Annotated in this window: 64 protein-coding genes; 28 read left to right on the plus strand and 36 right to left on the minus strand. The window is 60.4% G+C overall.

Translation table 11 applies throughout. From position 1 onward, the window contains the following. Positions 1-577 precede the first annotated feature (577 nt). On the minus strand, positions 578-1,009 hold the full coding sequence (locus VL130_RS13380; protein WP_325363426.1) for a CBS domain-containing protein: 432 nt from the start codon (positions 1,007-1,009) through the stop codon (positions 578-580). 117 nt (positions 1,010-1,126) lie between these two features. Next, positions 1,127-1,816 carry a rhomboid family intramembrane serine protease gene (locus VL130_RS13385; RefSeq protein WP_325363427.1) on the minus strand — a complete coding sequence of 230 codons (690 nt, stop codon included), beginning with the start codon at positions 1,814-1,816 and terminating at the stop codon, positions 1,127-1,129. A 245-nt stretch (positions 1,817-2,061) separates the two neighbouring features. Between VL130_RS13385 and hfaA the strand changes: the two genes are divergently transcribed. The 4 genes from hfaA (at position 2,062) to VL130_RS13405 (ending at position 5,733) form a co-directional block, all read left to right on the plus strand. Then, positions 2,062-2,514, plus strand: a complete 453-nt coding sequence (gene hfaA, locus VL130_RS13390; RefSeq protein WP_325363428.1) for a holdfast anchoring protein HfaA — start codon at positions 2,062-2,064, stop codon at positions 2,512-2,514. Next, the gene (hfaB, locus tag VL130_RS13395; protein WP_325363429.1) at positions 2,514-3,569 is read left to right on the plus strand and encodes a holdfast anchoring protein HfaB; all 1,056 of its coding nucleotides are present in this window, start codon (positions 2,514-2,516) and stop codon (positions 3,567-3,569) included. The genes hfaA and hfaB overlap by 1 nt, the downstream gene beginning before the upstream one ends. Further along, positions 3,475-4,740: a holdfast anchor protein HfaD gene (hfaD, locus tag VL130_RS13400; protein ID WP_325363430.1), complete on the plus strand. Its 1,266-nt coding sequence runs from the start codon at positions 3,475-3,477 to the stop codon at positions 4,738-4,740. Before hfaB ends, hfaD begins: the two co-directional genes overlap by 95 nt. Positions 4,741-4,866: 126 nt before the next feature. After that, positions 4,867-5,733, plus strand: a complete 867-nt coding sequence (locus VL130_RS13405; protein ID WP_325363431.1) for a CPBP family intramembrane glutamic endopeptidase — start codon at positions 4,867-4,869, stop codon at positions 5,731-5,733. On the opposite strand, the gene virB11 is transcribed toward VL130_RS13405, so the two are convergent. From virB11 to VL130_RS13460, 11 genes are all read right to left on the minus strand, one after another. Then, entirely contained in the window at positions 5,702-6,676 is a 975-nt protein-coding gene (virB11, locus tag VL130_RS13410; protein WP_414636281.1) for a P-type DNA transfer ATPase VirB11, read from the minus strand. The two genes, VL130_RS13405 and virB11, sit on opposite strands and share 32 nt — an antisense overlap. A gap of 14 nt (positions 6,677-6,690) precedes the next feature. Further along, on the minus strand, positions 6,691-7,755 hold the full coding sequence (gene virB10, locus VL130_RS13415) for a type IV secretion system protein VirB10 (protein WP_325363433.1): 1,065 nt from the start codon (positions 7,753-7,755) through the stop codon (positions 6,691-6,693). Between the two features lie 24 nt (positions 7,756-7,779). Further along, on the minus strand, positions 7,780-8,562 hold the full coding sequence (locus tag VL130_RS13420; RefSeq protein ID WP_325363434.1) for a TrbG/VirB9 family P-type conjugative transfer protein: 783 nt from the start codon (positions 8,560-8,562) through the stop codon (positions 7,780-7,782). Then, a complete protein-coding gene (locus tag VL130_RS13425; protein ID WP_325363435.1) occupies positions 8,559-9,842 on the minus strand; it encodes a type IV secretion system protein in 1,284 nt (427 codons plus the stop codon). The genes VL130_RS13420 and VL130_RS13425 overlap by 4 nt, the downstream gene beginning before the upstream one ends. Continuing rightward, positions 9,842-12,268 carry a VirB4 family type IV secretion/conjugal transfer ATPase gene (locus VL130_RS13430; protein ID WP_325363436.1) on the minus strand — a complete coding sequence of 809 codons (2,427 nt, stop codon included), beginning with the start codon at positions 12,266-12,268 and terminating at the stop codon, positions 9,842-9,844. The genes VL130_RS13425 and VL130_RS13430 overlap by 1 nt, the downstream gene beginning before the upstream one ends. Before the next feature lie 8 nt (positions 12,269-12,276). After that, positions 12,277-12,561, minus strand: coding sequence for a type IV secretion system protein VirB3 (locus tag VL130_RS13435; RefSeq protein ID WP_325363437.1), 285 nt, complete (start codon positions 12,559-12,561; stop codon positions 12,277-12,279). Further along, the gene (locus tag VL130_RS13440) at positions 12,562-12,864 is read right to left on the minus strand and encodes a TrbC/VirB2 family protein (RefSeq protein WP_325363438.1); all 303 of its coding nucleotides are present in this window, start codon (positions 12,862-12,864) and stop codon (positions 12,562-12,564) included. A gap of 225 nt (positions 12,865-13,089) precedes the next feature. Further along, the gene (locus VL130_RS13445; protein ID WP_325363439.1) at positions 13,090-13,311 is read right to left on the minus strand and encodes a hypothetical protein; all 222 of its coding nucleotides are present in this window, start codon (positions 13,309-13,311) and stop codon (positions 13,090-13,092) included. Positions 13,312-13,362: 51 nt separating this feature from the next. Further along, the gene (locus VL130_RS13450) at positions 13,363-13,494 is read right to left on the minus strand and encodes a hypothetical protein (protein WP_325363440.1); all 132 of its coding nucleotides are present in this window, start codon (positions 13,492-13,494) and stop codon (positions 13,363-13,365) included. A gap of 64 nt (positions 13,495-13,558) precedes the next feature. Continuing rightward, a complete protein-coding gene (gene ligD / locus VL130_RS13455; RefSeq protein ID WP_325363441.1) occupies positions 13,559-16,114 on the minus strand; it encodes a DNA ligase D in 2,556 nt (851 codons plus the stop codon). Next, positions 16,115-16,999, minus strand: a complete 885-nt coding sequence (locus VL130_RS13460) for a Ku protein (RefSeq protein WP_325363442.1) — start codon at positions 16,997-16,999, stop codon at positions 16,115-16,117. A gap of 154 nt (positions 17,000-17,153) precedes the next feature. On the opposite strand from VL130_RS13460, the gene VL130_RS13465 reads away from it, so the two are divergent. From VL130_RS13465 to VL130_RS13475, 3 genes are all read left to right on the plus strand, one after another. Next, entirely contained in the window at positions 17,154-17,840 is a 687-nt protein-coding gene (locus tag VL130_RS13465; RefSeq protein ID WP_325363443.1) for an RNA polymerase sigma factor, read from the plus strand. After that, positions 17,837-18,409, plus strand: coding sequence for a ferritin-like domain-containing protein (locus tag VL130_RS13470; protein WP_325363444.1), 573 nt, complete (start codon positions 17,837-17,839; stop codon positions 18,407-18,409). Before VL130_RS13465 ends, VL130_RS13470 begins: the two co-directional genes overlap by 4 nt. 110 nt (positions 18,410-18,519) lie before the next feature. Then, positions 18,520-18,903, plus strand: coding sequence for a c-type cytochrome (locus VL130_RS13475; protein WP_325363445.1), 384 nt, complete (start codon positions 18,520-18,522; stop codon positions 18,901-18,903). Between the two features lie 6 nt (positions 18,904-18,909). On the opposite strand, the gene VL130_RS13480 is transcribed toward VL130_RS13475, so the two are convergent. Next, entirely contained in the window at positions 18,910-19,809 is a 900-nt protein-coding gene (locus VL130_RS13480; protein ID WP_325363446.1) for a dienelactone hydrolase family protein, read from the minus strand. A gap of 39 nt (positions 19,810-19,848) precedes the next feature. Between VL130_RS13480 and VL130_RS13485 the strand changes: the two genes are divergently transcribed. Both VL130_RS13485 and VL130_RS13490 read left to right on the plus strand, forming a co-directional pair. Beyond that, positions 19,849-21,006 (plus strand): DNA topoisomerase IB, encoded by a 1,158-nt coding sequence (locus VL130_RS13485; RefSeq protein ID WP_325363447.1) that lies wholly within the window; start codon positions 19,849-19,851, stop codon positions 21,004-21,006. Between the two features lie 14 nt (positions 21,007-21,020). Continuing rightward, complete coding sequence (locus VL130_RS13490) at positions 21,021-21,572, plus strand: NAD(P)H-dependent oxidoreductase (protein ID WP_325363448.1); 552 nt, start codon at positions 21,021-21,023, stop codon at positions 21,570-21,572. Positions 21,573-21,607: 35 nt separating this feature from the next. On the opposite strand, the gene VL130_RS13495 is transcribed toward VL130_RS13490, so the two are convergent. The 4 genes from VL130_RS13495 to VL130_RS13510 form a co-directional block, all read right to left on the minus strand. Continuing rightward, on the minus strand, positions 21,608-22,039 hold the full coding sequence (locus VL130_RS13495) for a RidA family protein (protein WP_325363449.1): 432 nt from the start codon (positions 22,037-22,039) through the stop codon (positions 21,608-21,610). A gap of 70 nt (positions 22,040-22,109) precedes the next feature. Beyond that, positions 22,110-22,568 carry a hypothetical protein gene (locus VL130_RS13500; RefSeq protein ID WP_325363450.1) on the minus strand — a complete coding sequence of 153 codons (459 nt, stop codon included), beginning with the start codon at positions 22,566-22,568 and terminating at the stop codon, positions 22,110-22,112. Between the two features lie 13 nt (positions 22,569-22,581). Next, positions 22,582-23,814, minus strand: coding sequence for a tetratricopeptide repeat protein (locus VL130_RS13505; RefSeq protein WP_325363451.1), 1,233 nt, complete (start codon positions 23,812-23,814; stop codon positions 22,582-22,584). A gap of 82 nt (positions 23,815-23,896) precedes the next feature. Beyond that, the gene (locus VL130_RS13510; protein ID WP_325363452.1) at positions 23,897-25,921 is read right to left on the minus strand and encodes an OPT family oligopeptide transporter; all 2,025 of its coding nucleotides are present in this window, start codon (positions 25,919-25,921) and stop codon (positions 23,897-23,899) included. 223 nt (positions 25,922-26,144) lie between these two features. Between VL130_RS13510 and VL130_RS13515 the strand changes: the two genes are divergently transcribed. Beyond that, entirely contained in the window at positions 26,145-26,408 is a 264-nt protein-coding gene (locus VL130_RS13515; protein WP_325363453.1) for a hypothetical protein, read from the plus strand. 1 nt (position 26,409) lies between these two features. Here VL130_RS13515 and VL130_RS13520 read toward each other — a convergent pair whose 3' ends face one another. The 7 genes from VL130_RS13520 to VL130_RS13550 all read right to left on the minus strand — a co-directional run bounded on the left by VL130_RS13520 (position 26,410) and on the right by VL130_RS13550 (position 30,633). After that, entirely contained in the window at positions 26,410-26,820 is a 411-nt protein-coding gene (locus VL130_RS13520) for a hypothetical protein (RefSeq protein WP_325363454.1), read from the minus strand. A gap of 145 nt (positions 26,821-26,965) precedes the next feature. Continuing rightward, on the minus strand, positions 26,966-27,337 hold the full coding sequence (locus VL130_RS13525) for a hypothetical protein (RefSeq protein ID WP_325363455.1): 372 nt from the start codon (positions 27,335-27,337) through the stop codon (positions 26,966-26,968). 84 nt (positions 27,338-27,421) lie between these two features. Next, positions 27,422-28,906, minus strand: a complete 1,485-nt coding sequence (gene gatA, locus VL130_RS13530; RefSeq protein ID WP_325363456.1) for an Asp-tRNA(Asn)/Glu-tRNA(Gln) amidotransferase subunit GatA — start codon at positions 28,904-28,906, stop codon at positions 27,422-27,424. Beyond that, positions 28,906-29,193, minus strand: a complete 288-nt coding sequence (gatC, locus tag VL130_RS13535) for an Asp-tRNA(Asn)/Glu-tRNA(Gln) amidotransferase subunit GatC (protein WP_325363457.1) — start codon at positions 29,191-29,193, stop codon at positions 28,906-28,908. Before gatC ends, gatA begins: the two co-directional genes overlap by 1 nt. A gap of 118 nt (positions 29,194-29,311) precedes the next feature. Then, a complete protein-coding gene (locus VL130_RS13540) occupies positions 29,312-29,683 on the minus strand; it encodes a UrcA family protein (protein ID WP_325363458.1) in 372 nt (123 codons plus the stop codon). A 225-nt stretch (positions 29,684-29,908) separates the two neighbouring features. Further along, complete coding sequence (locus tag VL130_RS13545; RefSeq protein ID WP_325363459.1) at positions 29,909-30,259, minus strand: UrcA family protein; 351 nt, start codon at positions 30,257-30,259, stop codon at positions 29,909-29,911. 20 nt (positions 30,260-30,279) lie between these two features. Continuing rightward, positions 30,280-30,633 (minus strand): UrcA family protein, encoded by a 354-nt coding sequence (locus tag VL130_RS13550; RefSeq protein ID WP_325363460.1) that lies wholly within the window; start codon positions 30,631-30,633, stop codon positions 30,280-30,282. A gap of 280 nt (positions 30,634-30,913) precedes the next feature. Between VL130_RS13550 and ruvX the strand changes: the two genes are divergently transcribed. Beyond that, positions 30,914-31,390 carry a Holliday junction resolvase RuvX gene (gene ruvX / locus VL130_RS13555; protein ID WP_325363461.1) on the plus strand — a complete coding sequence of 159 codons (477 nt, stop codon included), beginning with the start codon at positions 30,914-30,916 and terminating at the stop codon, positions 31,388-31,390. A 93-nt stretch (positions 31,391-31,483) separates the two neighbouring features. Next, positions 31,484-32,422, plus strand: a complete 939-nt coding sequence (locus VL130_RS13560; protein ID WP_325363462.1) for an AEC family transporter — start codon at positions 31,484-31,486, stop codon at positions 32,420-32,422. A 181-nt stretch (positions 32,423-32,603) separates the two neighbouring features. On the opposite strand, the gene VL130_RS13565 is transcribed toward VL130_RS13560, so the two are convergent. Next, positions 32,604-33,416 carry an isocitrate lyase/phosphoenolpyruvate mutase family protein gene (locus tag VL130_RS13565; protein WP_325363463.1) on the minus strand — a complete coding sequence of 271 codons (813 nt, stop codon included), beginning with the start codon at positions 33,414-33,416 and terminating at the stop codon, positions 32,604-32,606. Positions 33,417-33,555: 139 nt separating this feature from the next. Between VL130_RS13565 and VL130_RS13570 the strand changes: the two genes are divergently transcribed. The 4 genes from VL130_RS13570 (at position 33,556) to plsY (ending at position 36,993) form a co-directional block, all read left to right on the plus strand. Beyond that, the gene (locus tag VL130_RS13570; protein WP_325363464.1) at positions 33,556-34,527 is read left to right on the plus strand and encodes an aspartate carbamoyltransferase catalytic subunit; all 972 of its coding nucleotides are present in this window, start codon (positions 33,556-33,558) and stop codon (positions 34,525-34,527) included. A gap of 47 nt (positions 34,528-34,574) precedes the next feature. Beyond that, positions 34,575-34,904 carry a hypothetical protein gene (locus VL130_RS13575; protein WP_325363465.1) on the plus strand — a complete coding sequence of 110 codons (330 nt, stop codon included), beginning with the start codon at positions 34,575-34,577 and terminating at the stop codon, positions 34,902-34,904. Further along, positions 34,901-36,202, plus strand: coding sequence for a dihydroorotase (pyrC, locus tag VL130_RS13580; RefSeq protein ID WP_325363466.1), 1,302 nt, complete (start codon positions 34,901-34,903; stop codon positions 36,200-36,202). The genes VL130_RS13575 and pyrC overlap by 4 nt, the downstream gene beginning before the upstream one ends. Positions 36,203-36,360: 158 nt before the next feature. After that, entirely contained in the window at positions 36,361-36,993 is a 633-nt protein-coding gene (gene plsY, locus VL130_RS13585) for a glycerol-3-phosphate 1-O-acyltransferase PlsY (RefSeq protein ID WP_325363467.1), read from the plus strand. A 30-nt stretch (positions 36,994-37,023) separates the two neighbouring features. Here the strand turns inward: plsY and VL130_RS13590 are convergent, their stop codons facing one another. Both VL130_RS13590 and VL130_RS13595 read right to left on the minus strand, forming a co-directional pair. Next, positions 37,024-37,350, minus strand: coding sequence for a cell division protein ZapA (locus tag VL130_RS13590; RefSeq protein WP_325363468.1), 327 nt, complete (start codon positions 37,348-37,350; stop codon positions 37,024-37,026). Next, positions 37,350-37,637, minus strand: a complete 288-nt coding sequence (locus VL130_RS13595; protein ID WP_325363469.1) for a hypothetical protein — start codon at positions 37,635-37,637, stop codon at positions 37,350-37,352. The genes VL130_RS13590 and VL130_RS13595 overlap by 1 nt, the downstream gene beginning before the upstream one ends. Before the next feature lie 169 nt (positions 37,638-37,806). Between VL130_RS13595 and tkt the strand changes: the two genes are divergently transcribed. Then, a complete protein-coding gene (gene tkt / locus VL130_RS13600) occupies positions 37,807-39,801 on the plus strand; it encodes a transketolase (protein ID WP_414636283.1) in 1,995 nt (664 codons plus the stop codon). Between the two features lie 247 nt (positions 39,802-40,048). Here the strand turns inward: tkt and VL130_RS13605 are convergent, their stop codons facing one another. Beyond that, on the minus strand, positions 40,049-40,513 hold the full coding sequence (locus VL130_RS13605; RefSeq protein ID WP_325363470.1) for an EF-hand domain-containing protein: 465 nt from the start codon (positions 40,511-40,513) through the stop codon (positions 40,049-40,051). A 178-nt stretch (positions 40,514-40,691) separates the two neighbouring features. After that, positions 40,692-41,153 (minus strand): EF-hand domain-containing protein, encoded by a 462-nt coding sequence (locus VL130_RS13610; RefSeq protein WP_325363471.1) that lies wholly within the window; start codon positions 41,151-41,153, stop codon positions 40,692-40,694. Between the two features lie 222 nt (positions 41,154-41,375). On the opposite strand from VL130_RS13610, the gene VL130_RS13615 reads away from it, so the two are divergent. From VL130_RS13615 to fba, 5 genes are all read left to right on the plus strand, one after another. Next, positions 41,376-42,116 (plus strand): response regulator, encoded by a 741-nt coding sequence (locus VL130_RS13615; RefSeq protein WP_325363472.1) that lies wholly within the window; start codon positions 41,376-41,378, stop codon positions 42,114-42,116. Positions 42,117-42,128: 12 nt separating this feature from the next. Further along, positions 42,129-43,721, plus strand: coding sequence for a HAMP domain-containing sensor histidine kinase (locus VL130_RS13620; RefSeq protein ID WP_325363473.1), 1,593 nt, complete (start codon positions 42,129-42,131; stop codon positions 43,719-43,721). A gap of 189 nt (positions 43,722-43,910) precedes the next feature. Next, positions 43,911-44,933 carry a type I glyceraldehyde-3-phosphate dehydrogenase gene (gap, locus tag VL130_RS13625; RefSeq protein WP_325363474.1) on the plus strand — a complete coding sequence of 341 codons (1,023 nt, stop codon included), beginning with the start codon at positions 43,911-43,913 and terminating at the stop codon, positions 44,931-44,933. Between the two features lie 188 nt (positions 44,934-45,121). Next, positions 45,122-46,318: a phosphoglycerate kinase gene (locus VL130_RS13630; protein WP_325363475.1), complete on the plus strand. Its 1,197-nt coding sequence runs from the start codon at positions 45,122-45,124 to the stop codon at positions 46,316-46,318. Positions 46,319-46,468: 150 nt separating this feature from the next. Further along, positions 46,469-47,506, plus strand: a complete 1,038-nt coding sequence (gene fba, locus VL130_RS13635) for a class II fructose-bisphosphate aldolase (RefSeq protein WP_325363476.1) — start codon at positions 46,469-46,471, stop codon at positions 47,504-47,506. A gap of 140 nt (positions 47,507-47,646) precedes the next feature. On the opposite strand, the gene VL130_RS13640 is transcribed toward fba, so the two are convergent. Genes VL130_RS13640 through VL130_RS13650 form a run of 3 tightly spaced genes read right to left on the minus strand, consistent with a single transcriptional unit; the run spans position 47,647 to position 49,586 of the window. Further along, the gene (locus tag VL130_RS13640) at positions 47,647-48,135 is read right to left on the minus strand and encodes a hypothetical protein (RefSeq protein ID WP_325363477.1); all 489 of its coding nucleotides are present in this window, start codon (positions 48,133-48,135) and stop codon (positions 47,647-47,649) included. Between the two features lie 18 nt (positions 48,136-48,153). Then, complete coding sequence (locus VL130_RS13645; protein ID WP_325363478.1) at positions 48,154-49,281, minus strand: HigA family addiction module antitoxin; 1,128 nt, start codon at positions 49,279-49,281, stop codon at positions 48,154-48,156. Then, positions 49,281-49,586 carry a hypothetical protein gene (locus VL130_RS13650; protein ID WP_325363479.1) on the minus strand — a complete coding sequence of 102 codons (306 nt, stop codon included), beginning with the start codon at positions 49,584-49,586 and terminating at the stop codon, positions 49,281-49,283. The genes VL130_RS13645 and VL130_RS13650 overlap by 1 nt, the downstream gene beginning before the upstream one ends. 180 nt (positions 49,587-49,766) lie before the next feature. Here VL130_RS13650 and VL130_RS13655 point away from each other — a divergent pair, with 180 nt between their 5' ends. From VL130_RS13655 to folB, 3 genes are all read left to right on the plus strand, one after another. Beyond that, on the plus strand, positions 49,767-50,378 hold the full coding sequence (locus VL130_RS13655) for a hypothetical protein (RefSeq protein ID WP_325363480.1): 612 nt from the start codon (positions 49,767-49,769) through the stop codon (positions 50,376-50,378). Between the two features lie 70 nt (positions 50,379-50,448). Beyond that, the gene (locus VL130_RS13660) at positions 50,449-50,994 is read left to right on the plus strand and encodes a 6-carboxytetrahydropterin synthase (RefSeq protein WP_325363481.1); all 546 of its coding nucleotides are present in this window, start codon (positions 50,449-50,451) and stop codon (positions 50,992-50,994) included. After that, positions 50,991-51,347: a dihydroneopterin aldolase gene (folB, locus tag VL130_RS13665; protein WP_325363482.1), complete on the plus strand. Its 357-nt coding sequence runs from the start codon at positions 50,991-50,993 to the stop codon at positions 51,345-51,347. Before VL130_RS13660 ends, folB begins: the two co-directional genes overlap by 4 nt. Here the strand turns inward: folB and VL130_RS13670 are convergent. After that, a complete protein-coding gene (locus VL130_RS13670; protein ID WP_325363483.1) occupies positions 51,334-51,678 on the minus strand; it encodes a hypothetical protein in 345 nt (114 codons plus the stop codon). The two genes, folB and VL130_RS13670, sit on opposite strands and share 14 nt — an antisense overlap. Positions 51,679-51,823: 145 nt before the next feature. Between VL130_RS13670 and VL130_RS13675 the strand changes: the two genes are divergently transcribed. Genes VL130_RS13675 through VL130_RS13685 form a run of 3 tightly spaced genes read left to right on the plus strand, consistent with a single transcriptional unit; the run spans position 51,824 to position 53,374 of the window. Next, positions 51,824-52,375, plus strand: coding sequence for a hypothetical protein (locus VL130_RS13675; RefSeq protein ID WP_325363484.1), 552 nt, complete (start codon positions 51,824-51,826; stop codon positions 52,373-52,375). A gap of 40 nt (positions 52,376-52,415) precedes the next feature. After that, positions 52,416-52,958 (plus strand): DinB family protein, encoded by a 543-nt coding sequence (locus tag VL130_RS13680; protein ID WP_325363485.1) that lies wholly within the window; start codon positions 52,416-52,418, stop codon positions 52,956-52,958. Then, positions 52,955-53,374: a hypothetical protein gene (locus VL130_RS13685; protein ID WP_325363486.1), complete on the plus strand. Its 420-nt coding sequence runs from the start codon at positions 52,955-52,957 to the stop codon at positions 53,372-53,374. The genes VL130_RS13680 and VL130_RS13685 overlap by 4 nt, the downstream gene beginning before the upstream one ends. Here VL130_RS13685 and VL130_RS13690 read toward each other — a convergent pair. Continuing rightward, on the minus strand, positions 53,371-54,012 hold the full coding sequence (locus VL130_RS13690; RefSeq protein ID WP_325363487.1) for a DUF3617 domain-containing protein: 642 nt from the start codon (positions 54,010-54,012) through the stop codon (positions 53,371-53,373). The two genes, VL130_RS13685 and VL130_RS13690, sit on opposite strands and share 4 nt — an antisense overlap. 148 nt (positions 54,013-54,160) lie before the next feature. Next, the gene (locus VL130_RS13695; RefSeq protein ID WP_325363488.1) at positions 54,161-54,565 is read right to left on the minus strand and encodes a hypothetical protein; all 405 of its coding nucleotides are present in this window, start codon (positions 54,563-54,565) and stop codon (positions 54,161-54,163) included. Positions 54,566-54,694 lie beyond the last annotated feature (129 nt).

The raw sequence follows: 54,694 nt of genomic DNA on the forward strand, positions 1-54,694 counted from the left end.
CACCGGCTGCCGCCGAAACTTTCCAGTAAAACCGGAGGGCCTCGTCAGCGGAGCGGCGCTTATAGCCGATCCAAATTCTCAGTCAAGCCTTTATTTTTAAAAAGTTTTTCAACAACTTAAAAACCAAAACCCAACCCGCCACCCCAGAAAACCGAAGCTTCCCAGAACAACCAGAGCGGCGCTTCTAATCGAACCACCAACCCCATGTCAACCGAGTTTTTCTCTTTTTCAACAATGCCGTTTCCGGCGCGTGGAAGCAGAGACAACATAGCCAGATTGGATAATTCCGAAGAACAATCCTCGTTAGATATGCAAGACTCAGAAGAAGCGCTCTTTTAATCCTCTTTCCGATTGGCATCAAGCGTTAATTGAATTTTTACAAACTCAAAAATGAATCAACCAACCGGCCAACTCCGCTTTCGTCGCAACCCGTAAAGGACCGTAACAGCGAGGGGCGGTCTCTAAAGACACAAGGCCGGAGTCGCAACCCCTAAAATGCGCAAACTGAGTCTTTTCCACACCTTGCGGAAACAGCGATCAAAACCACACTTCTATATGCATGCAAAACCAGCGCGCTTTAGCCGGCTGTAATATAGGCCTTCAGGGTCTGGGCTTCATATTCCGTTGCGGCAATCTTCGCCTTGACCAGGTCACCGATCGAGACGATGCCGACGAGCCGCTCGCCTTCCATAACCGGCAGATGGCGAATACGGCGATCCGTCATATGACCAAGCAGGGCTTCTATGGTTTCGCCCGGACTGGCGGAGAAGACCTCACGTGTCATGATATTGCTGACCGGCTGCCCCAGCGCCTGACCGCCCGATATGGCGATGGCGCGGATAATATCGCGTTCGGACACAATGCCGACGACGCGATCCGTGCGGTCCAGAACGATAAAGGCGCCGACCTTGCGGGTATAGAGAAGGGCTGCGACCGAAGACAGGCTGTCATCAGGCGTCACCGTATAGACTTCGCGGCCTTTTGTACTCAGCAACTGGTTTATCAGCATGAACCACCCTCCCCGGATGATATTTGGCATTTTCGGCGCCTTGGGGCGCTCGCATTAACGGGAGGATTAGCCTGCGCTCAACCTGTGGAAAATCAATTCAAATGCGCAAGGTACGCGTCAACTTGTCGTGAAGAATCGCGGATGAAATGCTCTGAGCCAATGGCCGATGACCAGGACACCGAACAGATAGCCGGCGATATGCGCCTGCCAGGCGATGACGACACCCTGCCCGCCCGGCAGGAAAGGCAGCAAGGCCGTCGCCAGATTGAGACCGATCCATACGGCGGCCGAACTGAGCACGCGTGAATTTGTCAACGGCACAACACCCCCATTCACGCCCCGCACCCCGGCGATACGGCTGGACGCGCCGATCAGGGCGTAGATGGCGCCGGACGCCCCCACCACCGGCACATTGGAAGACAGGTTAAGCAGGCAAAAGCCAAGGCCCGCCGCCATGCCGCACAGAAAGAAGAACGAGAAGAATGACAGGGTAGCGCCCAGCCCCTTGCCGAACGCCCGGATGACCGGCGTGGCGAAGATCAGGCAGGCCGCCGCATTAAAAAGTACATGCGTCCAACTGCCGTGCAGGAATATATGGGTAAACAGCAGTTCGAAATTGCCTTGCCGCAACAACACAGGCGATAAGGCGAAGCTATCGAGCAGCGCATTTTCCAGCGCCGGGCCACCGGAAATCTGCAAGGCATAGCAGCCCACGATCAACAGCGGCAAGACCACAGACATTAGCGGCGCGTTGAAGGCAGGCTCTTTGCGGGGCGCCTGATCAGGCCGTTCGGTGTCATCTGTCATATTTCGGGACTTCTCGGAGCATTTTCAATTAAAACGGTTCATTTTGGTTATATATGACCCTGCTTTTCCCCTTTTGACAGAGGTGAGCCGGTCACTCAGGCGCCAAAAAAACCATAAAATTGAATTTAATGCGTCAATTCCGGAAAAAATACACCTAATTTTTAGGGTTCGCTCCCAAAGTGGCACTCAAATTGCTGGCCATAGCTGCGTCTGCGGCGATGTCGTCCAGGCTGGGAGCGCATTGAATGACTATAATGAAGATATTGCTCGTGACCAGCGCCCTTGGTGTCGCCGCCTTTAGTAGCGCCGTTCACGCCCAGAGCATGAACACCAGCTCGGCTTCTTTTCAGGCGGGTTACGGTCTGAGTCTCCACCAGATGCAAACCGCGGTCGATCCTTCGACGCGCGACGCCAATGGCAACCGTGTCCTGGTTGATGGCATGATCGTCACCGGCACAGACAACAGCGTCTATGCCTATTCGAAGACACTCGGCGCAGGTGACGCCTATTCCGGCGCAGGTGCCCTGGGTGGCGCGACCGCGATCGGCAACAACCTCTCGGTCGTGGTCAACGGCAGTTACAACACAGTCATCGTACACAACACTCAAACCAATAACGGCAATGTCACCGCGACCGCCAACGGCTCTACAGCCACCGGCGCAAAGGGCAATGACATCACTGGGGATCTGCAATTCTAATGGCACATACACCGCAAACAAAAACCGGCAGAAGGCTGGTCGCTACACTTGCCAGCCTGGCTGCCTTAAGTGTCGCCCTCACCGGCTGCATGACCACGCCCAGCGTCAATGCTTCGGGCAATTACAAAGACCCGATCGGCAAGGCGCCGGTGACGGCCAACCCGACCGCCTATTCCGATGCGCTTGTCTGCCTTGGCTCCTATGCCCGTGCGCACCGCCTGGCCTCGCCGCGCCTCGCTGTCGGCCGCATTTCCGATTACACCGGCCGCGCCTCGCTGGACGGTGGCCGTGAAATCACCCAAGGCGCGTCCCTGATGGCGATGACCGCCCTGGCCAAGGCCGGCGCCCGTCAGGTCGAGCGCTTCGACACCTCGGTCGGCGAACTGGAACTGAAATACGCCAACAACAAGCTGATCACCGACGACGCCGTCGCCAACCCGACGCGTCCGGCCGATTACCGCAAGATCATGGCTGGCCAGGTCGCCGGTTCCGACTTCTTCATCGTCGGCGGCATTACCGAACTGAACAACAATATCCGTTCGTCGGGCGTGGACGCCTATGCCGGCGACACCAAGGACACCGGCCTCAAGGGCATGGCCTATGGCCGCACCCTGGTGATGAACGTGGCCCTCGATCTGCGCCTTGTCGATACCCGCACGCTGGAAGTGGTCGATGTCATTTCCTACCAGAAGCAGATCGTCGGCAAGGAAGTAAAGGCCGGCGTGTTCGACGTGCTGAACGGCAATATCTTCGATATCTCCGGCGGCCAGGGCGCACTGGAACCGATGCAACTGGCGGTCCGCGCCATGATCGAACGCGCCACGCTTGAATTCATGGCCAATCTCTACGGCGCTTCTGGTCCGGACGTCTGCCTCGATCCGCAAAACGACTTTCTTTATAATGACACGCTGGGCGCCACGGGTGGCCTGACCCCGGCCTACGATAATCTGGAGACGAACAATGCTGGTACGCGCGCAGAACCGGGCCGTTGGCAGAATATTGCCGGCGACAAGCCTCGCAGCCATACTGCTTCTGACGGCGACAGCCGCTACTAGTCAGGAAATCCCTGACGGGCAGATCACCAGCGATCAGGAACAGAACAACCCGATCAGCGCGATCCAGACCCTGAATATCGAGCAGAGTGACGGCCTGACCCGGGCGGACACGTCGACGGCCGGCAACAATCTGCAGGTCGGCAATGTCGATTATGACGCCACGCTCTATTCGTTCCAGTTCAACAAGGGACGGATCACGGCCGAGACGCATATCAACGGCGTCAATACGGGTGACGAGGATCTGTCGCTCGGCACGCCGGTTTATGCCACCAGTCAGGCCATCGCCAACTATGCGTCGGGCGTGACCAATGCCGGCCATCTGACCGCCGACACGCGTCAGCAATCGACCGCCGATCAGGTGATCGCCACCACTGATGTCCAGGCGCCGAACAACGCCATCTATGTCAGCGGCGAAGGCGACGCCACCACCGTGGTCAACCACACCGCCTATGAAGTGACCAATGGCCGCCTCGATTCAACCTCGGTGCAGTCATCGACGACCGCCGCCCATTCCAATACTTCAGCGACGGTGCATTATTCGCCGTCGCCCAACGCTTATAATGCTATGGCGACTAACAACTATTACGGCGCCAACAGTGACGATCGAGGCTCTCAGGAACACGACATCACTCAGACGCAATCGGCGATAACCCAGGCGCGCGCCGAGGTCTATGCCGGCAATGTGTGGAACATGCAGGCCAATTCAGCGGCTGTCGGCAATGACGTTAACATCCATAACACCGGCGGCTCGATGGTTGTCACCAACAATCAGACCCAGGCCGGTCTTGTCCAGTCTCAGGCCGTGATCGAGGCCGATCAGTACGGCCAGGTCTTCGCCTCAGCGTCCGGCATCGGCAACAGCATGGCCGCGGGCAATAATGATAAATATGTCCGCATCGACAACAATCAGTTGTCTTCCGGTGGCGTCGATGTGCTGGCCTCGTTTGATGGCACGACCGGCTGGGACGGCTATGTCACCGCCGATGCGGCCGGCAATTCGGCCATAGGCTATGCCTGCGCCAGTTGTAAAGCCGATATGGGCGTGGACAATACCCAGGTCAACAATTCCGACGTCAACGCCACGGCGAATGCGACAATCGCCAAGGGCCGCACTATTGTTTCGACGGCCCACGCCGTCGGTAACAGCGCCTCCTATTACGTCGGCAACTGATTGCCGCTGCCTGATTAAAAAGCGCGCCGTCTTTTGCGATGGCGCGCTTTACTCTGCCCACAGACAGGCAAGTCTCATGGATGGCGCCCTATTGACAAATTGGCACGGCCGTCATCCCTATACTCCATGACCTATCTCGACATAGCCTCACGCGGCAAAAACAGTCTCTGGCGTTATCTCGTCACCTGGCCTCTGGCCTTAGTCATATGGCTGATCATGGTGGTCGCCGTGCTCCTGCCGCTCATACTGACGCATCTGATCACGCCGGACCAGTTGCAGGCTGAGGGCGCCGGTGATCATCCGGTTCTGTTCTTCGCCTTGCAGGGCGTGGTCTTCGCCGGCCTGATCGCCGGCTTTGCCCTGGCGGCGTTTCTGCTTCACCGCAAAACCTTCAAAGATCTGTGCGGCAACTGGAGCTGGCGGCTGGTGGGGAGCGGCGCCCTGGTCTGGCTGGTGGTCCTGATCCTCTCCACAGCCATTGACTGGGCCCTGGCGCCAAAAGGCTTCACCTTCACAATAGAAACGCTCAACCCCGCCATCATCCTGACCACCATCATCTGCCTGGCCATACAGACCTTCGCCGAGGAATTCATCTTTCGCGGCTACCTGACGCAAAGCCTGCTGCTGGCCACAAAACGCCCGATGGTCGCCGCCGCTATCGCTGCCATCGCTTTCGGTTCTCTGCATATTCCGAACGGCCTGCCACAGGCGGTCGGCGCCACGGCGCTGGGCTTCGTTCTGTCGCTGATCGCCATCCGCACCGGCGGCCTGGCCTTCGGCTGGGGGCTGCATTTCGCCAACAACCTCTTCGGCGCCATTATCGTCGTGTCCGCCAATGACGTCTTCAAGGGCACTCCGGCGGTCATCACCCAGAATACACCCGGCCTGATGTGGTGGGATACCGTCTTCGGCATCGGCATCATGGCGGTTCTGGCTTTTCTGGTTCTGAAGGACGGCCGCTTTATCGGTTCGGCAGCTCAATATCCGAAATGATGCGTTCGCCGCCGGTGCGGGACAACTGCACCACCACGTCGATCAGCGAAGACGCATAAGAAAGCGTCTCCAGGCGCGTCAGTTGCGTGCCCGACTGCATGACCATCAGGGCGATCTGCTCCAGCGCGCCTTTCGGCGTATTGGCGTGAACCGTGGTGAAGGAACCCGGATGGCCGGTATTGATGGCGCGCAGGAAGGTCACCGCCTCCTCGCCGCGGATTTCACCGACAATGATCCGGTCGGGACGCAGCCGCAGGCTCGCCTGCAACAGGTCGTTGATTGTCACCCGCGCCTCGCCCATCTCCCCCTTCACCGCCACCAGCCGCAGGGAGTTGGCGTGGTTGTCGGCAATTTCCGGCGTATCCTCGACCAGGATGATGCGCTCGTTCTGCGGGATGGTTTTCAGCATGGCGTTGAGGAAGGTGGTCTTGCCCGAAGATGTGCCGCCGGAGATCAGAATCGTCTTGCGCGCCTGCACCGCCTCCTTGAGAAACTTGATCGGTTCCTTGCGGGCATAGGCGAGATCATCGCGCTTGCCCTTGCCGCCGATATCGGGGATGGCGCCGCGATCATAGGCATCAAGCGACAGATCGACCATGCGGTGGCGGCGAATGGCCAGCGCCCAGTGCTTTGCCGCCGGCGGGCCGACCAGTTGCACGCGCTCGCCGCTCGGCAGAGATGCGGCCAACAAAGGATTTTCGCGATTGATTCCCTGGTGCGCCACGCGGGCGATCTGCGCTGCCAGACGACTGAGCAGCAGGTCATCGACCTCCGGCAGTTCGAGCCGCTGCATGTGCGGCTGGCCGGAAACCTCGATCCACACCTCGCCCGGGTGGTTGACAAGGATTTCGGTGATGTCGTCACGTTCGAGAAACGGCAGGAATGGCCGCAGATAGGTGCGCAGATACACACCGTCCAGAGCCACCACACTGTCTTCGGCCACAGGCATCTGCTGTCCTACTGATTGAAATCGAGGTCGCGCGCCGCGAAGACCTGGATCGGCGCGCCCTGCGGCACCTTGATCGTCGGCGGAATCTTGATGTCGTTGCTGAGCGCTTCGCCCATCACGCCCGACGCATCCCCCGATGTGCCTATAACGATGGTCGAGGAGCTTTTGCCACTGGCGATGGTCGAAATCCCATTGACCACCGACAGCAGGATGGAAGACCCGAAGCGCTTGGCGAAGTGGGTATCCACCTTGCCGGTGGCGCCGGCCTGGCCGAGATCGTCCGTCGCCGGCGAGGCCAGTTGCACCGACAGGCCGTCCGGGCGGATCAACCGGTCCCAGATGATGAAGGCGCGCGTTTCACCGCTGGTCAGGCCGGACTTGTATTGCCCCACCAGGCGCGAACCGCGCGGGATCAGGATATTGGTGCCGTCAAAGCTGCGGATATCACGCGAAACAATAGCGCGGGTATAGCCCGGCAGGTCGGAATTGATCGCCGTTTCCAGCACCGCCGGAATGACCGCGCCTTGCGGCACCACGCGTGCCGGATCGCCGATTTTCCATGCTTTTTGCGATATATTCGAGGTCTGGGAGGCCAGGAAGGCGTCATTGCTGTTGGACGGCGGTTTTGCCGCAGCCGCTGCGGCCTGAGCCTGCGCCGCCTGCTGCGAAGCCGGCACGCTGTTATCGATGATCAGGGCCGGCGCACGCATCCCGCCATCGACGACGGGCGCGGGTTGTGGCTGCACGACCTGAACCGGTGGCTGCACCAACAGGGATTGTGGTTCGGGCGCTTCCACGGGATTCACCGTGGGATCGATCGGCGGCAACACCGAAGGCTGCGGCGCGGGCCGGGCCACTTCGGACGGCGCTTGCGGCGCGCGTGGCTTCTGGTCTGAAAGACCGGCCCAGGTCAGGGCGCCCAATGCCAGAACACCGATAACGCCGAGCGCCAGGCCAACGCCATCCCCCATGCCCGATGCCCGCGACACCTGCGGCATGGCCTGGGTGTTGGCGGCGTCGAGTTCATCGGCGTCAATCTTTAGGCGGGGGTCATTGCCGGGGGGCAAACGCAAGCCAACTCCTTTTGTTTCGGGCATTTACTTCGTACTCCCGTTCTTGCCGCGCGGTTTGGGCGACAGGCTGTCCAGCCCCTGCACGGCGTAGGTATCGTTATAGAGCACCGCCTTCAGCTCGCCGCGTCGCAGAACGAACCCCGGCGCCACCTGTTCGACGACGAAATAATCGCCGCGCGAGGCATAGTTGACGATGCTTTCGGTATTGTCAGAATTCAAGGCGTAGACGGCGGGGGTCGAGACGCCGGCGGCCCACTTCATATAGGTCGATACGCCGTCATCGAAAATCCGGATCGGCACCAGATCCGCCGCGCCGCTGAAGGTATAGGCGGCGTTGCGTTTTTCCGGCACCGGCAGGAAGGCGTTGGGATCGGGCGGCGACGCCGGATTGACCGGCGTTCCGGATTTCTGGGCGGGCGGATAGCGGAAACGCAGTTCATAAGCAATTTGCCCGCGGGCGCAATCCGACGCCGATGCGGTGCGCAACTCGAAATTATAGCTGCGTTTATCGCTGACCACGGTCATGTTGGTATAGCCCTTGGGGGCGATCGCCTTCACAAACAGCAGATTGCCGCGCTTGTTGGGCGTTACCTGCCAGGCGGCGGAATCGCCAACCCCGACATTCTCGACATGCTCATCCGGGGCCAGGGTGATCATGGTCTGGAAGTTCTGGCAGCCTTCCAGCCTGACCACCGCCGCCGGATCATAGTCGAGCGTGCGCAGGCGGCTGTCCGGTTCGTAAGTCTGGCCGAAAGAAGCCGCCGGCAAAGCCGACAGGATCATCAATAACAACGCTTTTTTCATCATAGGTCAGTCCCTTTGGGGACGGTTGAGTGGATCAGGTTCGACATGGTGTTGTTTTGATTGGGCGGATTGCGGAAGCGCTGGCCCAGCCCCTGGACCCGGCTGAAACGATCAGCGGAACCCTGACGGGCCTGCGGATCGTAAAGACCGAGCGCTTCGGTGCGGCTCATCACGCCGCCGGCCACGCCCGCCGCCACATCGGCGCTGCGGCTGATGGCCGTCATCATCGGATCGGTACGGGCGTAGGCGTCGCCGGTCGGCATGGTCATGCCGCCACGCGTCAGCGGATTCGCCGATTGCCAGATCGCCGCCTGGGTGCTTTGCGCCGTCATGGCCGTCATCGGCATGTCGCCCGCCGGTTTTTCGCGGATAGCCGCCTGCCAGTCCTTGACCAGCGACGCCGCCACCCACATCAGGGTAAAGAGGAAGGCGCAATAGATCACCGATCCCATGAACAGAATGACCATCGGCTGCACCGAGGTCACCGCCGCAATCGGATCATTGCCGATCGCCTCGATCAGCGGCACGAACAACATCAATGCCGCCGTGCCGCCAAGCACAGTCAAAAGCGGCGCCAGGGCAAACACCAGGGTCGTGCGCAGCCAGCCATTGAACAGGCCGCGCGTCTGCGGAAACAGGGCGAAGATGATGAAGATCGGCCCCAGGATCAGCAGCAAGTAAAGCACCAGCCGGGTCAGGATCAGCACGCCGAGCGTCGAGACCAGCAGGCACAGGCCAGACAACCAGAACAGGGTCACCGGCATGGAATGCGGCAGGATCAGCACGGGTTGCGCCGAGGTCGTCGCCACATTGCCGACATTGCGGGCGGCGCTGCCATAGGCCGGATCAAGCCGTTTGGCGATATCGGCGAAATGAACGAACAGGTTATCGAGGCTTTGGGCGAAGTTCATGACCGCGCTGCCCTTCTGCCCCAGCAACGCCGCCGCCACCTCGTCCGGTCCGCCCATCATCAGGCCGTAGAAAACCGCATGATAGGCCGGCCAGAACGAGACGAACGTCAGGACCAGCACCATGGTCATGATGCGCGGCGACATCATCACCACCGTCAGCCGCGTCCGTCCGGTCAGGAAACCATAGGCGATCAGGCCAACATAGATGATCAGCATAGCGGTCAGGGCATAGCCGAATGCGCCGCCCGGCCCGAACAGGCGGTTATAGCCGGTCTCGACCGCCGCATTGATATGGCAGTCCATGGCGTAGAGCGACCCCGATACCGAGGTTTCTCCGACCAGGGAAATAGCAGGGCAATAGCCGATCTGCATCACGCCCGCCCTTTCTTCGGCGCCACATCTTCTGGCCACGGCGTACCGGTCAGGTGCGGCCACCAGGCTTCCGGCGCATCGCCATATTGCGCGCGCAGGTCATCGAGATGGCGCACACTCGCCTCACGGCCGGAAAGCACGGTCAGGATATCGGGCATGGTGCCGAGGTCGAGCCGTGCCACCACCGAATGGTTGCCATGCTTGACCAGGAAGGCGCGGGCGTGCGGCGGCAGGGCGCGGATCAGGTCGAGTTCATGCCGCGTCAGGCCGAAGCCGTCGCAATAGTCCTCTGCCTGTGCGCGCGGATTGGGCATGAAGATCTGTGTCGCCGCCTGCTCGATGATCGCTGAGGATATGCGGCTATCGAGCGCGTCGCGGGCCGATTGCGTGCCGAAGCCCAGAATGGCGTTGCGCTTCCTGAGCGTCTTCATCCAGTTGCGGATGGCGGCGGCGAAGACCTCGTCGTCGAGCGCCTTCCAGCCTTCATCGATGATGATAATGGTCGGGGTGCCGTCCAGCCGTTCTTCGACGCGCTGGAAAAGGTACATCATGCAGGGCGTGCGCAGGGTCGGCTCATTGAGCAGCAAGGTCATGTCAAAACCGAGCGTGCGGGCCGCCATGTCCAGTTCGTCATCGGCATTGTCGAACAGCCAGGCGTGCTCGCCCTCACCGGTCCACGGGTTCAACCGCGCCGCCAGATCGCCATGCGTCGGCCGCCTGACGCCACCCAGCAGTTCGCGGAAGAAGCGCAGCCGGCGATATTGCGGTTCCTGTTCGAAATTGGCGTCAACCGCCTCCGAGATAATCGCCTCTTCTTCCGAATTGAGCGGCAGATCGGGACGTACGATCAGTTGCGCGATCAGCGAACGCAGGAAGGCGCGATTGCCGGGATTATCCGGCAGTTGCAGCGGGTTGAAGCCGGTCGGCTCGCCCGGACGCAGGGTGGCGTAATGGCCACCGATGGCGCGGATGAAGATTTCAGCCCCGCGGTCCTTATCGAACAAAACCGTGCGCGGCTTGAATTTCTGCGCCTGCGCCGCCAGGAAATTCAGCACCACCGTCTTGCCCGAACCTGATGGCCCGATGACGGTGAAATTGCCGAGATCGGCCTTGTGGAAATTGAAATAATAGGGTGTGCCCGATGAGGTCTCGAAAACGCTGACCGCCTGCCCCCAGTGATTGCCTTCCGGCTGGCCGATCGGGAAACCGTGCAGCGAGGCGAAGGAGGCATAGGCCGCCGTCGAGATCAGCGCCTTGCGGGCGATATAGGGTTCATTGCCGGGGAACTGCGCCCAGAAGGCGGCTTCGAGATTGATATCCTCACGCACCGCCACGGCGCCGAGATCGGCCAATGCCGCCAGGCTTTGCGCCACCGCCGGATCGAGCGCATTGAGCGATTTCGCCCGCACCAGCAGGCTCATATGGTGTTCGCCCAGCCCCATCGAGCCGGTGGCGAGATCGTCCTTGGCCAACATCAACCCTTGGCGCAGCGACATCGCCTCTTCGTCGGCGGCGCGCATCCGGCGCAGGGCCAGATTGATGCGCTCCAGACCGATCTGGCGATCAACGAAGGCGAAGCTCTCCGTCAGGGTCATCTCGAACGGCAGGCGCAGGATAGCGTCACACATGCCGGGCGTGGCGTGCGGCGGGTAGTCTTTCAGCGACAGAATAGCCGAGAAATCCTTGCCGTCACCGAGGCTCGACTGCTCCAGCGCTTCCAGGCCGAAACTGGTGCGGCGATAGGGGATATATTGGCCGAGATCGCTGGCTGGGCGCAGCACAGGGCGCATCTCGCCATTATAGAGGGCCGACAGCAGTTCGAGCGGCTCAGAACAGCGGCCGTTTGATGTCTCATAACCGCCCAGCACACGCGGGCCATAGGCCTGAAGCGCCGCCTGGAGCGCTTCGGTCGCCGCCTGCAATTCCTTGTGGTCACGCGCCATTCCGGCCGCCTGGCTGTTCTCGCCCATGCCGCGCCCGAACAGGTTGCCCAGGCTCTCGGCGAAACCGACCTTGCCCTTGGGACTGCGACGCACCACGGTGATGAACAGGTCATTGACAAACAACTGCCGGCTCGACAGCTTGTCCTGCCACTTCTGCTGGATCAGGTTGCACACCGGATCGTCGAAGGTCGATTGCAGCCCGACGCTGACACGCCGGCGGATAATGTGGTGATAGAGAACGAAGCGCGACGAGCCGACCGCGCGCAGGGCGGCGGCACGAATGATCTGGCGATGATTGACCTCGTCGGTATCAGCGGTCTCGAAGGCGAACCCTTCGAGATAGAGTGACTGCATCAGCGAACCATCACGCAGCACGATCGTGCGGTCATCGAGCAGCCGGTCATAGGGCAGCCGATCACCGACGCGCTGTTCCTTGGCGAACCAGCTGCCGAAACCACTCAATGTCCTGGAACCGTCGGCCATGTCACTCTTTAAGGATGATAGGAATTACAACGCCAGAACCGGTAGTTCCGGACACGCGGGCAGCGCGACACCTTTGTCAGCCACAGATCGAAAATGCGCGGCTCTCTCAGGCAGGCGAGATAACCGATAACATGAACGATCAATGCCACCCCGAAAGCCCAGAAAGACCGCGTGATCAGGAACGCCTCTGTCGTCACCACCGCATTGATGATGAAATAGCTGTAGGTGACGCCGGCGAACATCTGGGGCTGGGTCAGCGCCTTGAATACCGGTGACTTGATTAAATCCGACACCTAGTTCGCCACCGCCTGGATGCCGCCGACAATCGTCGCGGCGCCGAACAGGATAAAGCAGCCGACGATGACGGTGGCGCCGAAACGCCAGTTCATCCGGCCGGTCAGCATCATGAAACCGACGGCGGCCACGGCGATGACAGCCACGGTCGTCGCCACCTTGCCCATCAGGGTGCCCTGAATCCAGTCGAGCGCATTGGAGATCGGCGATGAGCCCTGCGGCACCATCTGCGCGTGAGCCTGGGTGGCGAAGGCCATTAACGATGCCGAGATCGCCATCAGCGTATGCGAAAGATACTTCATAGACCTCACCCTATCCCGGCCGCTGCGCAGCCTTCTCTATTGGCCTCGTGTCGTCACGCTCGCGCAGAGCAGATCAAACACACCTAATTGGCGTTACTCTCGCCCAAGGTCACAAAGGAATCAAGATATTGCATGACAATTGCGAGTGTTTCCGTCCACGACGCACATATCAGAAACGCACAATAACGCCGTTAGCAAGGCACGCGCATGTCCTTGCGGACAAAATTACGCAGCAAAAGTAACCGTCACGCCTTTTTTCTTGAAATAGGATTGCATCAGTTTGCGGCCCTGGCGGTTGTTCTGCGCCAGACGCGTTGGCTCGACCACGGCTTCCTTCAGCCCCTCGGCCGCCAGCGCCGCCTTGAGGTCCTTGATGGCCGCATCAAGCTCAACATTATCATCAGCGAGCGATTCATAGATTTTTTCGAGGGCTTCGGCAGTGGTCAAGGCAGGTCTCCATAATGCGGACACCCGCTTAACAGCTTTTGCCCCGCAACATCAAGACTTCTTGATATTGTCCAGCGTGTTGCGCTGATCCTTGTTGAAACCGGCAGAGACGGTTTCAACCTTGACGGCGGCCTTCTTCGGCTTGCGGACTTCCTTGGTACTCTTCTTTTGTCCCTTGGCCATGATCATTTCCTAATGCGCCTGAATGGCGTTGCGTCTTATCGCAGGTTACAGACCTGAAAGCGCGTTAAATATGAATCTCAATCCTGAGCGCCGTCAGGATGTCTTCATTGACCGTCTGCGCGGTGGTCAGGAAATCGGCCCACGGATCGCTTTTTAGCTGCGCCAGACGCTCGGCTATGGTGCCGATATTATAGTCCGATGGCTTAAGCTTCACCGACAACTCCTCCCAGAAAAGCGGCGTGGCCACGCCGGCCCCTTCCCGCGCCCGCACCGCATAGGGCGCCACGGCGGTCGCGGTCAGGTCATTGCGCAGATAATCAACGAAGATCTTGCCCTTGCGCGCCGCTTTTGACGCCACGGCGATGTAGCGATCCGGATGATCATGCGCCATTGATTGCGCGATGGCGCGAGTGAAAGGTTTGATCGTCGCCCAGATGTGTTTCGACGTCAGCGGCACGACGATATGCAGCCCCTTGCCGCCCGTCGTTTTCAGGAAGGATTTGAGACCGAATTCATCCAGGCGCGTTTTCACTTCCCGCACACCTTCGATCACTGCCTCCCACGGCGTTTCCGGGTCGGGATCAAGATCGAAAATGATCTGATTGGGCTTGTCCGGTGCAGCCGCCATAGCGCCCCACGGGTGGATTTCGATGACGCCCCACTGAATCAGGGTGATCAGGCCGGCGCGATCCCTGATCATGATATAGTCCTCACCACGCCCCTTCACCTTCACGCCGGTGTTGTAGATGTGTTTCATCTCGCCCTTACCGATATGTCGCTGGAAAAAGCAGGTATCTGACAGGCCTTCGGGACAGCGCAGCATCGAGATCGGCCGATTGACGATATAGGGCAACATCCGCTCGGCGATGCTGTCGTAATATTCCGCCAGTTGCAGCTTGGTGACGCCAAGTGCCGGAAAAATAATCCGTTCGGGATGTGAAATGCGGATACCGGCGACCTCGGCATCCGTTGTTTTGGATTTCGTCTTCGATGCGGGGGGCGGCTCGGCTTCCATAATTTTCTTTGTAACATGCAATGCCCGATCGCGCCCCACCTCTTCCGCCGGCTTGTCTTCGCGCAGGCCCTGGAATGACGGATGGCGCAGCCTGCCGTCCTCTGTCCATTCGGTAAATTCGACCTCGCAAACGATCTGCGGCTTCACATAATGCGCCCCGCGCCGGGCATCCGCCGGCAGCTTGTCGTCATACGGACTTTTGGATGTCTCAATCGTATCCAATGTCTTGCGCAGGGCCAGAGAGTTGTCGCGGTCGAAGCCGGTGCCGCACTTGCCGGCATAGATGAACTTTTCTTCTTCATAATAGCCCAGCAAAATGGCGCCGATACCGCGCTCGGCATGGGTCGGCTCCGAAAACCCGCCGATAACGAACTCCTGGCGCTTGTGACACTTGACCTTCAACCACGATTTCGCCCGGCCGCTAACATAGGGGGCATCGGCTCGCTTGCAGATCACCCCCTCCATTTCCATATCGCAAATCTTGTTGAGGAAGCCCGTATCGGCCTCCAAAAAATGCTCGCTGAAATTAATACGGCTCTCGAAATTCTTGCCTTTCAGGAGATCGGCAAGACGGGCCTTGCGTTCCAGCAGCGGCAATTTGCGCAAATCCTCGCCATCGAGGTACAGCAGATCGAAGACATAGTATTGCAGATCGGCGCTCTTGCCGGCGGAAAGCGTATTCTTCAGCGCTGTGAAACTCGACTGCCCCAGCGCATCCAGCGCCACCACCTCGCCATCTATAATCGCCGATTTGACTCCCAGTCCTTCCAGACGGTCGGCCAAGCCCTGGAACTTCGGCGTCCAGTCCAGCCCCTTGCGCGTCAGCATCCGGACACTTCCGCTCTCAATGTAGGCGAAGGTACGATAGCCGTCGAACTTGACCTCGTGCAGCCAGTCCTTGCCGGTCGGTATGGCGTCGGCCAGTGTCGCCAGTTCCGGTTCGATGAATTTCAGCGTCGGCGCTTTAGACGTCTTTTTTACCGGTGCGGTCTTTTCCGTGTGGTTCGATTTCCACACCTTGCCACCGCCCTCGCCAGCGGCTATTTCCTCCATCGTCCGCCCACTGACAATGCTGGTCATGTTGTCGGTCAGGATGTGATCGTCATCGCCTTCGACCACATGGTCATCATGGTGCTTGATTAGCAGCCAGTTGTTGCGTCCCCTGTCCTGCGGCCGCGGTTTCATCCGCACCAGCACCCATGTGCCTTGCAGCCGGCCGCCATGCAGGATGAACTTGAAGTCGCCCTTTTTCAGGCCTTCATGCGGATCACCGATCGGCTCCCATGTCCCCTCATCCCACAGCATGACCGTGCCGCCGCCATACTGCCCCTTTGGGATTGTGCCTTCAAACGTGCCATAACTGACCGGGTGATCCTCAACCTCTACCGCCAGGCGTTTATCCGCAGGATCAAGACTCGGCCCCTTGGTCACCGCCCAGGATTTCAGTGTACCATCGAGTTCAAGGCGGAAATCATAATGCAGCCGCGTCGCGGCGTGTTTCTGGATCAGGTAGCGATTGCCGGTCGTTTTCCTGACGATGCCTTCCGGCTCGGCGGTGATCTTGAAATCGCGCTTCTGGCGATATTTTTCGAGGTTGTCGGCCATCTAGCCCGCCTTTCTGGCCGGGGCCTTCTTGTCGGATTTCGGCGGAACCGCCTTGCGGGTCCGTGATTTCACCGTCGTCTTGCGGGTCGGCTTAACAGGCGCTTCCTCCCCGCCTTTCTCACGTAACGACTGCCGCAGCGCGTCCATCAGGTTGATCACCTTGGCGGTCGGCTTCTCTTCCATGACTTCGCGCGGCTCACGGTGCTCGATGCGGGCGTCGATCAGTTCCTGCAGCGCCTCGCGGTAATGATCATGGAACTTGCCGGGATCGAACGTCCTGGTCTTGCGCCTGATCAGTTCCTGCGCCAGCTCAACCTCTTCGCTGTCGGGCTTACGGTCGCGGATCTCATCGAAATACGGATCATCTTCGCGCAGTTCTTCTTCGTAGCGCAGGGTCTCCAGCACCATGCCGCTGCCGAAGGGCCTGATCCGGCACAGCCGCTCTCGCCCGCCAATCGCCAGTTGCCCGACCGCCACTTTCTTGGCCGCACGCAAGGCATCGCGGATCACCGAAAAGGTGGCGTCATTGCCCTTGCCATCCGGCGCAATAAAATAGGGCGTTTCGATATAGACGTCATCGATCTCGTCGACACCGACGAACTCGGCGATATCCAGCACCTTGCTGGAGGGGATTTTCAGCTCCTTGATTTCCTCCGGCTCGATCAGGACATATTCGCCCTTTTCGACCTCATAGCCCTTCACCAGATCATCACGGTCGACCTGTTTGTCACCGGCCATCAGGGCGTGATGCACCCGCTCGCCGGTCGGCTTGTAGATTTCGTGGAAGGCTATCGCGCGCTGACGATTGACCGCCAGGTACATATTGACCGGCAGGGACACCAGCGACAGGCGGATGGTGCCGCTCCAGTAAGGACGTAAGGCCATGGGCTTTGCTCCGTTTGTGGCTGAAACCCTACGCGCCGGCGGGTAAGGAACGCAGCAGGAAGATCGTGAGTAGCCATAAAATTCGGATAAACTCATTTTTGCGGGAACCTTTGCCGTCCACGCGCATCCAACTCTGCAAAACGGGAATAAAACCATGCACGCCACCGCCCTCGATTATGACAGCCTGCCCGATATCGCCCTCAGCGATCTGGCGCGCAACCGCGATCCGCTGGCCGTGCGCCTGATCACCACCCGCAACAACCAGCGTCTTTTCCGCGCCGCCTGGAGCATCCTGAAAAACCGCCCCGACGCCGAGGACTGCATACAGGACACCTATGTGAAAGCCTTTACCGGATCATCGCCCTTCAATGGCACAGCCTCGCTCTCGACCTGGCTGACGCGCATCGTCATCAATGAAGCGCTCGGCCGCAAACGCACCGCCCAACGGCGCAAGCTTAATCTCGATCGCAGCGAGGTCGTCATGCTGGAAGATTATCGCGGCCAGAGCGGCAGCGCCTCGCCGGAATCGCAGGTGCTGCGCTCGGAGCTGTCGAAGGCTTTGGAGGTTGCCGTGGCGCAATTACCCGAAGCCTTCCGCACCGTTTTCATCCTGCGCGACATCGAGGAGATGAGCGTCGAGGATACCGCCCAGGCGCTCGATATCCTGCCGCAGACCGTCAAGTCGCGGCTGTCGCGGGCGCGGAGCCGTCTGCGCGAGGCCCTCGATCCGCAGGTGAAAGCCGCGCTCGGCGGCACGTTCCGTTTCGCCGGACCTGATTGCGAACGCATGACACAGCGGGCATTGGGCGCGCTGTGCCCCAACACGGGAGAGACAAAATGATACCTGAAACCTCGAATCGCCGCGGCCTGCTGCTGGGCGGCACCCTCACCGCCGCCGGCCTGGCCGCCATGCTCGGCACCGGCACAAGCGTCCTGGCCGCGACCGCCCCCAAGGCCGACGCCGCGCAGGATATCCAGATCCTCAACGCCGCCATCGCGCTCGAACACGAAGGCATCGCCGCCTACACCATCGCCGCCGGCAGCGGTCTGCTCCAGCCGGCCGTCGTCTCCATCGGCGTCACCTTCCGCGGCCACCACATGCAGCACCGCGACGAACTGATCAAGGCGGTCGAGGCGCTGGGCGGCAAGCCGGTCGCCGCCAAGACGGAGGCCGACTATATCAGGGAACTGAACGTCGCCGCCCTGAAGAACCAGACGGATGTACTGCGCCTGGCGCTCGGCCTCGAACGCGGCGCCGCCAATGCCTATCTCGGCCTGATCCCTTCGCTGGGTGACGCCTATCATCAGGTGGCCGCGCGCATGGCCGGCGACGAAGCTTTCCACGCCGCCATCCTCGGCAATGCGCTCGGCGAGCCTATCCCCACCCAGGCTCTGATGTTCGGGGCCTAGCGCCGTCGTCCGCTTTCCCTCATCCGGGCGGACGGCAGCACCTGTTCCCGCCCCTGTCCGTCAGCCCCCCCGGCGGACAGGGGATTTTTTCCTTTTTACCGGAGTCCGTCATGCGCCTGCCGCTTATGCTGGCCACTATAATCCTGCTGTGCCCCTTGCCCGCCGCCGCCCAACTGACAGGCGATGCGGCGCGCGGCGCGAAACTGTACCAGCAGCGCTGCACCGCCTGCCATTCGCTCGACGCCAACCGCATCGGCCCCATGCACCGGGGCGTTTTCGGACGCAAATCCGCCGGCGTTTCCGGTTATGCTTACAGTGACGCGCTCAAGGGCCTGAATGTCGTCTGGAACGCGCAGACCCTCGACAAATGGCTGACCAATCCGCCCGCCATGGCGCGCGGCACGGCCATGGGCATCCGCGTCCCCAACCCGCAAGACCGCGCCGACCTGATCGCCTATCTCAAATCGGTCAGTCCGCCGGCGAAGAAAAAATGACGCCGATCAGCCGCGCAGGGTGCGGTTGAAAAGCGCCAGCGTCCGCGTCCAGGCCAGCTTCGCCGCCTCGGCGTTATAACGCGGCGTGGTGTCGTTGTTGAACCCATGCTCAACGCCGTCATAGACAAACGCATGATAGCGAATAGCCGCCGCTTTGAGCGCCGCTTCATAGGCCGGCCATTGCGCATTAACCCGCTCATCATTGCCGGCGAAATTGAGCAACAGTTCGGCCTTGATATTCGGCACGGCCTCAAGCGGCGGCGGTGCGCCATAGAAAGGCACAGCGGCCTTCAGTTCGGGAATGCGGGTGGCGAGCAAATTGGCAATGCCGCCGCCATAGCAGAAGCCGACCGCACCCAGCGCGCCATTGCCGTCATCAAACTTCAAGGCATATCCCGCCGCCGCCACGAAATCCTCACGCGTCTTCGCCTGATCCAGCTTGCCGAAAAGCTCGCGCGCCTTGTCCTCATCACCCGGATAACCGCCCAGTGTCGTCAGGGCGTCCGGTGCGATGGCAATAAAATTATCCAAAGCCAGTCGGCGGGCAATATCCTCGATATGCGGATTAAGCCCGCGGTTCTCATGCGCCACCAGCACCACCGGCAGGGGCTTCGCGGCATCTACGGGGCGCGTCATATAAGCCTTGATCGTACCGTAACCGGCGGGCGAAGCGATTTCGATCCAGTCCGTTCTGATCCGCGCATCATCCGGCCTGATCTGCTGGGCACGGGCGAAATCGGGCGTCAGCGCCGCCAGGGTCGCCACCGCTCCGGCGGCGCCGGCGGTATATTGCGCACAGTGGCTGAGAAATCCGCGCCGGTCGATCACCCCATGCACATACTTGTCGAACAGTTGCAGCACTTCCGGCCTGAAATCGCTCACCTGCGGCATATCGGGTTTGGTCATGGTATGACTCCTGTGATATTGTCCCGGCCGGGCCATACCATGCCACGGGATTTACGCGCCGCCTATAAAATTCCGCGCATCTTCCCATCGCTTTCCGCTGGTCGGCCATCGCAGCGTATGGGCATGAAAACCGCCGCCCTCCTCGATATCGATTTTACCGACTGCGAAGCCCAGGCCCGCGCTCAAGGGCTGCGTTATGTCACCGACTCAAAGCCCGGTTTTACGCGCAAGCGCTACGGCAAGTCTTTCCATTTTTACGATACCAGGGGCGAGCGCATCCGTGACGAGGCCGTCATTGCCCGCATCCGCAAACTGGCCATTCCGCCCGCCTATACGAAGGTCTGGATCTGCCCGCTGGCCAATGGCCATATGCAGGCGACGGGGCTGGATGCTAGGGGCCGCAAGCAATACCGCTATCATCCCGACTGGCGCACCCTCCGCGACAGCTCGAAGTTCAGCCATATCCTGGCCTTTGGCGAGTTCCTGCCGAAACTGCGCGCCGTCACCGCCGAACACATGTCGCAACGCGGCCTGACGCGTGACAAGGTGCTGGCCACCGTCGTCACCCTGCTGGAAAAGACCCTGATCCGCATCGGCAACGGCGAATATGCCAAACACAACAAATCCTACGGCCTGACCACCCTGCGGCACCACCATGTCGATGTCAGCGGCCATACCATTCGCTTTCAGTTCATGGGCAAGTCGGGCAAGGCGTGGAACCTGAAACTGACCGACCGCCGCATCGCCCGCGTGGTGCGGGCCTGCGCCGATATCGACGGCCAGGAACTGTTCAAATATATCGATGACACCGGCGTGGTGCGCGACGTCACCTCCGGCGACGTCAACGCCTACCTGAAATCCATAACCGGTGAGCCCTTCACCGCCAAGGACTTCCGCACCTGGACCGGCACGGTTTTGGCCGCCATGGCCCTGCAGGACTATGCGGAATACGACACTGAAGCGCAGGCAAAAAAGAATGTGGTCGCCGCCATCGAGCATGTGGCGAAAAAGCTTGGCAATACCCCGACCGTCTGCCGCAAAAGCTATATCCATCCGCAGATCATCGACGCCTATTTCGATGGCAGCCTGATTGAACAGATCACCGGCGAAATCGACAAGACGCTTCAGGCGCAGTATGAACAACTGACGACCGAGGAGATTCTGGTTCTGGCCTTCCTCAAACAGCGTCTCGTTTAATCAGGGAGAGCCTTATGAGTGATATCACCATCGCCGTTATCGTCGGCAGCCTGCGCAGGGAGTCGATCAACCGCAAGGTGGCCCAGGCCGTTGTCCGGCTGAACGCGCCGGGCCTCACCTTCCGTTTCATCGAAATCGGTGATCTGCCGCACTACAATTTCGATTTTGAGGACAGCCCGCCGCCGGCCGTCGTGAAGTTCCGCGCCGAAGTCGCGGCCGCCCAAGGCTACCTGTTTATTTCGCCGGAATATAACCGCTCGATCCCCGGCGTGCTGAAAAATGCCATCGATATCGCTTCGAAACCCAATGGTCATAACGGCTGGGGCAAGAAACCCGGCGGCCTGTTCGGCGCCACGCCGGGCGCCATAGGTACCGCCGTCATGCAGGCGCATGCCCGCGATGTGCTGGCCGCTGTTGGGGTTACCGTCTTTTCCGGCCCGGAAATCTATCTGACGGTCAAGGACGGCTTCTTCACCGAAGACGGCGATTTCAACCCTGGCACCGAAAAATTCCTGCAAGGCTGGATGGACGGCTACGTCGCCTTCGTGAAGAAGATGCTGGCTTAACGAAAAAAACGCCGCCCTTTCGGGAGGCGTTTTTTTTAAACCTCAGTGCTGACCGGCACATGCACCCAGAATTCGATCTCGACCGTGGCGTCGTAAGCCAGGTTGGTGACGCCGAACGCCGTCCGCACCGGCAGTTGCGCCGGATGGAAGTAGGGCTTGTAGAGGCGGTTGAAATCGCCCCACTTTGTGATGTCCGTCAGCATGACCGTGGCCTTGAAGATATGCTCCAGGCCCAGGCCGTAGCGCTTCAGGATATCCGCCGTATTGCTCATGATGAACTTCACTTCGTTTTCGAAGCCTTCGGCCAGCTTGCCGTTTTCATCGAGGCCAATCATCGCGGACAGGTAAAGCACCTGCCCGACCTGAACGGCCTCCGAAAAGGGCGAACGCGGATGCGGATGCAGATAATAAGTGATGCCATCGGCCGGAATGGGGTTGATGACGGGGCGGTCAGCTGTATTGCTCATGGTCACAATTTAACGAGGTTTGGGCGAGAAGGGCAAGCATCCTTTGCGCAAATTTTTGTGCTTCGCCTGATCAGCTTTGTGGCTCGCTTACGCTGACCGTGAAAAAATCACTGTAGACCGTCACGGAAACCCTGACTCCGGTCGCATCGCTGAAATCGGTCGTGTCGGGAACATAGGCGTTTGCCGCACGCACAAATTCCGGCCGGCAAGCGGCAATATTCTCAGTGTAACCGCTACCCATGGTTTTCAGTGTCTCCGGCGTGGCGGAACGATCCGCCGCACTGAAGAAACATGTGTAACGGATCTCCGGATCCAGAACATTATCTATATGGCAATTGTCAGCATAGGGCAGGTTTGACGTCACCTTCCAGGTGTCGGATTCGATTTTCTTGCCCTTGATCGACTTGAAATGCGTGACCGACGCGTCCAGTACGGTGCGCAGGATCGGACAGATATTCGGGTCTTGCGCCTGAGCGGCGGGCGCGATCATCAGAATGGCGATTATAGCCGCAGCGATTGGTCTTTTCATTGGGTTTCCTTGTTTATAGCTGTTTGGCGGCTTCGGCGAGATCGGCTTCTTTCAGGGCCTCCATCGATTCCGGATCGCCCTGTGCGGCGGCGGCGGTAAACCAGCGCGCGGCCTCGACAATATTCTTGTCCGTGCCCTGGCCGAAATAATAGAACTTGGCCAGCACCACCTGCCCCTGCTTGTCACCCCCGCGCGCCGCCTGCTGCGCATAGGCGAAGGCGGCGGCATCGTCACGCATACCGAAATCATCGGCGCTGATCAGGATGGCCAGAACACCGGCGGCATCGGCCTTTCCGGCAGCAGCGGCGGCTTTCAGCAGGCGCACGCCCTCGGCAGGATTGCGTTCGACGCCGTTCGCGCCCGACACATACATCATCCCCAGCATATCCATGGACAGCGGGTCATTCTGCGCGGCCGCCAGACGGATATATCCCACCGCCCTGGGCACATCCTGCGCCGCGCCGTTCGTGCCATAAAAATAAACGACCGTGCCGAGCGTGGCCTGCGCGACCAACTGCCCCTGATCCGCCGCCTTGACCAGATAAGCGATCGCCTCCGGCAAGGGGGCGTCGACCTCTCCGCGGTGCGCCGCTTCGGCAAGAGTGAAAAAGCCATACAGGGCCTGACCGTAAGGGTCGCCCTTGCTGGCCGCCTCTTTCAGATACAGCATGGCCTGCGCCGTATCTTCGGGGCCGCCCTGCCCGTTATACATCATGCCGGCGCATTGCGATTTGGCGATCGGGTGATCCTGTTTGGCCGCCTCGCAGAACCATTTGCGCGCCTGCATATTATCGGCCGGCACGCCATATCCGGTGTAATAGACGCGCCCCAGGTCGAATTGCGACTGCGCATTGCCGCCGGCGGCCTCGGATTGCAGGCGGGCGATCGTCTGCCCCTCAGTTTCCTGCACGCGAACGGTGAAATAATAGGTGGCCACAACGCTTTTCGGACCTTGCGGCACATATTCATACGGCTTGTACTGATAGCCGCCACCACTGGAAGCGCCGCTGTAGGACGCACCGGAATCGGTGCGGCTGGTATAGCCGCTGCTGGAACGCTGCTGCGATTCAAAGCTGCGCCGGTCGGCGGCGGCGGCATTCGAACGCATATCGCTCATCATGCGCTGACGGTTGGCCTCGTCATTGGCGGCGTTCCATTCGGCATGGCCTGTCATGGGCGCCAGCATAAAGGCCAGCGCCGCCACACCGGCAGCCTTGCGCCAGACGCTTCTCATGGACGTAAACATACCGCATCTCCCCAAATTGATGGAACGATGCTATCCCAGCCCCGGCAAACGGCCTATTTACAAATCCTGTTAGGGTTCGCCGTCATCCGGCCCCGCTCATCACCTTTTTCGCCGCGCCCGCCGCCCAGCGATAAAGCCCGAACACGCCCACAGCCGCCAGAACGACGGCGATGGCCATGCCGACGCCCTCGCCCGGCCAGAAGCTGGCGAAAGGCGCCGCCAGCGGCGCGGCCTTGCCGGTCAAAACAATAATCCCAGCCAGCGCCACATTGAACAGGCTTTCCCCGACAATGAAACCCGAAGCGATCAACACGCCCAGCCTTCGCGCCGGGGCTGCGAAGCTTTTGCCGCCCACCGTCCGGTCACGCATGACGCGCTCGTAGAGCCAGCCGGCGAAGGCGCCGATCACCACCGGCACGGTCACCGAACTGGGCAGATAGATGGCCAGCCCGACACCCAGCGGCGGCAGGCTGAAGCGGCCATTGCTGAGCCTGCGGATCACGATATCGGCCACCACAAGCCCGATGCCGATGGCCGCGCCAATGCCGAGCAGGCCCCAATCGAGATCATGACCGATCACCCCCTTGGCGAGAGTCGAGATCAGCATGGCCTGCGGGGCGTCGAGCCGGTCGCCGGTAATGCCGTGATAGTTGGGATCGCCGTAAAAACCATTTGAATTGTTGAGCAATTCCAGCACCGGCGGCACGATGAGCGCACCGGCGAAGATACCGATGATCAACGCCACCTGCTGTTTCCAGGGCGTAGCGTCGACCAGTTGGCCGGTTTTCAGATCTTGCAGATTGTCGTTGCCGATCACCGCCACCGCCAGCACCACCGTGGTGACCAGCAAGGCGAAAGCGACCAGCGCCGTACCGGTATCCGGACCGGTGAAGCCAAAGCCGATCATGCCGGTGATCAGCGCCGAGCCAAGCACCGTCAGGATGGCGATGCCGGAAACCGGCGAGTTGGACGATCCGATCAGCCCCGCCATATAGCCGCAGACGGCGGCGGCCAGCATCCCCGCCACAACGATATACAAAACGCCGCTGATCACCAGCGGCACGGCCAGATGGGCCAGCGGCCCACCCACGACGAAATTGGCCAGCAGCCAGCCGGCCGGCACCAGCGCGATCAGCACCACCAGCCCCATGATCCACACCGGCAGGTCCTGTTCGGTACGGGCGATGACCGCGCCCTCAAGCTTGCGCGCCTTGCCCGCCTCCACGGCCGACATCAGCCCGCTCCACACCGGCGTGATCAGCTTGCCCAGCGTCCAGATGGCCGCCGCGCCGATAGCGCCCGCGCCGAGGAAACGCACCTGCGTGCCCCACACCTTACCAGCGTGTTCGGCCACCGACAGATCGGGCATCGGCGTCAGGGCAGTCAGGATCGGCACGCAAACGCCCCAGGCGATGGCCAGCCCGACCAGCATGGCGATGCCAACCGTAATCCCCATCAGATGCCCCGCACCCAGCAGCGCCAGCGAGGCCGAACCGCCAAGTCCGGTAGCCCCGCCCCCCACCTTGACATATTTGGCGACCTCGCCCGCCATCAGTTTCGCCGCCGCCAGGGCCGCGTAAAAGGCGGAAAACAGACTGCCCCAGATAATCGCCCACAATCCGGCCTTGCCCTCGGCGCCGCCCTCGCGCGAGGTGGTACCGACACGCAAAACCTCCGCCGCCGCCACACCTTCCGGATAGGGCAGCGACGATTGCGTCACCAAGGCGCGGCGCAGCGGCACGGTGTACATGACGCCCAGAACGCCACCGACGGCGCAGGCGGCGAAGGTGGTCCAGAAGGGCACATGCGTCCACCAGCCGATCATCATCAGGCCGGGCAGCACGAAGATGACCGAGGCCAGCGTGCCCGCCGCCGAGGCGATGGTCTGGACGATGTTGTTTTCCTGGATGCTGGCGTTTTTAAAGGCCTGCAACAGCGCCATCGAAATAACCGCGGCGGGAATCGAGGTGGCGAAGGTCAGGCCGACCTTGAGGCCGAGATAGACCTGCGCCGCCGTGAAGACCAGTGTGATCAGGACACCGAGGATAACCCCACGAATGGTGAATTCAACATGTTTCGGCAGGGCGGTGGCGGTAGGGAGGTTCATCCTCTGCTCCGGTTCTTATGGATTATTTTGGCCGATACTGCCGCAAAGCACGCAGAACACAAGCGCCATATCCAAACTGGATACAAATTTAACCAGATTCCGTCCAATAAAGACTGCGCAAAGACGACCGTTAACCGCCAGGCCACTTTTGCGGACATACATGGCAGTGAAATTTTACAAGGCGATGGTTAACCTCGGCCGGACACAGCCCAAGGTGACGATCATGTTAGACGCAGCCCATCCCAGCACCTATTCGGTCTACTGGAATATACCCGTACTCGAAAAGCTGCCGCGCCCGAATGTGCTGATAATCAGCCTGATCATATTCGCCACGACGCTGATCGGCAGTAGCGCCGCCGTCGCCAGTCAGCTCGGCAAACTGCCAGCCCCCGAACAGATCGCCACCATTCCGCCCGGCGCCGAAGGCATGAACACTTATCCGGTTGTTGAAACGTCCGATATCTGGCTGGCGCCGTCCGCTCAATAGATCAGGAAATCACAGCGCCGGTATCACCGCCATCGTCCGGCTCATCCCCCATCAGCAGGCTGTCGCAGGTCGAATGGTATTCATCGAGATTGCCCTTGCCGCTGGCGACGGCATCCGCCAGTGCCTTGTCGGTGCGGGTGATATCGTCATCCGCCGCCGCTTCATCGCTTTGGGATGCTTCCATATAAATGGATTTCGCCAGGTCACGCGCATCGGATATGGCGTCGGCCTGCGGTCCGGCCAGTTGTTTCGCAATCACCAGATCGTAGGTTGCCACGCAGACAAGCGCCATATTGGCGACATCTGCGTCACTGGGAGCATCACTGGGCGCCGCTGAATCCGGCGTGGTCGGGGCCGGCGTTTCCTGGGCACCCGCCGCGGATGCGCCCAACAGCGCAAGTGCCGACAACACAACACACCCGGTCCTGATCATACACATCATTACTTACGCCGGGGCTTACCCGCTCCTGAAAGAGAAGGGCCATCGAGGCCCGGCGTGCAGGGTAAGGCACAATTGGGGAATTGCGCAAGGCCTTGTCGCGCGCCGGCAATACAATTCAGCCGCCCGCTGGCGCAAAGGCGGCGTCGCAATTGGCGCGCAGTTCCTTCAGACTCAGTTGCGGATTTTGCGCCAGCCGTTCGGTCAGCTTGTCGCGCATATCGGTTATGTCCGAATTGACCCGTTCCTGGCTGTGGCCAGTCGACTGCTTGTAATAATCCACGGTGCTGGCGCCGCGCACCATGGCCTGGCTGAGATCATCGCCCTTCGCCGTATCCGCCGCCATCAGGTAAACGGCGGCGCATCCCTTGGCGAACTCTTCAAGCTCCGCCTTCGATGATTCCACCGGTGCCGCCGGTTGCTGCGCCTGCGCGGCCAGCCCGCTCGCCAGCATCATAACCACAAAACTGCATAGGATACGCCCGGACATCAAAAAGCCTCCCGCGATCAGAACGGAAGGCTTTTGAGCATATGCCCCCGCTATGCGCAGGGTAACAGGCTTGTCAGTTTGGCGCTACCACCACTTCGCCGGCTTGGCGCCAAAGCCCGCCGCTTTTTCCAGCACCGAGGCGATGTTCAGAACCGTGCCTTCGTCCAGCGCCTTGCCGATGACTTGCAGGCCGAGCGGCAAGCCCTGACTGTCAAGACCCGCCGGCACCGACAGGCCCGGCAGACCCGCCAGGTTGGTGGTGACCGTAAAGACATCATTGAGATACATGGCGACCGGATCGGCGGCCTTGGCCTGATCACCCAGTTCGAAGGCGGCCGATGGCGTGGCGGGCGTCAGGATGACATCGCAGCGCTCGAACGCCCTGGTGAAATCCTCGGCGATACGGCGGCGCACCTTCAGCGCCTTGACATAATAGGCGTCATAGAAACCGGCCGACAGCACATAGGTGCCGATCATGATGCGGCGTTTGACCTCCTTGCCGAAGCCTTCCGAACGCGACATTTCATAGACGTCGGTCAGGGACGTGACGCCCTCGGCGCGATGGCCGTACCGCATACCGTCATAGCGGGCGAGGTTGGACGAGGCTTCCGCCGGGGCGATGATATAGTAGCACGGCAGGGCGTACTTGGTATGCGGCAAGGAGATGCGGACGATCTCGGCGCCGGCGTCTTTCAGCCAGGCGATGCCTTGTTCCCACAGGGCGTCGATCTCGGCCGGGATACCGTCGAGACGATACTCATCGGGGATGCCAATGCGCAGGCCCTTGACCGACTTGCCGAGGAAGGACGAGAAATCCGGGATCGGCAGATCGAGCGAGGTCGAATCCTTGACGTCATGCGAGCACATGGCCTGCAACATCAGGGCGGCGTCTTCGACATTTTTGGTGATTGGGCCGGCCTGATCGAGCGACGAAGCAAAGGCCACCATGCCGTAGCGCGAGCAGCGGCCATAGGTCGGCTTGATGCCCACAGTTCCCGTAAAGGCGGCGGGCTGACGGATCGAGCCGCCGGTATCCGAAGCCGTGGCAGCGAGGCACAGATCCGCTGCAACAGCCGAGGCCGAACCGCCGGAAGACCCACCGGGAGTCAGTTCGGCGTTGGAGCCGCGCGACTTCCACGGATTAACGACATTGCCCCACTTCGAGGTTTCGTTGGACGACCCCATAGCAAACTCGTCCATGTTCAGTTTGCCGAGCATGACGGCGCCCTGATCCCACAGGTTCTGCGTCACGGTCGATTCGTAGGTCGGTACGAAATTTTCCAGGATGCCCGAACAGGCCGTAGTGCGGACACCGGCCGTGCAGTACAGATCCTTGATGCCGAGCGGCGCGCCTTCCAGCGTACCGCCTTCGCCCCTGGCCAGTTTCGCATCGGACGCGGCGGCCTGAGCGCGCGCCTTGTCGAACGTCGTTTCGACATAGGCATTGAGCGCCGGATTGGCGGTTTCGATAGCGCCGATAAAGGCACTGGTCAGTTCGGCGGAAGAAAAGGTTTTCGCTTTCAGACCGTCAAGCGCGGCCTTCAAAGTCAGTTTCGTCAGATCGCTCATTACTCAACCACCTTCGGCACAATAAAGAAGCCGTCGACGGTCTTCGGGGCATTGGCGACAATCTCGCGCACCTTGTCGCCATCGGTGACGACATCTTCACGCATCGGCTGCGGCATTTCGATCGCCGTCGTCATCGGCTCGACGCCGGTGACATCGACTTCATTCAACTGCTCGATCCAGCCGAGGATACCATTCAGTTCGCCGGCGAGCGATTGCAGGCGCGCCTCATCTTCCCGCAGGCGGGAAAGCGACGCCACTTTCTTGACGGTTGCCACATCGATGGCCATGACCAGACTCCTTAATTTCTTAGGGAGCGGTTAAAGGCTAGGGATGGATTTGGCAAGAGGGTGGCGCGCAAAAGCCTGTCAAAACACATCCCTATGTTGGCAATGAAACCGTGGACGCCTACTGATTAAGCCCCGAAACAACAAGCGCCGCCCGTGCGTTACTATTGCGGGCGATTAGTTCGACACGGGGACGCTTGCTCACACTATTGAGCAGCGGCTTATTTACCTGACTCACGGCGTCATACACCGCACCGTCCTGGCAGGCCTTATCGGCCATCTGCGTCATCGGATCGTAGACCTCGCTGGCGCAAACATCATGAGCCGCCGCGTTCAGCCTGGCATAGAAAAAACGAACCTGCCCGGCGTCCTCGAAATTCACCCCCTTGGCCGAAACCTCCCGCTGGGCGGATTCAACCGTCTGCGCATGAACATTTCCTGTCGTCAGAGCGGCGGCGGAAAACAAGGCAGCACAAAGTATCAATCTACGCATGACCTTCTTCCTCTCTAATTTTAAATGGATACGCAATACAGTGGCGCGCACGCTTTACGCGCATTTATAGTAAATGGAAACAGAATTATTATGAATTTTTAGACATCTATTAAAATCATACCCGTGTTTCAAAAATATCAAATGAAACTACAGGTAAAGGAATATTACTTGTCATAAAAAATATAAATATAATCTGTATTTATAGAAACCATTACATAAGAAACGTTAATGCTTCCGCCGGGCGCTATCGGCATAAGCCCTCTCAGGCGCGCCTGGCGTGTAAAGCGCCATCAACTCAGGCCTGTTGAGTTGCTGCAAGGCGCCCTGCATGGCCTCGTCCTCACAGGCGCGGTCATCGGCGATCCGCCAGGTCGGCCCCTCACCGCCATCGGTCTGACAAACATACTGGACCACCTTGTAAAGCCGGGCATAGACGGCTTTCGCCTGAGCCGGGTCCTGAAGCTGCCGGGTCTTGAAGGTAATATCGACCTTGCTCACGCCCGGTTCCTGAGCGAAGACGGCCGGTGCGGCGAACAGGCCGGACAGAAGGGCAAAGCCCAAAACTGAACGTAACATGGGTCTCCTCCTTTCGCAGCTTAGTTGTGACGGCTGTTCTGGCTGCGCTCGGCATAGGCCGGCGCGCGATCCGAACGGCTGTCAAGCGCGCTCAGTTGCGGGGCGTCGATTTGCTTGACGGCATCGGTAACGGCTTCACGTTGGCAGGCGGCATCCGCCATGCTGGTCATCGGATCGGACACTTCGCTGGTACAGACCTGATGGGCGGCGGCATTGAGCTTGGCGTAAAAGCCGCGCGTTTCGCGGGCGCTGTTGAAATCGACATGTTTGGCGGAAACCGAGATTTGCGCCGACTGGCGCTCCTGGGCATTGGCGACGCCAGCGGCCAGGGCGACGAACGACAGGGCGGTGGCGATAAGGATCGAACGGGTCATGATGAATTTCCTTTAAGCAGATGAAAGATGAATACTGGTGAAGAACTGAAAACACATCTACTCTTGTCAAAATGAAATTTAAACATGAATATTATTAAATCGGATCAATGTATTACATAGATTTCATTAATTACATAACCGTAATTTATTACGCAAATTTAATCTGTTAATTTTCACACAATTCCTTCAAAAACAACTGTATCGACAGCAACCACCCTGATCGCCACCCTGCGCCACAAATGATTGACTCCCGCCGCCATAAGGATCAAAGCAGCGCCCTATGGCCGTTATAGACATTACCGAACTGGCGGGCGCCTTGTCCCCGCGCCGCGCGCTGCTGGGGCTGGACCTGGGCGAAAAGACCATTGGCGTCGCCGTTTCGGATATTTCCCTGACCATCGCCTCGCCGCTGGAACTGATCAGGAAGTCGAAATTCACCCTGGAGGCCGAGCGCCTGTTCAAGCTGATGGCGACGCGCGAGGCCGACGGCATGGTGATTGGCCTGCCCATCAACATGGACGGCACCGAAGGCCCGCGCTGCCAGTCGTGCCGCGCCTTCGCCCGCAACCTGCTGCGCCTGCGTGATTTTCCTATCGCCTTCTGGGACGAGCGCTGGTCATCATCCGTAATGAACCGCTTCCTGATTGAGGAAGCCGACCTGACCCGCGCCAAGCGCGCCGAGGTCATCGACCGCTCCGCCGCCGCCTATATATTGCAGGGGGCGCTCGATCGGATGAAGGATGCGGCCGGTGTTTAGCATCGCTCTTTTTCAGCGCCCGACCGGGCGTCGGCGATCGTTCGCCGCTCCCGCGAAGGCGAGCGCGCAGCGCGACAGCCGTGAGCGAAAAGAATGACCTGGACGACCATCCTCAACGGCATTGTCCCGATCTTCCTGCTGATCTCCCTCGGCTATGGCCTGAAAAAATCCGGCTTCCTGCCCCTGTCCGTCTGGCCGCCGATCGAGACATTCGCCATCTATGTCCTCTACCCCGGTTTTCTGATCCCCGCCATCTGGCACGCCGATCTGTCCGGTTTCTCCACCGGCCCGATCACTATCGGCGTGGTTGGCTCGGTCGTCATCGGCGCGGGTTTCGGCTTTGCCCTCAGGCCCTTCCTGAAACTCTCCGGCCCCACCTTCACCAGCGTCTTCCAGGGCCTGATCCGCTTCAACTCGTTCGTTTTCATCCCCGTAGCGGCGTCGATCTTCGGTCGGGACGCAAACAGCCTGTCCGCCGTGGCGATCAGTGCCCTCATCCCGGCCAGCAACATGGTCAGCATACTGGTGCTGGCGCGCTGGGGCGAACCCGAAGGCGGCACGCCCGACCGCACGCCCCTGTGGTTCGCCAAAACGCTTCTGACCAATCCCATCTTCGCTTCTTGTCTGGTCGGGCTGTTGCTGAACTGCCTTCACGTCCCCACCATTACCTTCGCCGAAAAGGCGCTGAACATGCTGGGCGAGGCCGCCATCCCGACCGGCCTGATCCTCGCCGGCGCGGGGTTGAGCTTCGGCTATGTCTGGCGGCGGCCGGTTCTGGTGGGGCTGGTGTCACTGTTCAAGATTCTGGTCATGCCGGTCCTGGCCTGGTCGATCTGTTATGCGCTGGGTGGTGATAAGATGGCGCAGGGGATTGCGCTGGCTTGTGGCGCGGCCCCATGTGCTGCGGCGGCCTATGTCCAGGCGCGGCATATGGGCGGCGACGCGCCCCTGATGGCCGGCATCGTGGCCCTGACCACAACCTTGAGCGCCGTAACCATGCCGCTGCTCTTGTGGCTGTTTCATCTGGTGTGACAGACTTTCTCCTCCCTTGTAGCGAAGCGTACGGGGGAGGTGGCAGCGCGAAGCCCGCAGGGCTGGTGTCGCTGACGGAGGGGGCATCCTGTCGCCGGCATGCCCCCTCCGTCTCGACGCGCTGCGACCTGCGGTCCGCGCTTTGCTCGACACCTCCCCCGCTTTGCAGGGGAGGAGAAGTTCACCCCGCTCCTTCCACCAACCATTGATCCAGTTGCGCGCCGCCGACCAGATCGGCGACATAACCAAAGCTTTCATCCTGCGCCGCATTGACAAAGGCCGTCATCGCCGCCGAATGCAGCCAGCTACCGAGCGACACCCGTCGCACGCCCAGTTCCGCCAGTTCGCACACCGACAAGGGTTTTACCCCTAATCCACCCAGCACATTCACCGGCCGATCGACGCCGCGGCAAATCTCCCTAATCTCTTCGGCGGTGGAAACGCCCGGCGCATAGAGCACATCGGCGCCGGCATCCTGATAGGCCTGCAAACGCGCGAGGGTATCAGCCAGATCCGGCCGGCCCCGCAGGTAGTTCTCGCAGCGCGCCACCAGCATGAATTTGAACGGCAGCGCCTTCGCCGCTTCCGCCGCTGCCCGGATACGGTCCGCCGCCTCTGCCAAATCATAGATCACCTGCTCGTCGCCGGTGAAATCCTCGATCGAGCCACCGACCAGTCCCGCTTCCGCGCCCAGCCGAATCGTTTCCGCGCAATCCTCCGGTGAATGACCAAAACCGTTTTCCAGATCCGCCGCCAGCGGCAGGTCCGTCGCCGATGCCAGATCACGGACATGCGCCAATACATGCTCGCGCCCGGCCCGGTAATCGCTGACGCCCAATGCGCGCGCGTAACCGGCGCTGGTGGTGGTCAGGGCGCGGAATCCCAGCCCCGCCAGCAGCCGCGCTGTGCCCCGGTCCCACGGATTGGGAATGACAAAACAGCCCCGTTCATGCAGCGCCGCGAAGTCCGCCGCTTTTTGTGCCTGGCTTTTCATAAATATGTCGTCCTTACGGCTTGTACTTTCTGGCATTCTCCGCCAAAAACGCGGCAAAGCCAATTCCTGCGGAATAATGACGACTGTGCCGGCAGTTTCTGTCAGCATGACCATTATGCAGACCAAAGAATGACGCCACATGACCGATTTTAACGAACTGATCCGCGCCCGGCTGCACCCCTTCCCGAAGCCGCACTTCCTCGGCGCGCAGGATCTCGATCCGCCCGATATCGCCAACCTGCTCGACCTGGCGGATGTTTTCGTCGATCTCAACCGGCAATCGACCAAGAAACTGGACCTGCTCAAGGGCCGGACGATGGTCAATATGTTCTTCGAGAACTCGACCCGCACGCAGTCGAGTTTCGAACTGGCCGGTAAGCGCCTCGGCGCCGACACCATAAATATGAGCATGAAGACCTCGTCGGTCGCCAAGGGCGAGACCCTGATCGATACGGCCGTCACGCTCAACGCCATGAAGCCCGACCTGCTGGTGGTGCGCCACTCGGCCTCCGGCGCAGCGGCCCTGCTGGCGCAAAAGGTCGGCTGTTCGGTGGTCAATGCCGGCGATGGTCAGCACCAGCACCCGACGCAGGCCCTGCTCGACATGCTGTCGATCCGCCGTGCCTTCGGTCATGTCGATGGCCTGACCATCGCCATTTGCGGCGACGTCACCCACTCCCGCGTGGCGCGCTCCAATGTCATCCTGCTCAACGCCATGGGCGCCAATGTGCGGCTTGTCGGGCCGCCGACGCTCATTCCGGGCGATGCCGATCAGTGGGGCACGGAGGTCTATCACGACATGCGCGAAGGCATTGCCGGCGCCGATGTGGTCATGATGCTGCGCCTCCAGCTTGAGCGCATGGACGGCGCTTTTATCCCCTCCGCCCGCGAATATTACCGCTTCTTCGGCCTCGACCGCGAAAAGCTGGCCGTGGCCGCCCCCGGCGCCAAGGTCATGCACCCCGGCCCGATGAACCGTGGCGTCGAGATCGACTCGGAAATCGCCGATGATCTGTCGGTTTCGCTTATTCAGGATCAGGTCGAGATGGGTGTGGCCGCCCGCATGGCTGTGCTGGCCTCGTTGGCTGCGCGACTGGAGAATGACCGATGAGGCCCCACTCAATTTTAACGACAACCGTTGCAGCTATGCTTACCATCATGCTGGCTGCTGCATCTCCGTCTCTCGCTGACGATTTGCCTAAACACTATGTTCAACTGGCCAAGCTTGATCCGAATAATGCTGCCAATGATGCGAACCAGGACTTTGCTAAGGGTTCCTGTATTTTATACGCGACCGGCGGCTACACATGGATGCTCTTGGGCACAAAAATGAACGTGTATGACGCCAAATCTAAATACGTAATCTTCTACGATACTCAGACTTCGGACGTTATTTCGGAAGACACCGCAAATACGCAAAGTAGGGCGCGCGCCTATGCCGAAGCTTACAACAAGACTGCGGTCAAGAATTGCGGAACAAAAAAATGACCAAAGACTCTCCCGCAATCGCCTTCGTTAATGCCCGCATCATCGATCCGGCCACCGAATATGACGGCCCTGGCTCGGTCATCGTCGCCGATGGCGTCATCGCCGACGTCATCCTCGGTCGCGGCGCGATCATCGGTCACGCCGGCATCCGCGTTATCGACTGCGACGAAAACGCCATCCTGCCCGGCCTGATCGACATGCGCGTCAAGACCGGCGAACCCGGCCACGAACCCGCCGAGACCCTGAAATCGGCCTCGCTTGCCGCCGCCGCCGGAGGCGTCACCTCCTTCGTCGTCCAGCCCGACACCGGCCCCTGCATCGACGGCCCGGCCATGGCCGATTTCATTCTCCGGCGTGCCCGCGATATCCAACTGGTCCACGTCTATCCGGCCGGCGCCGCCACCAAAAACCTCAAGGGCCAGCAGATGGCCGAGATCGGTTTGATGGCCGAGGCCGGCGCGCTTTACTTCACCAATGCCGACGAGCCGATTGTCAATTCCAAGATCCTCAGCCGCGTCCTCAGCTACGCCAACGGCTTCAACGCCCTGGTGGCGCATCGCCCGAAGGAACCGTGGCTATCCGAAGGCGCGGTGGCGACCTCCGGCGAAATGGCGGCCCGCATGGGCCTCTCCGGTGTCTCGCCGCTGGCCGAACGCATCATGATGGAACGCGACCTCGCCCTGGCCGAACTGACCGGCGCGCGCTTTTTAGTGGATCAGGTCTCGACCCGCGAAGGCCTGCAATCGCTCGAACGCGCCAAGGCCAAGGGGCTGGAGGTTTTCGCCTCGGCCTCGATCAACCATCTGATGTTCAACGAACTCGACATCGGCGACTACCGCACCTTCTTCCGCCTCGACCCGCCTCTGCGCGCCGAACGCGACCGTCTGGCCCTGATCGACGCCGTTTCGAGCGGCCTGATCGACGTGGTGGTGTCCAACCATTCGCCCGCCCCGGCCGAACACAAGCGCCTGCCGTTTTCGGAAGCCACGCCCGGCGCGCTCGGCCTGCAAACCCTGCTGGCGGCGCTGATCGGCCTGCACCACGAGAACGACATTCCGCTGATCGACCTGCTGCGCACGGTGACGCAAAATCCGGCGCAATTGCTGGGCCTCGACGCCGGCCGCATCGCCAGGGGCGCCCCGGCTGACCTGATCCTGGTCGATATCGACGCCCCGTTTGCCTTGCGCGAAAAAGACATCCTGTCGAAATCGAAGAACTCGCCCTTTGAAAACCGCACCTTACAGGGCAAGGTGTTGAAAACGCTGGTGGACGGCCGTATCGTCTACGAGATTCCATAAGAACCTCCCCTGATCTCAGGGGAGGGTGGCGCGAAGCGACGGGTGGGGTTATTCCGTCGTTAGAATGTGCTTATCGCTACGGTGATTAACCCCCTCCGGCGCAAGAGCGCCACCTCCCCCTGAAATCAGGGGGAGTTCTGAAGCAGGAACCAAACGCCATGCCCGCCCTTCCCGATGCCGCGATCTACGTGATATCCATTATCGGCGGTTATCTGCTCGGTTCGATCCCGTTCGGCTATCTCGCCGCGAAGATGGCCGGCATCGATATCCGCACGGTCGGTTCGGGTAATATCGGCGCCACCAATGTGCTGCGCACCGGCCGCAAGGACCTGGCGGCCATCACCTTTATCGGCGACACCGGCAAGGGCGCGCTGGCCGTGGGGCTGGCCTTTGTCTTGTTGTTGAAAGCCGATATCCAGACTCGCCAGACGGCAATGGCCCTGGCGGGCAGCGCCGCTTTCCTTGGCCATCTGTTCCCGGTGTGGCTGAAATTCAAGGGCGGCAAGGGCGTCGCCACCTTCTTCGGCACCCTGTTCGCCGCCTGCTGGCCGATGGGCCTGATCGCCGCGACGCTATGGCTGCTGACCGCCTTTATCTTCCGCATTTCATCGCTGGGCGCGTTAGTGGCCGCCGCTCTGGTCGTGCCGCTGGCCTTCCTGCTGCACGTCGCGCCCTATCCCTTCCTCGGCATGGCGCTGTTCATGGCGGTGCTGATCTATATCCGCCACCGCGAGAATATCCGCCGTCTGCTGAAGGGCGAAGAACCGAAGATCGGCAAGAAGAAAGAATAATCTCCTACCTACTTCGTAGGGAGGAGATTCTTACGCCCCCAGCAGCCGTTCCAGCCGTGCGGCGGCATCAGCGATGGCGAAGGCCGCTTTGCGTTCCATCTCATGCGCGCCGGCATTCATGCGCGAATTGGCCGAACCGGCTTCATCCAGTTGCGCCCGCAGATCCTGCATCTCGTCGATCATCAGCAAGGCCGCCATCAGGAACAGCCGCACCTCGCCGATCGAGCCGACATCGGAAACCACCATCTCGACATGCTCATCGAACTGGCGCGCCAGTTCCTGCACACGGCCTTCCTGGCCATCGGCGCAACCGACCGTATAGGGCTTGTTGTTAACGCGAACCGTTACCTCGCCCATTATGCTACTCCGCTGACAAGCTGGCGGATATTGGCAGCGGCGGCGCCCAGGGCGGCGTGCGCGGCAGAAGCGGCGGCGGCCAGTTCGGCATTCGACACCCGCGCTTCTTCAAGCTCGGCCAGCACGCGCTCATATTCTTCATTCGAGCCTGGACCCGTGAATGCCGGCAGGGGTTCGCCTCCCTGCAAGGCCCGCACACGCGCCTCCAGCGCCTCAAGGGCGCGATCCAGTCGATCGACCGCGACATTCAGGCTGCCGCCGGCCGGTTGATTCGGTGAATGGTCCATAACCGCTTTCCTCCGATAGACGCCGCACGACCACCGATTCGTCCGTTTTCGGAGCAAACCCGGCAAGAATCGCGCTGCAAACACAATAAATTCTACACTTAGCCGGCAAGTTCGGCTAAAGGCACGGCAAATCTCCACGCCACGTTAACACTTTAATAGAGACTCACCCATGTCCACAAGCGCTGTTGCAGCCGCTCCGACCACAAAACCGTCCGGTGTCCTTATGGCCGACGCCATCCGCGTCCTTTCCATGGAAGCCGTGCATAACGCGAAGTCGGGCCACCAGGGTATGCCGATGGGCATGGCCGACGTCGCCACCGTGCTGTGGACCAAGTTCCTCAAGTACGATCCGTCGCGCCCCGACTGGGCCGACCGCGACCGCTTCGTACTCTCCGCCGGCCACGGCTCGATGCTGCTCTATTCGCTTCTCCACCTGACCGGCTTCAAATCGGTCTCGATGAAGGACATCGAGAACTTCCGCCAGTGGGGTTCCACCACTGCCGGTCACCCGGAATACGGCCATACCGCCGGTGTCGAATGCACCACCGGCCCGCTCGGTCAGGGCCTGGCCACCGCTGTCGGCATGGCCATGGCCGAACGCCACCTCAATGCCCGCTTCGGTGACGATCTCGTCAACCACAGGACCTGGGTGATCGCCGGTGACGGCTGCCTGATGGAAGGCGTGTCGCATGAAGCCATCTCGCTGGCCGGCCGCCTGAAGCTGAAAAACCTGATCGTCCTGTTCGACGACAACAATGTCACCATTGACGGTTACGCCACCGTAGCCGAAACCGGCGACCAGCTCGCCCGCTTCAAGGCCGCCGGCTGGGCGGTCAAGGCCGTCGACGGCCACGATCATTCCAAGATCGCCGCCGCCATGCGCTGGGCCACCCAGCAGCAGAAGCCGGTCATGATCGCCTGCAAGACCGCCGTGTCGCGCCGCGCCGGCGCCAAGGAAGGCGACAAGCACGGCCACGGCTACAACCTGATGGATGATGAAATCCGCGCCGCCCGCGCGCATATGGACTGGCTGGCCGCGCCCTTCACCCTGCCGGAAAATATCAGCAAGGCCTGGCTGGCCGCCGGCCGCAAGGGCACGAAGGTGCGCAAGGACTGGGAGGCGAAAGCCAAGTCAAACCCCAAGGGTGCTGAACTGGCCGCCGCCATGAGCGGAGACCTGCCGGCCAATGCCTTCGCAGCTCTGGATGCGCACATTGCCGACGCCATCGCCACCAAGCCGGCCGACGCCACCCGCTCCTGCTCCGGCAAGGCACTGGCCGCCCTGACCCCGACGTTGCAATCGATGATCGGCGGCTCAGCCGACCTCACCGGCTCGGTCAATACCCTGGTCAAGGGCATGACGCCCTTCGATGAGCCTGACTATGCCGGCCGCTACGTCCACTACGGCGTGCGCGAATTCGGCATGGCCGCGGCGATGAACGGCATGGCCCTGCACGGCGGCATCCTGCCCTATGCCGGCACCTTCTTTGTGTTCTCCGACTACAGCCGTCCGGCCATCCGCCTGGGCGCGCTGATGGGGGCAAAGGTCGTTCACGTCATGACGCACGATTCGATTGGCGTCGGCGAAGACGGCCCGACGCACCAGCCGGTCGAGCACCTGGCCTCCTATCGCGCCATGCCCGGTCTGCACGTCTTCCGCCCGGCCGATATGGTCGAGGCTGCCGAATGCTGGAAGGCCGCCATTCAGGCCAAGGGGCCGTCCATGCTGGTCCTGTCGCGCCAGAAGGTGCCGGCTGTCCGCACGCAAGCGGGTGATCTCTCCGCCAAGGGCGCCTACGAACTGGTCGCCGCTTCGGGTGAAGCCAGGGCCACCATCTTCGCTTCGGGCACGGAAGTCTCCATCGCGGTCGCCGCGCAAAAGCAACTGGAAGCCGACGGCATCCCGACCCGCGTTGTCTCGACGCCCTCGTGGGACATCTTCGACGCCCAACCGGCGGCTTACAAGGCCTCCGTCATCGGCGCCGCGCCGGTCCGCATTGCCGTCGAAGCCGCCGCCAAGTTCGGCTGGGAGCGCTTTATCGGCGAGAACGGCCTGTTCGTCGGCATGACCGGCTTCGGCGCCTCGGCCCCGGCGGATCGCCTGTACAAGGAGTTCGGCATCACCGCCGAGAACGTCGTCGCCAAGGTCAAGGCCGCGCTGTAAAAAGCAACTCCCAAATCTGACAAAAAAGCCCGTTCGAAACTTCGAACGGGCTTTTTTTATTCTCTTACCGAACGGCGCCAATTGATGCCTCCGAAACAGGGCGACCAGCCTTGTTTCGGCAAGCGCGACCGCGCACGTTTGCGCGTATCTTCGCTCTTTCAAAAGAAAGAGCCGTGACGGCGGCGGCCGTCACGGCTCCAATTCTATGACGTCCGCTCCGGGGAGATACGGACATCACAGAAACCAATCAGCGTCCTTGTTGGGGCGCCATATCCTTGTCGTGATGACGCCATCCCTTGCGGGCGGTCATCTCCGAGGCATCCAGGAAACCGTCATGGTTTGCGTCGGCCTTATCGAAGCGGGCCTTCGCCTGCGCTTCGCTTTCAGCCCACGACACCTTGCCGTCCTTGTCGGTATCGATGCGGGCGAGACGCTGGGCCTGACGGTCAGTGCGTTGCGCCTGCCAGCCAGCCTTGAGTTCGTCCTTCGTTACCTTGCCGTCCTTGTTCAAGTCGATCTCGTCAAAAGCCTTGGCGAGGCGACCTTTAGCTTCGCTCTTATCGAGCACGCCGTCCTTATTGGTATCCATAGCGTCAAAGCCGCGGCCGTGATGCTGATGTGCAGGCTTATCCATAGTCGTCTGGGCCCCAGCACCGCCAACAAGGGCAGCGCCGAGCGCCATCAGGGAAACAAACGTCAGTGTACGTGACATGGTTGAGTTCCTAGGGTGGATAGAACGAACAGTCCCCATTTGTGCCGTTATCTATCAAACGGCAGCGGTGATATTTTCCGTCGCAGAATTTTTCACAAAAAAAGACCGGAGCTTTCGCTCCGGCCAGGTGTGCCATCCACGGCATCGCTTTTCACCGCCGGGCGGTAAAATTCCAGGATTACTTTTCAGGCGGTGGCGGCGGACCATCCCCATCCGGCCCGCCTTCAGGCGGAGGGGGCGGCGCTTTCAGTTCCGCCTCATCGAGGAAACCATCCTTGTTTGTATCCATCCGGGCAAAATGCGCCTTCATCGGCGCGCTGAACTCGTCAAAACTGACCTTGCCGTCCTTGTCGGTATCGAGTCGCTTGAGGTCAGCCCCGTGGAAAGGCATGGGGCCGCCCCTGCCACGGGGGCCGTCATGTTCGCGGCCACGCCCATGATCCCCATCCGGTCTTTTCGGGCGGAAGGCATCGAACTCGGCCTGACTGATCACGCCGTCCGAATTGGTATCGATATCGCTGAAGGCCGGTCTCGCCGGGCCTTCAGTCTTTTGAGCGTCAGTTACGTCCGCCAGGGCCGGCAGGGTGCATATGCCGGCGAGCGTCAGGGACAGACCCAGCCAGTGAACCGTTTTGAACATGCTGTTTATCCTTGTCATTCCATCGGAAAGCGAGCTTTCCGCCGCCTTCGCCGAATGACAGGATACGCCCGGCATATTGCCCGCCGATGTCAGTCCGCCGGCAAAATCGGGCCGAATTAAGATTTATTATAACAGAGCCGACATCTGAAAGCCGTAAGCCTGCGTCATTCCGGGCACAGTTCTTTTTCTTACCCGGCATCCGATTTAGCGAGTATCATCCCCATGTCATCAACCGCCCTGTCCCGCATGTCCGACCCCGTAACCGCCACGCCTACCCGCATCCTCGTCGTCGATGACGATGCCGACCTGCGTGAACTGATCAGCACGTTTCTGGATCAGAACGGCTTTGAGGTTCAGGCGGCGGCCAATGGGCGCGACATGGAAAAAGTGCTGGCGCGCGGTGATATCCACCTGATCGTGCTCGATTACATGATGCCCGGCGAAGACGGCCTCAGCATCTGCAAGCGCCTTAATGAACAGGGCGGACCACCGGTCATCATGCTGTCGGCGCGCGGCGAGGAGATCGACCGCATTGTCGGCCTTGAACTCGGCGCCGACGACTACATGGCCAAACCCTTCCATCCGCGCGAACTGCTGGCCCGCATCCGCGCCGTCATGCGCCGCCGCGAAGCCCGCAACGGTGCCGGCGAAAAATCCCCCATCACCCACTTCTTCAACTGGCAGCTCGACAACATCAAGCGCACCCTGGTTCGCCCGGACGGCGTACAGGTGGCCCTCTCCAATGCCGAATTCGAACTGCTGCGCGTCTTCCTGGATCGCCCCGGCCGGGCGCTTTCCCGCGACCAGATCCTCGACTACCTGCATGGCCCGAACACCGACAGCTTCGACCGCGCCATCGACGTGCAGATTTCGCGCCTGCGCAAGAAGCTGAGCGACGACGCCAATGAAGACATCATCCGCACCATCCGCGGCATCGGCTATATGTTCAAGCCGCTGAAATAAAACGGATCTGTCTTGAGCCTCAAACCTGCCGACACCCCGCGCACACTGCTTATATCCCTGCCGATCTTCTGGCAGGTCATGGGTCTTAGCTTCGTCGTGCTTGTAATGGCGCTGGTCATCCCCGTGCTCGTGGTGCTCAAGGCGCCCGAACCGCCGCCTTCCGGTTACAGCCTGAACGAAGTGGCCACCGCATTGAAGACAGGCGAAGTCCGCCTGCAAAATGGCCACCGGCTGAAGGCCGCTACGGTCTCTGCCCGTCCTGCCTTTATCGACAGGATGCCCACTCCCGATGACCTCCACGCCCGCCGCCTCTATAATTTCCAGGCCGGCATTGCCCAAAAACTGGCGGCGGAACTGCATGTGCCGGTGGATACCGTATTCGTGCATGTCCAGCCGCATCGCCGCTTCGACGGCGGGCCGAGGTCGTTCGTCTTCCAGCGCGACGCCGGTGGCTCCGGCCAGCCGATATCGCCAGCGGCGGTTGTCGGTAACACCAAAGCTGATCCAGTGGGTGAAGCTGACCCTGGCCTGCCCGCCACGCCTGACTTTGACATGCCGCCCCCCGATCACGGCTTCAATGCTCCCGGTTCTGGGGGCCCCGGCTTTGGCGGCAATCGCGTCATCACCTTTAATGGTGAAACCCGCGCGGATATCTTTTATCCGGCCTTCAGCGCCGCCTGGCGGCTCAAGGACGGCACATGGCGGGTCATTACGCCGCCCCGGGAACTGATCGCGCCCTGGCAGGAAAGGCTTTTGCTCGGCTTCTGCCTGACTGCCCTGCTGATCCTGCCCCTGGCCTGGTGGCTTTCCCAACGCCTCTCACGTCCGATCATCGCCTTTTCCGAAGCCGCCGCCAAACTGAGCGTGGAAGATAATGCGCCGCCTATTCTTTCGGCCGGGCCGCTTGAGGTGCGCGCCGCCGCCGACGTGCTGAATGAGATGCAGGCGCGTATCCGCAAGCAGGTCGAAAGCCGCACCATGCTGATGGCGGCCATCGCCCACGACCTCAAGACGCCGCTGGCCCGCATGCGCCTGCGCATCGAGGACCTGCCCGGCCCCCTGCGTGAAAAACTGAACGGCGACATCGCCCACATGGACGGCCTGATCCGCAGCGCCATGAGCTTCACCAGCGCCCACAAGATGAACGAGACCCTGCGGCCGCTCGACTTCTCGTCCCTCGTCGATTCCCTGAGCGACGACCTGTGCGCTGTCTGCACCATGGAACCGGCGCGGATCGAGGACAATATCATGGTCAAGGGCGACGCCGTGGCGCTGAAACGCATCCTGATCAACCTCGTCGAAAACGCCGGACGCTACGCCGGCGGCTGCCGCATCGAACTGGCCTCGCGCGGCGGCAAGGCGGAACTGCGCGTCATCGATGATGGCCCCGGCCTGCCGCCGGACGCGCTGGAGACGGTGTTCGAGCCATTCCACCGGCTGGAATCGTCGCGCAACCGCGATACCGGCGGCACCGGCCTGGGCCTCAGCGTGGCCCGCGCCCTGACCGAAGCGCAAGGCGGCACGCTTACCGCCGTCAACCGCTATGAAGGCGCCAAAGTCACCGGGCTGGAACTGCTGATGGTCCTGCCGATGCTGGCGCGATAAATCGTTTCAGATTTGACCAATAATCCTTGGTTTTGGGCGGTAATTTCAAGGCCTGCATCTGGATTCCATCTGATAGCGTTACCATATCCGGGTCAGCGCGAAATAAGGCTTGACTTCAAAGCCTTGAGGTTAAAAAACCACCGCGCAATTACAGCGATTGGTGCTGCTATCTCATAAAAGGATTTCCCCATGGCTTTACGTGTCGCCATCAACGGTTTTGGCCGTATCGGTCGCAATATCCTGCGCGCGATCATCGAGCATAACCGCACGGACATCGAAGTCGTCGCCATCAACGACCTTGGCCCGGTGGAAACCAATGCGCACCTGCTGCGCTACGACACGATCCACGGCCGGTTCCCGGCCAAGGTCGTGGTTGAAGGCGACAGCCTCGTCATCACCGCCAATGGCAAGACCTACGCACCGATCAAGGTGACCGCGATCCGCAATCCGGCCGAACTGCCGCACAAGGATCTGAAGGTCGATATCGCCTTTGAATGCACCGGCATCTTCACCGCGCGTGACAAGGCCGCCGCCCACCTGGAGGCTGGCGCCAGGCGCGTCATCGTTTCGGCCCCTTCCGACGGCGCCGACAAGACCATCGTTTATGGCGTCAACCACGACACCCTGGCGGCCAGTGATCTGGTCATCTCGAACGCTTCGTGCACCACCAACTGCCTGGCGCCGGTCGCCAAGGTGCTGAACGACCTGTGCGGCATCGAGTCGGGCTACATGACGACGATCCACTCCTACACCAACGACCAGCCGTCGCTCGACCAGATGCACAAGGATCTGTATCGCGCCCGCGCCGCCGCCCTCAATATTATCCCGACCTCGACCGGCGCCGCCAAGGCGATCGGCCTTGTCATTCCCGAACTGAAGGGCAAGTTCGACGGTTCCTCGGTGCGCGTCCCGACCCCGAACGTGTCGTGCGTCGATCTGGTGTTCAACGCCTCCCGCGCCGTCACCAAGGAAGAAATCAACGCCGCCATCGTGGCCGCCGCCGACGGCGCCATGAAGGGCGTGCTGGGCTACACCGACGAGCCGCTGGTGTCGCATGACTTCAACCATGAACCGGCCTCCTCGACCTTCGCCCTGCCGCAGACCCAGGTGATCCAGGGCAAGCTGGTGCGCATCCTCTCGTGGTATGACAACGAATGGGGCTTCTCGTCGCGCATGGCCGATACCGCTGTCGCCTTCGGCAAGTTCCTGTAATCAGAAGGCCCTCAGCAATGAGGGCCTTTTCTATTGAACCTCCCCTAATATTAGGGGAGGGTGGCCCAAAGGGACGGGTGGGGTTATTTCCACACGCTGCCGGTGCCTTTTAACCCCACCACCGCTGCGCAAGCTTGCGGTCCCCCTCCCCTGAAATCAGGGGAGGTTCTGCAAAACGGAAGCTCCCCATGCCCTTCAAGACCCTCGATGACGTTTCCGATCTCAACGGCAAGACCGCGCTGGTGCGCGTCGATTTCAACGTGCCTGTCGAGGATGGCCGCATCACCGATGATACGCGCCTGAAAGTCGCCCTGCCCACCATCGAGAAGCTGATCGCCAAGGGCGCGAAAGTCGCGCTACTGGCCCACTTCGACCGCCCCAAGGGCAAGGTCGTGCCGGCCATGTCGCTGAAATTCGTCGCGCCCGCCCTCGCCGCCCTGCTCGGCAAGCCGGTCGCCTTCGCCGACGACGCAGTGGGTGACAAAACCGAAGCCGCCATCAAAGCGCTGCCGGCCGGCGGCGTGATCCTGCTGGAAAACGTCCGTTTCCATCCCGGCGAAGAAACCAACGATCCGGAATTCGCCGCCGAACTGGCGCGCCTGGCCGATATCTATGTCAACGACGCCTTCTCAGCCGCCCACCGCGCCCACGCCTCGACCGAGGCCGTCGCCCGTCTGCTCCCCGCCTATGCCGGTGAATCGATGCGCCGTGAACTGACCGCGCTCGACAAGGCGCTTGGCAATCCTGAGCGCCCGACGCTCGGCATTGTCGGCGGCTCCAAGGTCTCGACCAAGCTCGATCTGCTGAAGAACCTCGTAGGCTCGCTCGACGCCCTGGCCATCGGCGGCGGCATGGCCAACACTTTCCTCTATGCCCAGGGCCATGACGTCGGCGGAAGCCTGTGCGAAAAAGACCTGAAGGAAACGGCGTTGGAAATCCTGCGCGAAGCCCAGACCAAGGGCTGCCATATCATGCTGCCGCTCGATGTCGTTGTGGCGCAGGACTTCAAGGCCAACGCCCCGCATCGCACGCAGCCGCTCAGTGCGCCGCTCAGCGCCGACGACAAGATTTTCGACGCCGGCCCGCTGACTGTCGAAGCCCTCACCAATGTCATGGCCGGCTCAAAAACCCTGATCTGGAATGGCCCGCTCGGTGTATTTGAATTGCCCCCCTTCGACGCCGCGACCGTCGCCACCGCGAAATTTGCTGCGCAGCAAACAAAATCAGGTAAGCTGGTCGCCGTGGCCGGCGGTGGCGATACCGTCGCCGCGCTGAACCACGCCGGCGTGGCCGACGACATGACCTTCGTCTCGACCGCCGGCGGCGCCTTCCTCGAATGGATGGAAGGTAAGGTTCTGCCGGGCGTCGCCGCGCTGGAACAGTAGTTGCAGGGCTACTGTTGCGTTTAGGATTGGCGCATTTAAAATTTATGTTTGACTGAGGCAAAAACAGACCAAAGGTCACCTCAGCCGAATCTTTCAACCTCATCTGCCACAGGTGAGTTCATCAATGACCATGAAAAAGGGAAAATACTCATGGCTCGCATCAGCTTACGACAACTCCTCGATCACGCCGCCGAACACAATTACGGCGTACCGGGCTTCAATATCAACAATATGGAACAGGGCATCGCCATCATGGAGGCGGCGCGCAAGACCGCCTCGCCGGTCATCCTGCAAGCCTCGCGCGGCGCCCGCGCCTATGCCAACGACCTGATGCTGAAGCGCATGATCAATGCCCTGGCCGAAATCTACCCGGAAGTGCCGCTCTGCATGCACCAGGACCACGGCAATTCGCTTGGCACCTGCGCCTCGGCCATCCAACACGGCTTCACCTCGGTGATGATGGATGGCTCGCTGATGGCTGACGCCAAGACCCCCGCCGACTATGACTACAATGTCGATGTCACCAGGAAAGTGGTCGAGATGGCCCATGCCTGCGGCGTCTCGGTCGAGGGTGAACTGGGCGTGCTCGGCTCGCTTGAAACCGGCATGGGCGAAGCCGAAGACGGCCACGGCGCCGAGGGCGTCCTGTCGCATGACCAGCTCCTGACCGACCCCGACCAGGCCGTCGATTTCGTCGCCAAAACCGGCGTCGATGCCCTGGCGATTGCGATGGGCACCAGCCACGGCGCCTACAAGTTCACGCGCAAGCCGGATGGCGAAGTGCTGGCCATGCACGTCATCGAGGCCATCCACAAGCGCCTGCCCAATACCCACCTCGTCATGCACGGCTCGTCGTCCGTGCCGCAGGAATTGCAGGACGAAATCAACGCCTATGGTGGCGCCATTCCGCAGACCTGGGGCGTGCCGGTCGAGGAACTGCAAAAGGCCATCAAGATGGGCGTGCGCAAGATCAATATCGATACCGACCTGCGCCTGGCGATCACCGCCGGCATCCGCAAGTGCATGTCCGAGAATCCCGCCGGCTTCGACCCACGCGGCTATTTCAAACCGGCCTATGCCCTGATGCAGAAGGTCTGCGAAGACCGTTTTGAGCAGTTCGGCACCGCCGGCAATGCCCCGAAAATCAAACCGATCGGCCTCAGCGCAATGGCGCAGTTTTATCTGTAAGGATCGCTGGCTTTAGGTACACCAAAGGCCACCGTTACCGCGGTGGCCTTTTTGTTGGACACGAGGGAAACAAAATTTGTACGACGAGTCTCAATCCAGCCCAAGACCGCTGCCGCTCCCTATAACGGATTGCACCGCTTTTAGGCAACCTCATCGTCATCACGACGTTGGCGCGCTGCTGCTTCCATTTCCGCAACATCGTCGATGAAGTCCAGAATTATCTGAATAGGCTCTTCGATCGCGTTGTGATCGTTAAAATGGTCAACATCCTGTTTGACTTGGAAACAATCGTCTACGATAGATTTCCGGCGCTGAGCGAAAGACTTTTCCATGAATGCTCGCGGAGCACTGTCGATATCGGCCCATAGGCTCATCTGATGGCCATTTGTTGTGGTTCGCACGGAATGCTTCGCGCGATATTTTCGCCCCTTTTCATCCACACGCTTCTCCTGACGCAGGCTTTCTGCCAGATCGTCACGGCATAGCTTGGCCACATCACGAGGCGCAGGATGATAGAGGTTCTTCATAAGCGCCCATGCTGCGACTTCATCTAGCGAAACCGGAGCAGAATCGACCTCCTCACGATAACGGTCAAAGATCGCGCGCATCTGTTCTGGAAATGTAGTCATTGAAGCCCGCCTTATTAGTTAAAGTTCCGCTCGAACAGAGTGTCCCCATCCATCCGCCATGGTTGATGTCACCAAGTACTTCCGGATTGGGACTTGGTATTTTCGGAGATAGTCGTGCCGCTTCATTCGTCTCTGAAGCTGGCCAACGACGATGCCGGGATGGACGCCCATCAGCGCCGCGAACCCAATGACATCCCGTTCCGAAAAATATGGGTTCTTCCGAAGATAGAAGGAATCCATCTTCTGCTTGGAGACGCAAAAGTCTGCTGCGGCGTCATTTGCAATGCGCTCGATATCGCTTTCAGCTTCACCAGCGGATAGTCCTTCGCCCGATAAATGATCGATAATCCCGATGGTTTGCTTTCCATCTCCTTGCAAGATGTGCTCAATCTCATGTCGCAAGACAAACCAGAAATTGTCTACTCGATCGTACAAAGTAGACATACCGATAACCGGAGAATTGTCGTCCAGCCACGTACATACCCCGTCAATCTTAGCTCCTGGCAACACTTCGACGATGACGAAACGCACACCACACTCGGCAAGGATCGCGGGAACCTCAGCAATCAATTCGGGATCGACCATCAACGATCGCAGCTTTGGAAGCGCATTCTTGAGCGCCTCATTGGAAAACTCCGTGACAGACATCTCTCTAGAAAGTTGCCGAACACGATAAACCCAGGCCATCTGGTGGGATGGCGTTTCGTCATAGTGAGTCTTCTTCGCCGCGAAAGCGATTTGGGTGAACTCACGATCATTTGCCGCTTCCGAGAAGCGATTCATTTGAAGCTCAAGAAGCGAAGCTTCGCCATCCTGAATCCAACCACGACGAATCATTTCGCGGATTGGAAATAAGGCCTGCAAATGAGCACGCGTCCTGACCGCTGGATCAGGCTCTTTTGCATTCTGTAAATCGTACTGAGCTTGAAGGTTCAAAAAAAACTGCGGGTGCACGTCGAATGCGTCTCCCAGAAGGCGAGCCATGTCCGGAGTGATGCCACGCTTGCCAGATAACAACGTGTTTAGTTGCTGCTCTGTTTGTCCAAGGATGAATGCGAGATCACGTTGTGACCAACCGCGCTCTTCCAACTCGACTTTAAGAAAGATACCTGGCGGCTCGATTGGGACAATATTTGATGCAGCCATTACGCCGCTCCCCGCACTTGTTCTTCTATTCCCCTGATAACAACAGTCATTGCGTTATTCTTTTCTTTTATATGTAAAATCATCATCCATTGCGCCGACAAACTGACGAAATATTCGCCTGCACTTTCGGTCTGCTCCCGCAATCCGAGACTCTTCCAATTCAACATAGTGCGGACGTCCGGAGCAGCCTTTATTATCGGCAGCCGCCTCCTGACCGTCTGAATGACAGCTACGGGCAGCATCGCATCCGCAGCCCTCGGCGTTTCGATCAGAGCCAATCTTTTGTCGACGTACTCAATTTCCATGCTTGTGATTTAACCGACTCACAGAGGCCTGTCAACACGACTTAACGTAAGGCGTTAAGTTTAACTATAGTGTGTGTTTATTTTAGCGTATTATTGAAGAAACGCGCTGGCAAAACCCGTAAGGGCCACCTCTCCCCACAAATCTATCCCCTATCTATTTTCCCGGTGCATCCTATCCGTATGGCTTTGGATGACTGTACAGCACAGGAACACCTGACCCCGGAAGAGCGGCGCAAGCTCTTGCGCGCCTTTGCCGACCGGATGCTGTTGAAAATCACCGCCATGGACGATCCCGAAGATATGCCGGGCATCGAGCGCGCGGTGCGCGTGGCTGCCGTGATCGAACGCGTCTATAGCCGCTGCGACCGCGCCGAGCGCCAGATACACGACAAGACGCCCGATCCGCGCAAGCTGGAAACCGAGCGCGCCCTCACCGAGACCGCCGCCATCAAGGCCCGCGTCTCCCTGGCCAATACACTGAAATGGGGCGAGGCGCGCCGCCGCGATCTGGGACCATGGTGGGACGAAGCCCAAAAGGTCGCAAATTCCCAAACTCCGGCCCCGGCAAAATCTCGGAAGCCCGCCGAAACACCGGCCCCGCAAGGCAAGGTCATTTCTGCACAGCCGATGCCGGTGGACGGCAACAGGCCGGGCACCGGCCCGAAAATGCCAAACGTCACCTATGTCGATTACACCGATAGCATAATGGAAGCGCGCGCCGCGCTCGGCTTAAAGCCGATAGCTGAGGCGGAAATGACAGCAGCGGCGCGAAAGCGATCACCGCCCGGCTAGCCTTCCCGGACTTTGGCCGGATTGACTTTATTGCCGCTTTGCTGTTGAACGCCGGCAAAGGCTTTCAAGTATGCAGCTCCAGTTCAAACGCCGATTTTCCATGGCCCACCGCCTGCGCTTCGATCACAATTCGAAGTGCCTGACGCCGCATGGCCATAATGAATTTGTCGTGGTCAGCCTGCAAAGCAAGGGCGATCGTCAGATCCAGTGGGGCAGCGCCAACTACGCCGCCAGCTTCGCCGATCTGAAACGCCACTGGCACGGCTTTGTCGATGACAGCCTCGACCACGCCTTCCAGCTCGGCCACGATGATCCGATGATCGGCTATTTCCAACAGCACGAACCGGAATTGCTGCCGCGCCTGCTGGTCATCGAAGGCGACCCGACCACCGAGGCCGTCGCCACCGCGCTCTATATGAAGCTGAACGCCATACTGGCCGTGCACCTGCCCGATTTCGAATGCGTGCGCTTCGAGATCGAGGAAACCCCGACCAACAGCGTTATCCTCACCCCGGCCGATATCGCCGCCTGCCCGATCCGGCTGGGCGAATGGTGCCACCGCGCCGACATGAGCCTCAACGACCTGCTGCCGCCGGAAGCCTGGAGCGCCCTGTGACCCTTACGTCCCGCCGCGTCTTTGTCAAAGGCCTGAAGGTCGAGGCCGGCATCGGCATCTACGACCACGAACACGGCCGCGTCCAGCCGCTGATCATCGACGCCGTGTTCGATCTCGACCTGCATGAGATCCACGGCCTGAAGGATACGCTCAACTATGAACTCGTCGGCCAGATCGCGCGTGAGTTCATCGCCCGCGGTCATATCAAGCTGGTCGAGACCCTGGCCGAGGACATGGCGCGCACCCTTGTCGCCCTGCCGCATGTCCGGCGCGTCGAGGTGTCGGTGATCAAGCCGGAAGCCCTGTCAGACGCCGATCAGGCTGGGGTATGCGTGGTCTTCACGCGGGATTAGGCGTCGCCGTCAGAGCCGGGCAATTCTTTTGCCTGGCCAGGTCTTCCAGATGCAGATTGCGCTCAACAATCGACTTGGCCTCAATCTTCTGCGAATCGGACAGATCCAGAAGAAGGGGGGAAGCCAGCAACATTCCCAGATTGTCGCGTACCTTGTCCGAAGATTCGCCCGTCAGCTCCGTCCGGCGCCGCAGATTGTTGTCATATTCCGCCCGCAAGTGATCGCAGGTCAGGCTCGGATCAATATCCCGCGTCACCTGCAAGGGCTGGGCGACACGCCCGCCGCAACCCGCCAACATCAAACAGCCTATAGCGACGATCAGTCGTTTCATAACAGATTTCCCCCTTTAATGAACCGGGTACACAGGCACCGGTTCGCCGGACTACTGTTAAGCGCAAAAAAAGCCGATTGACAACGACTTTGGGGGGTGAAATGTAGGCCGCTCACAACTTAACCACTACCCTTGGGGGGACATCATGAAGAAATTTATCGGCGCCGCTGCGGCGTGCCTTATCCTGTCTGGCTGCGCGTCGGCGTCAAATCCCGGCGCTATGGCTGTGGCTGTGACGCAGCAAAGCCTGATCGACAGTCAATCGTCGCTCAGCCATGCCATCGCGGCCCCGACCGTGACCGGCGGCAAGACAACCAATCCGCTCTGGACATCAAAGGTTTCCGACGCTGATTTCGCCGAGGCCCTGCGTCAGAGCCTGGCGGCCAATACCATGCTGGCCACCGAGAATGCCCGCTTCAATCTTGCGGCGCAACTTGTCCAGTTGAAACAGCCGATGATGGGCCTGGATATGACGGTAACCGCCACGGTCAAGTACACCCTGACCAATACGGCCGGCGATGTGGTCTGGACCAAGGATATCGTCTCGCCTTATACCGCCAAGATGAGCGATGCTTTTGTCGGCGTAAAGCGCCTGCAACTGGCCAACGAAGGCGCGATCAAGGCCAATATCGAACAGCTGGTCACCGACCTGATCGCCGAAAGCAAGACCAACAGCCAGATGGCGGCGCTCAACTAATCCCTTGCGGCGTGGCTCCGGCTTGCGATAGGCTGGAGCCATGCAATTCAAGGATCATCTCCGCCTGATGGCGGCCTATAACAGCGTCATGAACGCGCGGTTGATCGCGCTCGTCACGCCGCTGCCTGATAAAGCGCTGCTGGAAAATCGCGGCGCCTTTTTTGGCTCGGTCCTCGGCACGCTGAACCACCTCGTCGTCGCCGACCTGATGTGGCTCAACCGTTTCCGGCCGCAGCCCTATGGCCAGATGCTTGCGCCGCTCGACGCCCTGCCGAAGCCGGCTGTCCTCGCCGATCTGCTCTATCCGACCCTGGCGGAACTAACGCCGGTGCGCAAAGAACTTGACGCGTTATATATCCGCTTTATCGATCAGTTGAGCGACGCCGATATCGCCTCTCCTCTATCCTACCGAAGCGCCACCGGCGGCGCCTTCACCAAGACGACCGGCCTGCTCCTCAGCCATGTCTTCAATCACCAGACCCATCATCGTGGCCAGATCACCACCCTTCTCAGCCAGATGGGGCTGAATATCGGCGTCACCGATCTGGCGCCGCTGGTCCCCAATATCGAGGTTTCAGAATGACCGCCAAGCCCCCTGCCGAGACGACCCTGAGCGGTTTGAAAGCCCTGTTCGCCGACGCCCGGCTAACCGCCTATCTCAACTATCTGCTGATCCTGTTCACCGTCATGACCTTCGGCCTGACCGCGCTGCTGGCCATGCTGGTCGCCAATTTCGCCGAGGACAAGGCGCCCGGCTGGATCAAGGGCCACTACGAATTCCAGAAACGCACCTTCTGGTACGGCATCGGCCCGGTTTTGCTGAACGCGGTCGCCTATACCTTCGTGCAGAAGAACCATATCACCGCACCGGCGATTACGGTTACTATGCTGCTTTTGCTGCTGTTCTGCCTGGGCTATACGGTCGGCCGCGCCGTCATGGGCTTCAATCACCTGCTGCACCAGCGTCCGATACCGAACCCCAGGGCCTGGCTGGCCTAATCGACAACATCCGGTGGCGGTGCTTCCGAAGCCGGGGCGTTCGCGCCGCCGCGATTGACGCCTTCCATGCCGAACAGGTTCATCTTGACGCCGTTATTGATCACGTCACCCGGCTTCTGGCCGGCCGCGCAGGCGCCCAACCGCTTTGAACTGACCACATAGTTGGTGACCCGGTTCATCTGGCTGCCCCCCGTGGTCTGGGAGCGCACGTTCATTTCATACTGGCTGTTGAAATCACCGGTCACCGAACCGGAATATTCGGTCACCACACCGGCGCCCAAACTGCATTCGGCCAATACGCCCCAGTTGCCCTCGCCCTGCGGACTGAAGGTTTTGGACGTGCAGGTATCGCCCGACAGATCGGTGCCGAGAATGCCGAGATGCTGATCGGTCAGGGCGTCGATACAGATTTTAAAGACCTCCGGCCGTTCCGGGCTGCCCTCTTCCGAAAGGGTCGTCTGCCACAGACCGGGTTTGCGCGGCGGCCGGGGCGGTGACGGCTTGGGCACGACGACCGGCGCCGGCGCGACCACGGCAGGCGGCGGCGCCTTTTCAGGCTTTTTGTGGCAACCGGCCAGTATGGCAAGGCCCGCCAACAAGGCGAGGCCGCTTATAACGCCAGTCCTGACCTGAGACATGTGTCTGGTTCCCTGTCCGTCCCCGCGACCCGCACATCGCAACACCTACGGGCACAGAATACGCGTTCCACCCCGGCAGAATGGGAAAGACTATGGGAAAATAATCCACAGCACCAGTGCTATAAACGGTGTCTGGGGAACTTTTTAGTTAACGCTTCTTGGAGATGACCTGAAGGGTTTGCAGGGTGCGCGGCAGTTCATCGGCCAAGCGGCGGCAGATTTCGCGGGCGCCGATCGAATAGACCTCACCGCCATCGGCGATTTCAAGCGCCGCCTTGGCGGTGGCGTCGAGCAGGACTTCGAATTCGGCGATCTGTTCGCGGGCGAGCGCACGGGCTTCTTCCTGCAAGCGACGGACACGCTGGGTGCGGCTCTCGCGGACCTGCGCCATGTCTTCGGGGTAGTTCGCCTTGTGGGTCACCGGCGTGGGCAGGCTCATCACCTTGTCGCCGTCGATCACCTGACCCAGGGCAATTTCTTTTGCCCCCGGTTTCGACCCAAGCGCGACCTCCTTGGAGACCGGCGGCACCACATTCAATCTAGTCCTACGCATCTCAATTAACCCCATTTGACGAACGCGATTACGGCGCGACACGAGACAGTTCTTAAAGGCAACCATCTCCGTTTGGCGTTAATAAGCTGTTTATATCGCAGCCCGAACCCAACGATGCGCCTCGAAAAA

It is taken from the genome of Asticcacaulis sp., assembly GCF_035497195.1.
Taxonomy (GTDB): Bacteria; Pseudomonadota; Alphaproteobacteria; order Caulobacterales; family Caulobacteraceae; genus Asticcacaulis.

Excerpts from the sequence above, each read along its gene's own strand:
- VL130_RS13380 (WP_325363426.1), bottom strand. The coding sequence starts at position 1,009 with ATGCTGATAAACCAGTTGCTGAGTACAAAAGGCCGCGAAGTCTATACG.
- VL130_RS13385 (WP_325363427.1), bottom strand. The coding sequence starts at position 1,816 with ATGACAGATGACACCGAACGGCCTGATCAGGCGCCCCGCAAAGAGCCT.
- hfaA (WP_325363428.1), top strand. The coding sequence starts at position 2,062 with ATGACTATAATGAAGATATTGCTCGTGACCAGCGCCCTTGGTGTCGCC.
- hfaB (WP_325363429.1), top strand. The coding sequence starts at position 2,514 with ATGGCACATACACCGCAAACAAAAACCGGCAGAAGGCTGGTCGCTACA.
- hfaD (WP_325363430.1), top strand. The coding sequence starts at position 3,475 with ATGCTGGTACGCGCGCAGAACCGGGCCGTTGGCAGAATATTGCCGGCG.
- VL130_RS13405 (WP_325363431.1), top strand. The coding sequence starts at position 4,867 with ATGACCTATCTCGACATAGCCTCACGCGGCAAAAACAGTCTCTGGCGT.
- VL130_RS13420 (WP_325363434.1), bottom strand. The coding sequence starts at position 8,562 with ATGATGAAAAAAGCGTTGTTATTGATGATCCTGTCGGCTTTGCCGGCG.
- VL130_RS13425 (WP_325363435.1), bottom strand. The coding sequence starts at position 9,842 with ATGCAGATCGGCTATTGCCCTGCTATTTCCCTGGTCGGAGAAACCTCG.
- VL130_RS13430 (WP_325363436.1), bottom strand. The coding sequence starts at position 12,268 with ATGGCCGACGGTTCCAGGACATTGAGTGGTTTCGGCAGCTGGTTCGCC.
- VL130_RS13440 (WP_325363438.1), bottom strand. The coding sequence starts at position 12,864 with ATGAAGTATCTTTCGCATACGCTGATGGCGATCTCGGCATCGTTAATG.
- VL130_RS13450 (WP_325363440.1), bottom strand. The coding sequence starts at position 13,494 with ATGGCCAAGGGACAAAAGAAGAGTACCAAGGAAGTCCGCAAGCCGAAG.
- ligD (WP_325363441.1), bottom strand. The coding sequence starts at position 16,114 with ATGGCCGACAACCTCGAAAAATATCGCCAGAAGCGCGATTTCAAGATC.
- VL130_RS13460 (WP_325363442.1), bottom strand. The coding sequence starts at position 16,999 with ATGGCCTTACGTCCTTACTGGAGCGGCACCATCCGCCTGTCGCTGGTG.
- VL130_RS13465 (WP_325363443.1), top strand. The coding sequence starts at position 17,154 with ATGCACGCCACCGCCCTCGATTATGACAGCCTGCCCGATATCGCCCTC.
- VL130_RS13470 (WP_325363444.1), top strand. The coding sequence starts at position 17,837 with ATGATACCTGAAACCTCGAATCGCCGCGGCCTGCTGCTGGGCGGCACC.
- VL130_RS13475 (WP_325363445.1), top strand. The coding sequence starts at position 18,520 with ATGCGCCTGCCGCTTATGCTGGCCACTATAATCCTGCTGTGCCCCTTG.
- VL130_RS13480 (WP_325363446.1), bottom strand. The coding sequence starts at position 19,809 with ATGACCAAACCCGATATGCCGCAGGTGAGCGATTTCAGGCCGGAAGTG.
- VL130_RS13485 (WP_325363447.1), top strand. The coding sequence starts at position 19,849 with ATGCCACGGGATTTACGCGCCGCCTATAAAATTCCGCGCATCTTCCCA.
- VL130_RS13490 (WP_325363448.1), top strand. The coding sequence starts at position 21,021 with ATGAGTGATATCACCATCGCCGTTATCGTCGGCAGCCTGCGCAGGGAG.
- VL130_RS13495 (WP_325363449.1), bottom strand. The coding sequence starts at position 22,039 with ATGAGCAATACAGCTGACCGCCCCGTCATCAACCCCATTCCGGCCGAT.
- VL130_RS13500 (WP_325363450.1), bottom strand. The coding sequence starts at position 22,568 with ATGAAAAGACCAATCGCTGCGGCTATAATCGCCATTCTGATGATCGCG.
- VL130_RS13505 (WP_325363451.1), bottom strand. The coding sequence starts at position 23,814 with ATGTTTACGTCCATGAGAAGCGTCTGGCGCAAGGCTGCCGGTGTGGCG.
- VL130_RS13510 (WP_325363452.1), bottom strand. The coding sequence starts at position 25,921 with ATGAACCTCCCTACCGCCACCGCCCTGCCGAAACATGTTGAATTCACC.
- VL130_RS13515 (WP_325363453.1), top strand. The coding sequence starts at position 26,145 with ATGTTAGACGCAGCCCATCCCAGCACCTATTCGGTCTACTGGAATATA.
- VL130_RS13525 (WP_325363455.1), bottom strand. The coding sequence starts at position 27,337 with ATGTCCGGGCGTATCCTATGCAGTTTTGTGGTTATGATGCTGGCGAGC.
- gatA (WP_325363456.1), bottom strand. The coding sequence starts at position 28,906 with ATGAGCGATCTGACGAAACTGACTTTGAAGGCCGCGCTTGACGGTCTG.
- gatC (WP_325363457.1), bottom strand. The coding sequence starts at position 29,193 with ATGGCCATCGATGTGGCAACCGTCAAGAAAGTGGCGTCGCTTTCCCGC.
- VL130_RS13540 (WP_325363458.1), bottom strand. The coding sequence starts at position 29,683 with ATGCGTAGATTGATACTTTGTGCTGCCTTGTTTTCCGCCGCCGCTCTG.
- VL130_RS13545 (WP_325363459.1), bottom strand. The coding sequence starts at position 30,259 with ATGTTACGTTCAGTTTTGGGCTTTGCCCTTCTGTCCGGCCTGTTCGCC.
- VL130_RS13550 (WP_325363460.1), bottom strand. The coding sequence starts at position 30,633 with ATGACCCGTTCGATCCTTATCGCCACCGCCCTGTCGTTCGTCGCCCTG.
- ruvX (WP_325363461.1), top strand. The coding sequence starts at position 30,914 with ATGGCCGTTATAGACATTACCGAACTGGCGGGCGCCTTGTCCCCGCGC.
- VL130_RS13560 (WP_325363462.1), top strand. The coding sequence starts at position 31,484 with ATGACCTGGACGACCATCCTCAACGGCATTGTCCCGATCTTCCTGCTG.
- VL130_RS13565 (WP_325363463.1), bottom strand. The coding sequence starts at position 33,416 with ATGAAAAGCCAGGCACAAAAAGCGGCGGACTTCGCGGCGCTGCATGAA.
- VL130_RS13570 (WP_325363464.1), top strand. The coding sequence starts at position 33,556 with ATGACCGATTTTAACGAACTGATCCGCGCCCGGCTGCACCCCTTCCCG.
- VL130_RS13575 (WP_325363465.1), top strand. The coding sequence starts at position 34,575 with ATGCTGGCTGCTGCATCTCCGTCTCTCGCTGACGATTTGCCTAAACAC.
- pyrC (WP_325363466.1), top strand. The coding sequence starts at position 34,901 with ATGACCAAAGACTCTCCCGCAATCGCCTTCGTTAATGCCCGCATCATC.
- plsY (WP_325363467.1), top strand. The coding sequence starts at position 36,361 with ATGCCCGCCCTTCCCGATGCCGCGATCTACGTGATATCCATTATCGGC.
- VL130_RS13590 (WP_325363468.1), bottom strand. The coding sequence starts at position 37,350 with ATGGGCGAGGTAACGGTTCGCGTTAACAACAAGCCCTATACGGTCGGT.
- VL130_RS13595 (WP_325363469.1), bottom strand. The coding sequence starts at position 37,637 with ATGGACCATTCACCGAATCAACCGGCCGGCGGCAGCCTGAATGTCGCG.
- tkt (WP_414636283.1), top strand. The coding sequence starts at position 37,807 with ATGTCCACAAGCGCTGTTGCAGCCGCTCCGACCACAAAACCGTCCGGT.
- VL130_RS13605 (WP_325363470.1), bottom strand. The coding sequence starts at position 40,513 with ATGTCACGTACACTGACGTTTGTTTCCCTGATGGCGCTCGGCGCTGCC.
- VL130_RS13610 (WP_325363471.1), bottom strand. The coding sequence starts at position 41,153 with ATGTTCAAAACGGTTCACTGGCTGGGTCTGTCCCTGACGCTCGCCGGC.
- VL130_RS13615 (WP_325363472.1), top strand. The coding sequence starts at position 41,376 with ATGTCATCAACCGCCCTGTCCCGCATGTCCGACCCCGTAACCGCCACG.
- gap (WP_325363474.1), top strand. The coding sequence starts at position 43,911 with ATGGCTTTACGTGTCGCCATCAACGGTTTTGGCCGTATCGGTCGCAAT.
- VL130_RS13630 (WP_325363475.1), top strand. The coding sequence starts at position 45,122 with ATGCCCTTCAAGACCCTCGATGACGTTTCCGATCTCAACGGCAAGACC.
- fba (WP_325363476.1), top strand. The coding sequence starts at position 46,469 with ATGGCTCGCATCAGCTTACGACAACTCCTCGATCACGCCGCCGAACAC.
- VL130_RS13640 (WP_325363477.1), bottom strand. The coding sequence starts at position 48,135 with ATGACTACATTTCCAGAACAGATGCGCGCGATCTTTGACCGTTATCGT.
- VL130_RS13645 (WP_325363478.1), bottom strand. The coding sequence starts at position 49,281 with ATGGCTGCATCAAATATTGTCCCAATCGAGCCGCCAGGTATCTTTCTT.
- VL130_RS13650 (WP_325363479.1), bottom strand. The coding sequence starts at position 49,586 with ATGGAAATTGAGTACGTCGACAAAAGATTGGCTCTGATCGAAACGCCG.
- VL130_RS13655 (WP_325363480.1), top strand. The coding sequence starts at position 49,767 with ATGGCTTTGGATGACTGTACAGCACAGGAACACCTGACCCCGGAAGAG.
- VL130_RS13660 (WP_325363481.1), top strand. The coding sequence starts at position 50,449 with ATGCAGCTCCAGTTCAAACGCCGATTTTCCATGGCCCACCGCCTGCGC.
- VL130_RS13670 (WP_325363483.1), bottom strand. The coding sequence starts at position 51,678 with ATGAAACGACTGATCGTCGCTATAGGCTGTTTGATGTTGGCGGGTTGC.
- VL130_RS13675 (WP_325363484.1), top strand. The coding sequence starts at position 51,824 with ATGAAGAAATTTATCGGCGCCGCTGCGGCGTGCCTTATCCTGTCTGGC.
- VL130_RS13680 (WP_325363485.1), top strand. The coding sequence starts at position 52,416 with ATGCAATTCAAGGATCATCTCCGCCTGATGGCGGCCTATAACAGCGTC.
- VL130_RS13685 (WP_325363486.1), top strand. The coding sequence starts at position 52,955 with ATGACCGCCAAGCCCCCTGCCGAGACGACCCTGAGCGGTTTGAAAGCC.
- VL130_RS13690 (WP_325363487.1), bottom strand. The coding sequence starts at position 54,012 with ATGTCTCAGGTCAGGACTGGCGTTATAAGCGGCCTCGCCTTGTTGGCG.
- VL130_RS13695 (WP_325363488.1), bottom strand. The coding sequence starts at position 54,565 with ATGCGTAGGACTAGATTGAATGTGGTGCCGCCGGTCTCCAAGGAGGTC.